General features: G+C 38.6%; 42 protein-coding genes (1 of these 42 running past the window's edge). 19 read left to right on the top strand and 23 right to left on the bottom strand.

Annotation, left to right across the window (positions count from 1 at the left end; translation table 11 throughout):
• Nucleotides 1-1,242 carry the 5' portion of a BCCT family transporter gene (locus ESZ26_RS15425; RefSeq protein WP_146800355.1) on the bottom strand. The gene continues 714 nt to the left of window position 1, outside the view, so only the first 1,242 of its 1,956 coding nucleotides appear in the window; it begins with the start codon at nucleotides 1,240-1,242; its stop codon lies beyond the left edge, outside the window.
• 255 nt (nucleotides 1,243-1,497) lie between these two features.
• Here ESZ26_RS15425 and ESZ26_RS15420 point away from each other — a divergent pair, with 255 nt between their 5' ends.
• The 3 genes from ESZ26_RS15420 (at nucleotide 1,498) to ESZ26_RS15410 (ending at nucleotide 7,450) form a co-directional block, all read left to right on the top strand.
• Nucleotides 1,498-4,152, top strand: a complete 2,655-nt coding sequence (locus tag ESZ26_RS15420; protein ID WP_146800354.1) for a TonB-dependent receptor — start codon at nucleotides 1,498-1,500, stop codon at nucleotides 4,150-4,152.
• 130 nt (nucleotides 4,153-4,282) lie between these two features.
• Nucleotides 4,283-6,292, top strand: a complete 2,010-nt coding sequence (locus tag ESZ26_RS15415) for a tetratricopeptide repeat-containing sulfotransferase family protein (protein WP_146800353.1) — start codon at nucleotides 4,283-4,285, stop codon at nucleotides 6,290-6,292.
• 120 nt (nucleotides 6,293-6,412) lie between these two features.
• Entirely contained in the window at nucleotides 6,413-7,450 is a 1,038-nt protein-coding gene (locus ESZ26_RS15410; protein WP_223271674.1) for a GGDEF domain-containing protein, read from the top strand.
• Nucleotides 7,451-7,524: 74 nt separating this feature from the next.
• Here ESZ26_RS15410 and ESZ26_RS15405 read toward each other — a convergent pair whose 3' ends face one another.
• On the bottom strand, nucleotides 7,525-9,930 hold the full coding sequence (locus ESZ26_RS15405) for an ATP-binding protein (protein WP_146800352.1): 2,406 nt from the start codon (nucleotides 9,928-9,930) through the stop codon (nucleotides 7,525-7,527).
• Between the two features lie 5 nt (nucleotides 9,931-9,935).
• Entirely contained in the window at nucleotides 9,936-10,919 is a 984-nt protein-coding gene (locus tag ESZ26_RS15400; RefSeq protein ID WP_146800351.1) for an ABC transporter substrate-binding protein, read from the bottom strand.
• A gap of 311 nt (nucleotides 10,920-11,230) precedes the next feature.
• On the opposite strand from ESZ26_RS15400, the gene ESZ26_RS15395 reads away from it, so the two are divergent.
• The 5 genes from ESZ26_RS15395 to ESZ26_RS15375 all read left to right on the top strand — a co-directional run bounded on the left by ESZ26_RS15395 (nucleotide 11,231) and on the right by ESZ26_RS15375 (nucleotide 16,523).
• Nucleotides 11,231-11,698, top strand: a complete 468-nt coding sequence (locus ESZ26_RS15395) for a (2Fe-2S)-binding protein (protein ID WP_146800350.1) — start codon at nucleotides 11,231-11,233, stop codon at nucleotides 11,696-11,698.
• Nucleotide 11,699: 1 nt separating this feature from the next.
• The gene (locus ESZ26_RS15390; RefSeq protein ID WP_146800349.1) at nucleotides 11,700-13,877 is read left to right on the top strand and encodes a xanthine dehydrogenase family protein molybdopterin-binding subunit; all 2,178 of its coding nucleotides are present in this window, start codon (nucleotides 11,700-11,702) and stop codon (nucleotides 13,875-13,877) included.
• 90 nt (nucleotides 13,878-13,967) lie between these two features.
• Nucleotides 13,968-14,990 (top strand): XdhC family protein, encoded by a 1,023-nt coding sequence (locus ESZ26_RS15385; RefSeq protein WP_146800348.1) that lies wholly within the window; start codon nucleotides 13,968-13,970, stop codon nucleotides 14,988-14,990.
• A 24-nt stretch (nucleotides 14,991-15,014) separates the two neighbouring features.
• Complete coding sequence (locus tag ESZ26_RS15380) at nucleotides 15,015-15,647, top strand: nucleotidyltransferase family protein (protein ID WP_223271677.1); 633 nt, start codon at nucleotides 15,015-15,017, stop codon at nucleotides 15,645-15,647.
• A 132-nt stretch (nucleotides 15,648-15,779) separates the two neighbouring features.
• A complete protein-coding gene (locus tag ESZ26_RS15375) occupies nucleotides 15,780-16,523 on the top strand; it encodes an alpha/beta hydrolase family protein (protein WP_146800346.1) in 744 nt (247 codons plus the stop codon).
• Between the two features lie 58 nt (nucleotides 16,524-16,581).
• On the opposite strand, the gene ESZ26_RS15370 is transcribed toward ESZ26_RS15375, so the two are convergent.
• The gene (locus ESZ26_RS15370; protein ID WP_146800345.1) at nucleotides 16,582-16,989 is read right to left on the bottom strand and encodes a GFA family protein; all 408 of its coding nucleotides are present in this window, start codon (nucleotides 16,987-16,989) and stop codon (nucleotides 16,582-16,584) included.
• A 364-nt stretch (nucleotides 16,990-17,353) separates the two neighbouring features.
• Here ESZ26_RS15370 and ESZ26_RS15365 point away from each other — a divergent pair, with 364 nt between their 5' ends.
• Nucleotides 17,354-19,687, top strand: coding sequence for a fatty acid cis/trans isomerase (locus tag ESZ26_RS15365; RefSeq protein WP_146800344.1), 2,334 nt, complete (start codon nucleotides 17,354-17,356; stop codon nucleotides 19,685-19,687).
• 142 nt (nucleotides 19,688-19,829) lie between these two features.
• On the opposite strand, the gene ESZ26_RS15360 is transcribed toward ESZ26_RS15365, so the two are convergent.
• The gene (locus ESZ26_RS15360; protein ID WP_223271676.1) at nucleotides 19,830-20,153 is read right to left on the bottom strand and encodes a TonB family protein; all 324 of its coding nucleotides are present in this window, start codon (nucleotides 20,151-20,153) and stop codon (nucleotides 19,830-19,832) included.
• Between the two features lie 292 nt (nucleotides 20,154-20,445).
• On the opposite strand from ESZ26_RS15360, the gene ESZ26_RS15355 reads away from it, so the two are divergent.
• Nucleotides 20,446-21,888: an ATP-binding response regulator gene (locus ESZ26_RS15355; protein WP_146800342.1), complete on the top strand. Its 1,443-nt coding sequence runs from the start codon at nucleotides 20,446-20,448 to the stop codon at nucleotides 21,886-21,888.
• A gap of 258 nt (nucleotides 21,889-22,146) precedes the next feature.
• Nucleotides 22,147-22,668: a prepilin-type N-terminal cleavage/methylation domain-containing protein gene (locus ESZ26_RS15350; RefSeq protein ID WP_146800341.1), complete on the top strand. Its 522-nt coding sequence runs from the start codon at nucleotides 22,147-22,149 to the stop codon at nucleotides 22,666-22,668.
• A 42-nt stretch (nucleotides 22,669-22,710) separates the two neighbouring features.
• Here the strand turns inward: ESZ26_RS15350 and ESZ26_RS15345 are convergent, their stop codons facing one another.
• The 5 genes from ESZ26_RS15345 to ESZ26_RS15325 all read right to left on the bottom strand — a co-directional run bounded on the left by ESZ26_RS15345 (nucleotide 22,711) and on the right by ESZ26_RS15325 (nucleotide 26,149).
• Nucleotides 22,711-23,094 carry a hypothetical protein gene (locus tag ESZ26_RS15345; RefSeq protein WP_146800340.1) on the bottom strand — a complete coding sequence of 128 codons (384 nt, stop codon included), beginning with the start codon at nucleotides 23,092-23,094 and terminating at the stop codon, nucleotides 22,711-22,713.
• A 38-nt stretch (nucleotides 23,095-23,132) separates the two neighbouring features.
• Entirely contained in the window at nucleotides 23,133-24,131 is a 999-nt protein-coding gene (locus ESZ26_RS15340) for a WD40 repeat domain-containing protein (RefSeq protein WP_146800339.1), read from the bottom strand.
• Between the two features lie 128 nt (nucleotides 24,132-24,259).
• On the bottom strand, nucleotides 24,260-24,901 hold the full coding sequence (locus ESZ26_RS15335; protein ID WP_146800338.1) for a hypothetical protein: 642 nt from the start codon (nucleotides 24,899-24,901) through the stop codon (nucleotides 24,260-24,262).
• A gap of 3 nt (nucleotides 24,902-24,904) precedes the next feature.
• Nucleotides 24,905-25,438 (bottom strand): RNA polymerase sigma factor, encoded by a 534-nt coding sequence (locus tag ESZ26_RS15330; protein WP_223271673.1) that lies wholly within the window; start codon nucleotides 25,436-25,438, stop codon nucleotides 24,905-24,907.
• Between the two features lie 237 nt (nucleotides 25,439-25,675).
• The gene (locus ESZ26_RS15325; protein WP_170246398.1) at nucleotides 25,676-26,149 is read right to left on the bottom strand and encodes an NYN domain-containing protein; all 474 of its coding nucleotides are present in this window, start codon (nucleotides 26,147-26,149) and stop codon (nucleotides 25,676-25,678) included.
• Between the two features lie 138 nt (nucleotides 26,150-26,287).
• Here ESZ26_RS15325 and plsB point away from each other — a divergent pair, with 138 nt between their 5' ends.
• Nucleotides 26,288-28,729, top strand: a complete 2,442-nt coding sequence (gene plsB / locus ESZ26_RS15320; RefSeq protein WP_146800336.1) for a glycerol-3-phosphate 1-O-acyltransferase PlsB — start codon at nucleotides 26,288-26,290, stop codon at nucleotides 28,727-28,729.
• A 104-nt stretch (nucleotides 28,730-28,833) separates the two neighbouring features.
• On the opposite strand, the gene ubiA is transcribed toward plsB, so the two are convergent.
• A complete protein-coding gene (gene ubiA, locus ESZ26_RS15315; protein ID WP_146800335.1) occupies nucleotides 28,834-29,697 on the bottom strand; it encodes a 4-hydroxybenzoate octaprenyltransferase in 864 nt (287 codons plus the stop codon).
• A 144-nt stretch (nucleotides 29,698-29,841) separates the two neighbouring features.
• Nucleotides 29,842-30,444 carry a chorismate--pyruvate lyase family protein gene (locus tag ESZ26_RS15310; protein WP_146800334.1) on the bottom strand — a complete coding sequence of 201 codons (603 nt, stop codon included), beginning with the start codon at nucleotides 30,442-30,444 and terminating at the stop codon, nucleotides 29,842-29,844.
• Nucleotides 30,445-30,753: 309 nt separating this feature from the next.
• Here ESZ26_RS15310 and ESZ26_RS15305 point away from each other — a divergent pair, with 309 nt between their 5' ends.
• Nucleotides 30,754-31,146 carry a flagellar basal body-associated protein FliL gene (locus ESZ26_RS15305; protein ID WP_146800333.1) on the top strand — a complete coding sequence of 131 codons (393 nt, stop codon included), beginning with the start codon at nucleotides 30,754-30,756 and terminating at the stop codon, nucleotides 31,144-31,146.
• Nucleotides 31,147-32,000: 854 nt separating this feature from the next.
• Here the strand turns inward: ESZ26_RS15305 and glpG are convergent.
• Together glpG and glpE are read right to left on the bottom strand one after the other, a co-directional pair.
• On the bottom strand, nucleotides 32,001-32,879 hold the full coding sequence (gene glpG / locus ESZ26_RS15300) for a rhomboid family intramembrane serine protease GlpG (protein WP_146800332.1): 879 nt from the start codon (nucleotides 32,877-32,879) through the stop codon (nucleotides 32,001-32,003).
• A gap of 13 nt (nucleotides 32,880-32,892) precedes the next feature.
• On the bottom strand, nucleotides 32,893-33,222 hold the full coding sequence (gene glpE, locus ESZ26_RS15295; protein WP_146800331.1) for a thiosulfate sulfurtransferase GlpE: 330 nt from the start codon (nucleotides 33,220-33,222) through the stop codon (nucleotides 32,893-32,895).
• Between the two features lie 213 nt (nucleotides 33,223-33,435).
• Between glpE and ESZ26_RS15290 the strand changes: the two genes are divergently transcribed.
• Nucleotides 33,436-34,047 carry a DUF952 domain-containing protein gene (locus ESZ26_RS15290; RefSeq protein WP_146800330.1) on the top strand — a complete coding sequence of 204 codons (612 nt, stop codon included), beginning with the start codon at nucleotides 33,436-33,438 and terminating at the stop codon, nucleotides 34,045-34,047.
• Between the two features lie 120 nt (nucleotides 34,048-34,167).
• On the opposite strand, the gene ESZ26_RS15285 is transcribed toward ESZ26_RS15290, so the two are convergent.
• Together ESZ26_RS15285 and ESZ26_RS15280 are read right to left on the bottom strand one after the other, a co-directional pair.
• A complete protein-coding gene (locus tag ESZ26_RS15285; RefSeq protein ID WP_146800364.1) occupies nucleotides 34,168-35,355 on the bottom strand; it encodes an amino acid aminotransferase in 1,188 nt (395 codons plus the stop codon).
• A 256-nt stretch (nucleotides 35,356-35,611) separates the two neighbouring features.
• Nucleotides 35,612-36,322, bottom strand: coding sequence for a DUF445 domain-containing protein (locus ESZ26_RS15280; protein ID WP_146800329.1), 711 nt, complete (start codon nucleotides 36,320-36,322; stop codon nucleotides 35,612-35,614).
• Nucleotides 36,323-36,437: 115 nt separating this feature from the next.
• On the opposite strand from ESZ26_RS15280, the gene ESZ26_RS15275 reads away from it, so the two are divergent.
• Both ESZ26_RS15275 and ESZ26_RS15270 read left to right on the top strand, forming a co-directional pair.
• On the top strand, nucleotides 36,438-37,295 hold the full coding sequence (locus tag ESZ26_RS15275; protein ID WP_146800328.1) for a peptidylprolyl isomerase: 858 nt from the start codon (nucleotides 36,438-36,440) through the stop codon (nucleotides 37,293-37,295).
• A 90-nt stretch (nucleotides 37,296-37,385) separates the two neighbouring features.
• The gene (locus tag ESZ26_RS15270; protein WP_146800327.1) at nucleotides 37,386-39,641 is read left to right on the top strand and encodes a sensor domain-containing phosphodiesterase; all 2,256 of its coding nucleotides are present in this window, start codon (nucleotides 37,386-37,388) and stop codon (nucleotides 39,639-39,641) included.
• 200 nt (nucleotides 39,642-39,841) lie between these two features.
• Here ESZ26_RS15270 and ESZ26_RS15265 read toward each other — a convergent pair whose 3' ends face one another.
• The 5 genes from ESZ26_RS15265 to ESZ26_RS15245 form a co-directional block, all read right to left on the bottom strand.
• A complete protein-coding gene (locus ESZ26_RS15265) occupies nucleotides 39,842-41,377 on the bottom strand; it encodes a methyl-accepting chemotaxis protein (RefSeq protein WP_146800326.1) in 1,536 nt (511 codons plus the stop codon).
• A 278-nt stretch (nucleotides 41,378-41,655) separates the two neighbouring features.
• Complete coding sequence (gene greB / locus ESZ26_RS15260; RefSeq protein WP_146800325.1) at nucleotides 41,656-42,129, bottom strand: transcription elongation factor GreB; 474 nt, start codon at nucleotides 42,127-42,129, stop codon at nucleotides 41,656-41,658.
• A gap of 269 nt (nucleotides 42,130-42,398) precedes the next feature.
• The gene (locus ESZ26_RS15255) at nucleotides 42,399-44,396 is read right to left on the bottom strand and encodes a TonB-dependent receptor plug domain-containing protein (protein WP_146800324.1); all 1,998 of its coding nucleotides are present in this window, start codon (nucleotides 44,394-44,396) and stop codon (nucleotides 42,399-42,401) included.
• A 95-nt stretch (nucleotides 44,397-44,491) separates the two neighbouring features.
• Nucleotides 44,492-44,866: a hypothetical protein gene (locus ESZ26_RS15250; protein ID WP_146800323.1), complete on the bottom strand. Its 375-nt coding sequence runs from the start codon at nucleotides 44,864-44,866 to the stop codon at nucleotides 44,492-44,494.
• A gap of 789 nt (nucleotides 44,867-45,655) precedes the next feature.
• Nucleotides 45,656-48,505, bottom strand: coding sequence for a M16 family metallopeptidase (locus ESZ26_RS15245; RefSeq protein ID WP_223271672.1), 2,850 nt, complete (start codon nucleotides 48,503-48,505; stop codon nucleotides 45,656-45,658).
• Nucleotides 48,506-49,035: 530 nt separating this feature from the next.
• On the opposite strand from ESZ26_RS15245, the gene ESZ26_RS15240 reads away from it, so the two are divergent.
• Nucleotides 49,036-49,902, top strand: coding sequence for an SPFH domain-containing protein (locus ESZ26_RS15240; protein ID WP_146800322.1), 867 nt, complete (start codon nucleotides 49,036-49,038; stop codon nucleotides 49,900-49,902).
• 74 nt (nucleotides 49,903-49,976) lie between these two features.
• Nucleotides 49,977-50,108 (top strand): type II toxin-antitoxin system antitoxin, encoded by a 132-nt coding sequence (locus tag ESZ26_RS15235; RefSeq protein ID WP_483400378.1) that lies wholly within the window; start codon nucleotides 49,977-49,979, stop codon nucleotides 50,106-50,108.
• Nucleotides 50,109-50,410: 302 nt separating this feature from the next.
• On the opposite strand, the gene polA is transcribed toward ESZ26_RS15235, so the two are convergent.
• Nucleotides 50,411-53,170: a DNA polymerase I gene (gene polA, locus ESZ26_RS15230; RefSeq protein WP_146800320.1), complete on the bottom strand. Its 2,760-nt coding sequence runs from the start codon at nucleotides 53,168-53,170 to the stop codon at nucleotides 50,411-50,413.
• 815 nt (nucleotides 53,171-53,985) lie between these two features.
• Between polA and ESZ26_RS15225 the strand changes: the two genes are divergently transcribed.
• Nucleotides 53,986-56,013, top strand: a complete 2,028-nt coding sequence (locus ESZ26_RS15225) for a methyl-accepting chemotaxis protein (protein ID WP_146800319.1) — start codon at nucleotides 53,986-53,988, stop codon at nucleotides 56,011-56,013.
• A gap of 97 nt (nucleotides 56,014-56,110) precedes the next feature.
• Here ESZ26_RS15225 and gorA read toward each other — a convergent pair whose 3' ends face one another.
• Entirely contained in the window at nucleotides 56,111-57,466 is a 1,356-nt protein-coding gene (gene gorA, locus ESZ26_RS15220) for a glutathione-disulfide reductase (protein WP_146800318.1), read from the bottom strand.
• Nucleotides 57,467-57,671: the final 205 nt, after the last annotated feature.

Genomic DNA, 57,671 nt, shown 5'->3' with positions numbered 1-57,671 from the left:
CACTATCATTAGGACACTAAAGAACGACAGCACCGAGGATAATGGGAAGTTTTCAAGAAAGACAAATAAGGCGACAGATGAGTCTTTACTGACCATCTCGCCTAATTCGACAATGCCTTGATTATAAACCAAATCAATCGCACTATTACCGAAAATGGTCATCCAAAATAAAGTGAATACTGTGGGTATTAACATAACGCCGATAATGAATTCTCTGATAGTACGGCCACGGGAAATCCTGGCAATAAATAAACCAACAAAAGGTGCCCACGCCAACCACCAGCCCCAATAGAATATTGTCCAACCACCGATCCAGTCAGTCTTTTTGTATGCGAATAAATTAAAGGTGTTATGGATAATATCCGCTAAATAATCACCAATATTTTGTAAATAGGCCTGTAATAAGAATACCGTTGGCCCGAGCACAAAAATCAACAATAACAAGATTACCGCTAAAACCATGTTGGTTTCAGAGAGTATTTTAATGCCCTTATCTAATCCGGTGGCAACCGATATAACCGCAAGTGACGTGATACCAAACATAATAATTATTTGATTGGTGACTGAGACCTCAATACCAAACAAATAACCAAAACCCGCATTAACTTGTGAGGCACCTAAGCCCAGCGAAGTAGCGACACCAAAGACCGTACTCACCACAGCAAAAATGTCGACTAAATGTCCTGGCCATTTATAAATTTTGTCGCCAATCAAAGGATATAGCGCAGAGCGTAGCGTTAGCGGTAAATTATGTCGGTAACTAAAGTACGCTAATACTAAAGCAACAATGGCATAAATAGCCCAGGCATGAAGTCCCCAATGAAAAAATGTCATTTTCATGGCTTCTTGCACGGCTTCAACCGTACCTGTTTCTGCTGTTGGTGGTGACAAATAGTGCATTAAGGGTTCGGCAACACCAAAAAACATTAAACCAATGCCCATTCCTGCAGCAAATAGCATCGAAAGCCAAGAGACTAAAGAGTAATCGGGTGTTGAATGATCTGGGCCTAAACGAATATCGCCATAACGAGAAACGCCTAAAAAGATAACAAAAAAGAAGATGAATGCGACGGTTAGTACGTAAAACCAACTGCCATTTTCAATGATGTTCGTTTGAATAAGTGTGAATAAACTTTGCGCCTGTTGAGGTAGCGCTGCGGTATAAAGTAACAAGGCAATAATAATAGCGGAGGCACTGCCAAATACCTTCTTGTTTAATTGACTCTTAACGGTTGTAGGCAAATTCTTCCCCTGATTTTAATTAGTATTGATATTATATCGACTTAAGCCATGCTGTAAACAATTCTGTATACAACACAAGAAAATGTAAAGACGAATAAATGCCCTATTAGAAACACAAATACACCAACTAATATATAAAGATTTGTAAAAATTGTCTATAAGTCCTATTTTTTGTTAAGCTATGCGTGAATAAATATAGTTAGAACTCTAATAATATCAACTCAAAACATAATCAAACACCAAGGGATACTTAATATGAAATTCACTAAGTTGCATTATGCTGTGCTTACAGCACTAGCTGCATCAGGCTCTCTCTCTGCTGAGGAAGTCACAAAGCAACAAAAAGCAACGATAGAAGTTATTGAAGTTACTGCAACTAAACGCACTGAATCCATTCAAGATGTTCCTGTTACTGTTACCGCCTTAACCGGTGCTAGTTTAGAGAAACTTGGGGTGTCAAATTTTGACGAATACGTAGAATTTCTTCCTAATGTTGTTTTTCAGGGCACGGGCCCTGGACAAAATGAAATATATATACGTGGTGCGGCTACGGCACAAACCAATATATCTGTTTCATCGGTACAAGCATTGCAACCGTCTGTTGCTTTTTACTTAGACGAACAACCCGTTTCTATGCAAGGACGTAACTTAGATGTTTACGCCACCGATGTTGAGCGTATAGAAGTTTTACCTGGGCCACAAGGCACACTTTTTGGTGCTAGCTCTCAATCAGGCACAGTACGTTTAATTACAAAAAAACCAAACCACGATGGATTTTCTGCCGGTTTTGATACCAGCACAAGTACCACAAAAGGCGGTGATTTAAGTAATTCTGTTGAAGCTTATTTCAATATGTCTTTAACGGATTCACTTGCTGTTCGTGTTGCTACTTACAATGACTACCAAGGCGGTTGGATAGATAATATACGCAACGTACCCGGCCAAGGTGGTTACAACGGCAGTGCGGTTGTTATTGATAGAATTTCGGCTAATTTCGCTAAATTAGCCGATCCAGAAAACACGCCAACTACCGCACCACAAAATGATGCTTTAGTGGAAGACGACTTTAACACCGCCAATTATGCTGGTGCACGTTTTGGTGTCTCTTACTTAATCAATGACGAATGGAACCTTTTAGTTCAACACACTCAGCAGTCTCTCGATACTGAAGGTGTGTTTTCTTATGATCCAAATCTTGAAGGTCAAACATCAACAAACCGTTTTGTACCAGAAAATAACAATGATGATTTTGGTTTAACCACGTGGACACTAGAAGGTCGCCTTGAGCAACTAGATATCGTTTATACTGGCGGTTACTTAGACAGAGATATTAATTCAACCATTGATTACACCGGTTATACCAATGGTGGTCAATTTTCTGCTTATTATGTTTGTAACTATGCAAGTGCACCTGAAGCGCAAGAATGTCTTGACCCAACGAAATTTTACAAAGAACAAACCAGTACTTCTCGTTCGACTCACGAGCTACGTTTCAATACGCCGGCTGATAAAGACTGGCGTGTTACCGCTGGTGTTTTTTATGACACTCAAGAAGTATCATCAGTGGGTCAATTTAAAATAGCCAATACTGAACTTTTTCCTGATTTACAAAGAACACTTGCTGGTACTGAAGGTATTAACAGTAATGGCGGACCTTTCCCTGCTGAAGTAAGTTTTGTTAATGATGTTACCCACACCATAGATCAAGTGGCCGTATTTGGTCAGTTAGCTTATGACATAACCGACACAGTTACTGCAAGTTTTGGTGCTCGTTGGTATCAAATTGATGACATTTATAAAGGGGCAACAACAACCGCCGATGTTAGTGGTCGACTACGCGCTTTTGGTGACGGAAGTGATGCTGCCTTAAACGAGTTTTTTGGTGAAGAAGAGGCAAGTGCCATTAAAGACGCTATTGCCAGCGGTCAGTTAGACACAAGCTTACTTGACAATAGTGGTAAATTAACCGTAGATGATACGATTATTAAAGCCTCTGTTGATTGGAAAGTTACAGACGACATCATGGTCTTTGCATCATATTCAGAAGGTTTTAGACCGCCGGTTACTAACCGTGTTGGTGGTGGTTCTGCTGCAAACCAAGAAGGCGCGTTTGAAGGTTTCCGCATTCCAGTGTACTCAACAACAGATAGTTTAGATAACATTGAAGTCGGTTTTAAATCAACCTTGTTTGACCAATCATTACGCTTTAATGCGACCGCTTATTATTCAAAAATATCTGATCTACAAACCTCACGCTATGATCCGACCAACATTAGTTTCTTAGTATTTACTGATAACGTAGGTGATGCAGAAATTAAAGGTATTGATGGTGACTTTAGTTGGGTCGTTACTGACAACTTGGTTATCTCGGGCGCCTTTAGCGTAATTGATACTGAGTTAACATCGGTTAATGACGTGCTTGATGGTATTGCACCAAGTGTCGGTAGTAGATTACCTTATTCAGCTAAATTTTCAGGTAACCTACAAGCAGAGTATTACTATAATATTTCTGGCGACTTAACCGGCTATATTAACGGTTCAATCAGTTATACCGGTGAAAGACTTGCCGGCATGGCAATGGACGCTTATATGGTCGAAGATGCGACTAATTTAGTTTATGGCACAGGCTCAGGTTTAAGCATTCAAAAAGAAGCGGATGTTTATAAAGGTGTTAACTATCAAAGTAGTAACGGAGAAACCTTTGCTGGTGGTCGTTACATCCAAGATAGTTACGTTTTAGCCAACTTAAGCTTTGGTGTGACTAACGACGAATGGAAAGCCGAATTGTTTATCGATAATTTAACCGATAAAAGTGCCATTCTATACGTAGATACTCAACAATATACGCCAAAAGTTGTTTCTAACAGACCTCGTACCGTAGGTTTTAGATTCTCGTATGATTTTTATTAAGCGTTAAAGTTAGTTAACTTTTAAATAAAAATTAAATAAAGCCGCTTGAACTTTGTATCAAGCGGCTTTTTATTGATAGAGTATCTCATCAGAGCAAGACCACTTGTTAACCTGCCTTGGAGCAAAATCGTTGAATAACACAACTGTCCCCCCGATTGAAACACACTTAAAATCGATTCAAACCTTAATCCAAACGGCAAAATTTAACGAAGCGATTGCACAAAGTAAAGCACTGCAACAACAAGTCACCGAACAACAACATCACATTGAATTATGGTATTTAATGGCTATTGCCCAGCGCTATGGCAAAGAATTTACCCAAGCACTAACCAGTATTAACGCGTTACTTGAACTTGATGCTCTGCACAGCCGAGCAAGTCAAGAACAAGGTTATACCTATCTAGCCTTAAACAAGGCTACCCAAGCTAAATTATCCTTTGAAAAAGCCGTGCAACTTAACCCAAGTTTAGTCGGCAGCTGGCATGAGTTGATCCAACTTTACCGACAATACGGCCAACAAGAACAAGTACAAAAAGCAGCTAACCATCTCGAAAGGTTGAAAAAATTGCCACCGGCTTTACTGGCGGTTACCGAGTTAATGCATGAAGGCAAATTATTAAAAGCTGAGCAAATTTGTCGACATTTTTTACAAAATAACAAACGTCATGTCGATGGTATGTGCCTACTTGCTGAAATAGGCATGGAACTAAAAGTATATGACGATGCCGAATTTTTACTGGCTAGCGCCCTTGAATTATCCCCTAACCATATTCATGCTCGCTCTCAATATCTAAACCTCCTTATCCGTTTAGGTAAATATAAAGCGGCAGAGCAGCAGGTGGAAATATTACTGGTTACACAGCCAGACAATCTTAGCTATAAGATAGCCAAAGCCAACACCTTAACGGGCTTAGGTAAAATAGCACAAGCCATTACTTTATTTGAGCAAGCCATCGCACAAGATGATAAAATTCCTGGCTTCTATTTACAGCTTGGCCATGCACTTAAAGCTCAAGGCGATATTAAAAAAGCGGTCGCTGCTTACCAAAAAGCTTACCAATTAAACCCCAGCTACGGGGATGCATTTTGGAGTTTAGCCAATACGAAAACCTACCGTTTTAGTGATGAAGAAATCACCAAAATGCAACGCCAGCGCACAGATGAAAATTTAGCGATAGCCGACAAAGTGCAATTACATTTTGCTACCGGTAAAGCCTTTGAAGACAGAGAAGACTATCAGCGAGCCTTTCAAGCTTATCAGCAAGGTAATGATTTACAGCATGCTAGCAATGGCTTTGACATTAATAAAATAGAACAACAAGTCGCTGAGCAAATAAAATACTGTACTCACGAGCTATTTGAACTGCGTCGCAATTTAGGGCTCAACTCACCTGACCCTATTTTTATTGTTGGTTTACCCCGTGCAGGTTCGACCCTGCTTGAACAAATACTGGCTTCACACAGTCAAGTTGATGGCACTATGGAATTGCACAACATTTTAGGCTTAGCCTCTAGGTTACGCGGGCGAGAGAGTAATAAGAAGGAGCAAGAAAATCAGCAAGAAAGCCAATACCCCAAAAATTTAGCTGAAATTAATCCGACATATTTTAAACGTTTCGGTCAACAATTTATTGATGAAACACGAGTCTATCGTGAACAGGCACCCCTTTTTATTGATAAAATGCCTAACAACTTTTTACATATAGGTTTGATTAAATTAATACTGCCAAACGCGAAAATCATTGACGCTAGACGCCAACCAATGGCGTGTTGCTTTAGTGGTTTTAAGCAATTATTTGCCGAAGGGCAAGATTTTAGTTACCGCCTTGAAGATATTGGTCGTTACTACCAGGCCTATTTGAAATTAATGGCGCATTGGCAGCAGGTATTACCCGGCTTTATCTTGACGGTTAATCACGAAGATGTTGTTGATGATTTGGAAAAACAGGTCAGAAGAATACTTGATTTTTGTGGCTTAAACTTTGAACAATCTTGTGTTGATTTTCATAAAACTAAACGTACTATTAAGACACCAAGCTCTGAGCAAGTTCGTCAACCAATTTATAAAAGTGCCACCGAACAATGGCGTCATTTTGAACCTTACTTAGCACCATTAAAAAAAGTATTGAACATCGAATAAGTTGCCGATATTAAGATATTTGTAAACGTTTAAAACCATTTTATAAGCTGTTATAGTCAATGAATAAACAGCGCCTGAACACCATCGCTGCAAAAGGATTTTTTGCGAGAAAAAGCTAAAATGAATCATATTGATAACGAAAAATTTCATCAACCTCATGTCATTTCATTATTTGCATTGGTGGGCATGTCGATAACGGCTATCATGGGACTTATCGGGCTTTTTAACAAAAACTTTGTTTTAGCGATATCGTTATTCATCGCCAGCTTTATTTATTTTATCGGTTATTATACCTATAAAAAATTTAACAATGTTAAATTAAGCTCAGCGATTATTTTATATTCTTTATATATATTAATGTTTTACCTTATGTATACAGGTGGTGTTGAAAATACAGGTCCATTATGGGTATTTATTGTTGCTCCTGTTTCAGTATTTGTGCATGGCCTAAAACGTGGCCTGATAGAACTGATGTTATTTGTAATAATCTCTATCGCTATTATGAGTATACCTGCGGAAATTATTCCTCATACGGTCTACAGCACTGAATTTAAATTGCGTTTGTTATACTCTTTTTTAACGGTGACTTTTCTTTCTGCTCTATATGAATACTCAAGAGATCAATCTTATCAGCACACCTTAAAATTAAGTGAGAAATATCAACGCTTGGCGCATTTAGATCCCTTAACCCAATTATCTAATCGCCGTGCTGCGCTTACTATTTTAAAGCGAGAGCAAGCACGGGTCGTTCGAAGTAAAGAACCTTTATCGATTATTTTATGTGATATTGACCACTTTAAAAAAATTAATGATAAATACGGCCATAATGCCGGTGATGCAGTATTAATTGAGTTAGCAGAAATATTTACTCATAGTATGAGGGAGCAAGATTGTATTGCTCGTTGGGGCGGAGAAGAATTTTTATTTATTTTACCGCAAACCCAAGCCGAAAGTGCCAATATTTTAGCAGAAAAAATCCAAGCAAAACTGCAGCACCATATTGTTCATTATGAAGGCCATGATATTAATATCAGAATGAGTATGGGCATTGAGCAATTCAAAGACAATCAAAGCATTGATGAAATGATCAACTGTGCAGATAAGCAGCTTTACCAAGCGAAAAGTGCGGGCAGAAATCAAATTTTTCCAAAATTTTAAATTTATTGTTTTATAACTAGGTAATCAAAGTATTATCGCGCCTGCTCAGCATAGCTTAAAATCGAAATATGCCATTATACAATGTATTTAGTACAAGCCTCGTAAAGCTCTTGTAGCTGCACCGGTTTACTTAGCACACGATCAAAGCCTATCTCTTTGTATAACTCAACATCTTCACTCATAACATTTGCCGTTATCGCAACGATCGGAATATTAGAGCTTGCTCTAATAATTTTACAGGCTTCAACGCCATCCATTACCGGCATTTGGATATCCATAAAGATAACCTTAGGATGATGAGTTTTAAACAGTTCGATACATTCAGCGCCATTTTTCGCCATTAATATATTGGCACTGGTCGGCGCCATTAACTTATTAAATATGGTACGATTAATGGCAGTATCCTCAGCAAGTAAAATAGTGATATTGTTTAATTGCGGTGGCGCCAAAAGTGCTTTTTCTTTCAATATCTTCTGTTTATTTGTTCGAGTCAAAGGTAAAGAAATAACGAAACAACTCCCTTCATCTAGCTTGCTTTGCACTTCTATATTACCCCCCATCATTTTAGATAAATTCAAAGCGATATTAACACCTAAACCGGTGCCACCGTATTTTCTGGTCGTCGACTTATCTGCTTGTTCAAAACGGTCAAAAATACTGCTCAAGGCATATTCAGACATGCCTATGCCCGTGTCGACTACCTTAATAACGACTTCTTGTGAGCCACTGATATTAATATTTACGCTACCTTGATGAGTAAACTTAAGTGCATTAGAGATAATATTAATCAAGACCTGTTTTACTCTTGTTACATCACCTAGCCAATATTGATGAAAATCATCATCAAAATTCAATGCTAATGTGATTGAATTTTCCACCGCTATGGGTTTAAATTCATTATAAAGATTGTTGAGCAGTTCCTTTAAATCAAAAGAATTGGCCTCAAACTCTACTTTGCCTGCCTCAATTTTAGAAAAATCTAAAATATCATTCAAAATGGTTAACAAGCTTTTACAAGATGACAATCCGGTTAAAATAATTTCATGCGATTCTTCATTGTCGACAGAGTTTTGTAAAATCTGCAGTGAGCCAAAGATACCGTTCATTGGCGTACGTATTTCGTGACTCATGTTTGCTAGAAACTGTGATTTATAATTACTTACCCTTTCTAATTCTGACGCTTTTTGTTCAATTTCTTGATATGAACGTTCAAGTTCCAAGGTACGTTTTTTTACTTGAAATTCCAAATATTGTTGATTATCAAGCTGAGTAAAAATTAGCACCAAAAGTTGAGTCAAGGTTTCTATATATGAGTGATCAGCCAAAGATAGTGGAGTTTCTTTTAATAAGCCTAGTGTGATAACACCCAATACCTGGTTTTTTGACATAAAGGGGACAACAAGCTCAGACGACATCTCATTTCTCACCATAAAGGCCTTTGCTGCTAACTGTTGATATTTTACAGGTAGTTGATCAGTCGTATCTTCACTACCTTTAATAAAATGAAGTAAGCAATGGCCTTTTACCACTTCAGCGCTTAATTGATAATTTACATGAGTAAATTCATTGGCACTTTTAGTGATCCGATTCAAATAAGTAATCGTTAACTGACTAGATTCTAAGGTGTCGACACCTTTGTGTAAGAACTGTACATACTGCTTAAATAACGCTTTTTTGTCATTTACCTGCATCATTTCTTGGGCACTTAACAGTAATTGTTCCAGGTAATTATTGGCATGATTAAGTGCAAAGGCACTTGCTTTGATCTCTTGAAGAGAGCAGTTAAGGCGTAAAGCCATATGATTAAAACTATCGGCAAGTACATGTAATTCATTTCGTTTAGCAGAGTCTATTTTTAACTTGAAGTCGTCTAAATCATCAACATTTAATTTTTCTACAGCATGGCTAAATTCTTCAAGGGGTTTAATTAACATCGGTCTTACTAACCAAAGAAATATCCCCCAAAGCGCCAGCGTTTTAATAATTGAGTTAATAATGATTAGCGTAAAGCCGGTACTTAACTTACTCAGTATGACATCTCTATCTGAATAGAATACGCCGACACCCACTAATGAGTTTTCGTCTTCACGACGATATTCAATATCAAAATAATGATCTATTAAAAAATCAACCGCAATGATTTCGTTAGTGGCAAGGTGAACGTCACTTTTTCGTTGAGCAATAATATTATTGTTGGTATCAAATATTTGCACCGATGTAATCGAAGGCAGTTTAATAACGCCATCGATGATGGTATTTATGCGGTCTTCGTCAAGATCCCACAGAGCATCAGATAAAGGCTTTTCGTAAGTGGATTGATAAAGTGCGAGATCATTTTTAATCATTTGTTTAACATTGAAATATTCTATTGTCATATGCGTCAAAGTGACAACAATCGCGACAATAATATAAATAGAAAAAACACCACGCAGTAGAGTAAAACCAATGGAATGATTAATTGAAATTTTATTTTTTTTCACTCGAGTTAACCTGTTATTTTATTTGTTATTTGGCACGACGGTGAAATCCAAGACTCCCAAAGCAGTTGATTGTCTGCCAGCCATTGTCTTGCTGCTTGTTGATAAGTCGATTTGTTTACATCTACTTCGTACGCCAACTTAGCTAACATTGCGTTACTAAAGTTAATTTTAGTGAGTGTTTCAAATGCGCACGGCCATTTTATTGGCATATCATGCCAAGCGACTTTTTTTAACCAACCATCGGTAGGGTTTCCGCAATCGTGCAAAAAATTCTTATTTTCGCCCCATTCAGGTTTTGTTTCACAGTCAGAGTGGTAACGAGGAAACTCAACAAATTGCCCTTTATATTTTGCTTCAATCCAATTAGGTGTCCAATTAAATAACACTATGGGTTGCTTATTGCGTATCGCTTTATCGAGTACTTCCCAAAGCTCATCACTATTGTTAGCAGTAACTACTTTAAAGTTAAGGTCTAGTGCTCTTATTTTCGCCCCGTCGGGTTTCTCCCAAGGTCCTCCAAGATAGCGTCCCCTCGGTGAGGTTTCTTTAGTTTCAAATAAGTGCGCACAACTATTTAGCGCCCGCCAATCGGGTAAACCCGGACAGAGATCTAGCACATAGTCAGGGAACCACCATTCTTCACGCGTTGTCGCATCATGAGAGCCAGCATCGATAATGCCACCTTCATCTATCATGCGGGTATACATTTTCTCCATGGTGCCTTGCCACACTTCCATTTGTACATGTGCTAAACCACGTTGCAGTGCACCCCATTGAGCACCAGTGGTTTTTTTTGAGAAAATAACAGAGTAGCCCATACCCTCAAATAATTCGGCTGCAATATGAGATAATACCAACTGACTTGTCCAATCGTTTAAAACAATTTTTATCGGTTCGTCACTACGAAGAGTCTGCGCTTGCGAGGACGTAAACGTCAGTAGGTTACAAATAATGAATAACAACAGCATTAGTTTTTTCTTGTTATACATGTAATCCTTAGAGTTTTGTTTTGTTTTGTTTCAATATTGCACTAACTATAGACAGGTTTTCAATAAATTATAGACAATAATGACAATTATTATAAAAGCAGAAATTGTAAATACCCTCTAGTCAGCCACTCAGCAGAGTGTTTAAAATTAACATTAACTATTGCTAAAAATAATGTGAAAACCTTACTTTTAGCGCTAATAACAGCACAAGCTGTCTTTGACCGTAGATATTTGATTGTTTACCGATTTTACTTTTGTGTAATGGGCCATATCAGGCTAATCTACCATTACACAAAAATAGGATAGCACTTATGAAACAGTCGATGATAATCAACGGAAAAGCCCATGAAATTACGGTAGATGGCGATATGCCACTGTTATGGTTTCTTCGAGACAATTTGGAATTCACTGGTACCAAATTCGGCTGTGGTAGTGGTTTGTGTGGTGCTTGTACTGTTCACGTTGATGGCCAAGCCATACGTTCATGTATTACGCCAGTAAGTACCTTGGTTGATAAAAAAATCACCACCATTGAAGGGCTATCCGAAAAGGGTGACCACCCGCTACAAAAAGCGTGGTTAAATAATAATGTCCCGCAATGTGGATATTGTCAGGCCGGACAAATTATGAATGCGGCAAGCTTGTTAGCGGTAAATGCTGCCCCCACTGAAGCGGAAATTGATACCGCAATGCAAGGTAATATTTGTCGTTGTGGTACCTACCAACGCATTAAAAAAGCCATCGTTGAAGCTGCTGACACGTTAAGTAAGGAGGTTTAGTATGACCATTTCAAACGTAAGCCGTCGTAATTTTTTAAAAACAGCCGGTTTAGCGACCGGTGGTTTAGTAATAAGTGTTGCTTTACCGATGAATGCCTTAGCAGAAAAGGGCATTATCAAAGACAGTGGTGATGAACTTAATGCTTTTATTCACCTGGCTGAAAATGGCGATACTATTATCTATTGTGGCCGCTGCGAAATGGGCCAAGGTATTAGTACTGCCCTGCCTTCTGCTGTCGCTGATGAAATGGAAGCTGATTGGCAGCGTGTTACGGTAAAACAAGGTGACGCTGACGAAAAATATGGTCCGCAAGCAACAGGTGGCTCAGCGAGTATCCGCGTCATGTACCAGCCGATGCGTGAAGCTGGGGCGACAGCAAAAGCGATGTTAATTGCCGCAGCGGCAAAAGTGTGGAAAACCTCTGCTGAAAACTGTTTTGCCCAAGCACATTTTGTTATTAATAAAACCAATCAACAAAAACTCGCTTATGGTGAATTAGCAAGTATTGCCGCCAATATGCCGGTACCTGAAAAACCCGTGCTTAAGAAGAAAAGTGACTTTAATTACATAGGTAAAGAATTACCTCGTCATGATCAAGCGGCAGTAGTGGTCGGTAAACGTATTTATGGTGTCGATACTAAATTACCCGGCTTAAAGTATGCAGCCATGATCCATTGCCCTGTTTTAGGCGGTGCCTTAAAAAGCCTTGATAAAACCGAGGCTTTAAAAATGAAAGGTGTGATTGACGTTATCGAAATTCCACGTTTTAACATCCCGTTTGGCTCTATTGGCGGCGTAGCAGTTGTAGCTGACAATAGCTGGACGGCACAACAAGCGGTGAAAAAATTAATAATAGCTTGGGATTTGGGCGAGAATGCCATTTACGATACCAAAGAATATAAACAGCAACTGGTTAAAAATGTTGAAAAACCAGCAACGTTAGCCGCTGAACGTGGTGATATTGAACAAGCGTTTGGCGCGGCAAAGCATAAAATGTCAGCCACTTATACCGGAGGTCATCTTTCGCATGCCCCGATGGAGCCTAATGCGAGTGTCGTATGGGTACAAAAAGACTCCTGTGAAGTCTGGGCGTCAACACAAAGCCCTGCCGATATCCAAAAAGTATTAGGGCAGTATTTAAAGCGCGAGCCAAAAGATATTGTCGTGCATGTAGCAATGGCCGGTGGTGCTTTTGGCCGTAAATTTAAATGTGACTACGTTCATGAAGCCGCCGTTCTTTCTGAAAAGACTGGCGTGCCAATTCAGCTAACGTGGACCCGCGAAGAAGATATGCGTACCGGTTATTATCACTCGATAAACGCCCAACATATTGAAGCATCTATGGACGAGCAAGGAAACGTGACCGGTTGGTTACATCGCGCCGCTTTTCCGTCAATATCAACCTTATTTGACCCTTCGTTAGTGAGAACACCAGCGAATAGTTTAGAAGATATTACTAATCATTTATTTGGTATTGAGAATTGTCGTGTTGAATCAGGCGATGCCAAAGCTCATACCCGTATTGGTTGGTACCGGGCCGTTTATGCTATTTTCTATGGTTTTGCTTTTAGTACCTTTGCCGACGAATTAGCGTACAAAGCAGGTAAAGACCCTTTGTCTTTTGTTAATCAACTTTTTGATAACAATAAAAATAAAGAACAGCAAGCAAACGTTAAACGAGCTAAAGATATTCTCGCCATTGCTGCTGATAAATCAGGCTGGGGGAACCGTAAATCACTACCCAAAGGCCAAGCTATTGGGCTAGCGGTACACTATAGTTTTCAAAGTTTTGTTGCCATGGCAGTACATGTTGAAGTCAACGGTGATGATATTAAAGTCTTAAATGTAGACTGTGCGATAGATTGTGGCCAAGTACTTAATCTTGATGGCGCAACAGCGCAAATGGAAGGCGCGGTTGTTATGGGGATGTCGTTAGCATTAAGCACCGAGATAACCTTTCGAGAAGGCGCGGTGGTTAATTCAAATTTTCATGATTACCCCGTTATGCGCATTACCGATATGCCAAATGTTAGGGTACATATTCCTGACTCAGATGAAAGCCCGACAGGATTAGGCGAACCCGGTGTTGCTCCTTTTGCACCGGCATTAAGTAACGCTGTTTTTGCCGCATCAGGTAAGCGTTATAGAGATTTACCTTTTAAACCTATGTCAGTGTAAGGATTAAATGAAAGTTTTAGTACGAATGTTTTTATATTGTTGTAGCCATTTAAAGCAACAACAGGCATTGCTCACTGGAGAATATTTCCTATGAGCAATCATTTATCGCATTTATTAGCACAATGGTACCCGCATCGAGATAACGCTGATTGGGTACTTGCTACTATCTACAAGACCGAAGGCCCGTGTTACCGAAAACCCGGAGCTATGATGTTATTTAGTAGCCAAGGTGATCAATTAGGCATGTTAAGTGGCGGCTGTTTAGAGTCAGATATTGGCGTTAATGCTCGAAAAGTTATGCAAACAAACAAGTCAATGTTGGTTTGCTATGACGGCTCAGACGAAGATGATTTATCTTTTCATCTGGGTATTGGTTGTGGCGGCACGATTTATATTATGCTGCAGCAAGTGAGTACGGCTAATGACTATTTATCCTTGGCGCACGTCTACAACGCACTTAAACATCGTATTTCTGGCTACCTTTATCAAAGCATTGTCGAGCAAGGCAATGACGCACAAGCTTATTTCGAAGCGGCAAAAGTAACGAATATAGCAGCAACGGCGACATTAATTCCTTCCCCGTTAAATAACGATGGCGAAACTAACTGGCTAGCAACGCCGATTGTCCCCGAGCCTCATCTGCTTGTTGTTGGCGGGGGTATTGACGCACGTCCGCTGGTTAATATGGCTGAACAGTTGGGTTGGAAAGTATCATTGTGGGATCCACGTCCCGCCAATGCTCGAAAAGAATACTTTTCAAATGTTAACCATATTATAAAAGGCGAAGCCGAAGTACTGACCACCTTTGCTGCAGAAAAAGATGTTAACGCCGCCATATTGATGAGCCATAATGTCTCGATTGATGCACAGGCTCTAAAAGCTTTGGCTAACACCAACATTCAATATTTAGCTTTGCTGGGGCCAAACAATAGAAAACAGCAAGTTATTACTCAGGCTGAAGTTGTCGAGCAGTCTTTATCGTTTACCTTCGCCGGCCCTGCGGGTCTTGAAATAGGTGGCACCTTGCCAGAAAGTATCGCCTTGTCAATACTTGCCGAGTGCCATGCCAGCCTATTTAACAAAAGTGCTCAGTCAATTAGCCATGTACTTTAATACCAGCTGGTGAACAATAACTTGATGAGAACCTCTGATTATCACTTGAAAATTATTCTGCTGGCGGCAGGTAAAAGTGAACGCTTTAACGGCATTAAGGTGCTCGCAAAAGTACAACAACAAGAATCATCGGTTACTTTACTCGAACATGCTTTACAGCAACTGTCTTTGGCACTAAAGACTCTTAATATCAGTAACAAAAACATTCGTGTCGCCACCGGACGTTATCATCAACAAATAAGCGAATTATTAGCCGATCCCGACCGCTTAGATTATTGCGAAAGTGCGGCTTTAGGCTTAGGTCATACTATTGCGCAGTCGGTGCAGCATTTACTCGATGATAATGACAATATCAGCCATATAATGATTGCTTTGACTGACCAAGTTGCCTTGAATGCCAACGACTATATCTCGTTGATTGAACAATCGGTGGCGTTACCAAATAAATTAGTGTCTGCAAAAGCAGGAGAAGAGTTAATGCCCCCCGCTATTTTTCCTCGCGCATATTTTACTGAATTAGCTCAGTTGAAAGGCGATAAAGGCGCTAAACCTATTTTGTATAACAATAAGGACAAGCTACAAACTGTCAGTATTGCTCACGCTGAAAAAGATATAGACACTCAGCAAGATCTACTTAACTGGCATAACAAGAACTAAGTATTTAGCTAATAAAAACATAAAGCCTTACATTTTTTAAGGCTTGTTTTGTGACAATTCAGCACTTTATTGTTTTAATAAGCTCAGGCTCTCGCTCATTTACCCTGCTTAATCGAATCAACAAGGAAATTTATGAACGCATTGATAAAAATAATATCGGCAGTGCTGTTAATACTGAACACAGCCAGTCACGCCAATGAACTGACATTAACAACCGAACAAGGCTACGCCTTAAAAGCCAGTTACTACCAAAGTAATCAAACAAGTGATCGTGGGGTTTTGTTATTACATCAATGTAATTACAACAGAACTATGTATAACGACATCGGACAACAATTAGCAGACAAAGGCATTCATGCTTTGAGTTTAGACTTCAGAGGCTATGGTGACAGCGCCAGCGGTGAATTCACGCCAGAAACATTTGAAGCATTAACCAAAGAAGAACGAAGTGTCGCTTGGCAAGCATTGATTGCATATTGGCCTAACGATGTTCAGCTAGCCTATAACTATTTAAAAAGTAAAATGTCAGATAAAGGTATTATTGGTGTTATCGGCGCAAGTTGTGGCGGCTCTCAAGCAATTACTTTAGCGGAGAATAATCCGGTCAGTGTTATTGGTTTTTTCTCTTCCGGACAATCTGCAGAAAACATTGCTCGCTATCAAAAAGCTTTAGTGGATAAGCCAACCCTGATCATAGCCTCAGAAAAAGATACCGGTACTTTTGAGAGTGCACAAAAAATATTTAGGTCATCAACAAATATTAGCAGTAAATTTATAGCATACAAAGGCTCGGCTCACGGTTATCCCTTACTTGCTAGCGATACACAGTTAGCCAGTTATATGGTGAGTTGGTTAGAAAGCCAATTAGTGAACTAGCGCAAACACATTTACTCATCAGTTCAAGCGGAATTTTGTTAATACTGATGAGTTAATTTTATTGCCTGTTAGGTTCAAAACCATCATATCTGGGCAGGTTTGCATCCAGGTCTTCCCAGTTTGCTTTTGCAGTAACAAAATTATGTGAGCTTGGTCTTGCTGAAATATCAGAATCTATTATACCTAAACGAAGTCTCAGTCTTGTTGGATCTTGCTCATTTGAACTAAACACAGGCGAACCACATTTTGAACAAAAGTGACTGTTTCTACCAGGCTTGAAGGCAAAGGTTGTTAAAAAATCTTCACCTGAAGTGATCTCAAAGTCAGCGGCATTAATAAAACCGTTGGTGGCAAAAGCCGACCCGCTATTCTTTCGACATAATGAACAGTGACAGTGAATAATATCGCTTATTGCGCCACTAATTTTAAGGTTTATTGTGCCACACAGACACTGACCAAAATACATATAAGCCACCACTTTTGATTATCTTTATAAGACAAGACATTAGCCTTGATGCTTGGTAATCACTATAGATCCCATCAATAAGTTGTAATTATCATCATCTAAAAGCAAAAGACAAGCAATATAGCTAAACGGTGTGAGTCGTTATACCTTAGCCACTCATTATCTGATCATTGTTACTGGTCTCAACAGCAAAAAAAGTAGCCCAGCTAATCAATGCAATGACGATGAATAACATTGTCTTCATTCAACATTATTTAGGCATAAAAACAGCCTCATAAAAAAGCGCTTAACCTTGTTGGCTATTTATATTAAAATTGTTGGCTTAAGCAGCGACTGCCTGCACGTTTTATGCTTTGGGATTTTAATGCGTTTTTTTAAATTATTACTACTTTTCATCTTTATTTCTGGTTGTGCAACGATCACTTATATTGAGCTTGATGATCGTTATGGCTTTTCAAACCCAATTAAGCGCAGCAATGTTGCAGATATAACGCCGCAACAAAGCGCATTGTTTCATAATCAAGTACGCCCGATTTTAGAAAATCGCTGCATTGTTTGTCATGGCTGTTACGACGCGCCTTGCCAATTAAAAATGGAATCTGTTGCGGGTATTGAACGAGGCGCCAATAAAACCGTGGTTTATGATGGCGCGCGTTTACAAGCGATCCCGGTAACCAATATTCAAGGTAATCCTAAAACAATAGACCAATGGCGCAGTGAAGCATTTTACCCGGTTTTAAATGAACGCCAGCAATCACCACAAGCCAACTTAGCTAGCAGTCTGATGTATCAGATGCTGCAACTAAAACGCAATAATCCATTACCTGACGAGGTGATTTTATCAAAGGCATTTGATGTTAGCCTAAATCGCCAGCAGGAATGTCCCACCATAGATGAATTCAAACATTACCAAGAAAATAATCCTTTAGGTGGCATGCCCTACGCTTTGCCTAATTTACCTGATGATGAGTACCAACAATTAACGCTATGGTTAGCTGACGGCGCAAAAATGCCGACTGCTGTTGCACCAACGGCTACTGAACTCGCTATGGTTGAACAATGGGAAACTTTTTTAAATGGCGATTCTAAAAAAGAACAGCTCGTTGCCCGATATCTTTACGAACATTTATATTTAGCCAATTTATATTTTGATGCCAACCAGCGAAGCTTTTTTAATATGGTTCGTTCAAAAACACCACCAACACAAGCGCTGCAAATTATTACCACGCGTCGCCCGTTTGAAGACCCTAACGTCGAGCGTGTTTATTACCGCTTACAGAAAAAACAAGCCACAGTCCTAGCAAAACGTCATATGCCTTACCGTTTTGATTCAGCGAAACTTACTCGCTATAAAGCGCTGTTTTTTAGCCCCGATTACACAATAGAAGAACTCCCTGGATACAAACTAAAATACGCATCAAACCCTTTTATTACCTTTCAAGCCTTACCTCTTGAGTCTCGTTATCGTTTTTTGCTTGATGAAGCACAATTTTCAATTATGAATTTCATTAAGGGTCCTGTTTGCCGAGGTCAAATTGCCCTCAATGTTATTGAAGACCAATTCTGGGTAGCCTTTGAAAATCCAGAAAATATTGATATGTTTGGCATTAACAAATTTTTAGTTGAACACAGCAAGCTCTTACAATTTCCGGCCGCAACCAGCAGTAGCGTATTATCGATTCTAGATTGGCGTGAATATGCCAGTCGACAAAAAGAATATGTATCAGCGAAAAAAACCTTTATTGACAGCCTTGATCTACATGCTAGCAATATTGATCTTGATTTAGTTTGGAGCGGTGAGAATAACCCTAACGCTGCACTGACTATTTTCCGCCATTTTGACAGTGCCTCAGTGGTTAAAGGTTTTGTTGGCAAGCCGCCCAAATCTGCTTGGGTGATTGGTTATCCGCTACTTGAGCGCATCCATTATTTATTAGTTGCTGGGTTTGATGTTTATGGCGATGTCGGTCATCAATTAAAAACCCGTTTATATATGGACTTTCTCCGCATGGAAGGTGAATCAGCGTTCTTGATGTTACTGCCCAAGAAAGTACGAAAAGAGACCCACGACCTATGGTATCGCGAGACAAGTTCAGATGTTAATGACTATAATTTTTTAGCTAACTTTGCTGAGCTGCCAGACTCGGGGATTGAATACCAAACTGACCACCCCCAAGCAGAGTTATATCAACGGCTCACGGAGCATACGGCAACAACACACAATAATAGCCATCAATTAACTTCGTCAATTAATGATTATAAATTCAAGCGCTTAGAAAATCTAACCGGTAAAAGTGTCTCTTTACTACCAGAAGTTAGCTTTGTTGTCGTAAATGATAACAACAAAAGTCAGGTATTTACGCTGTTAAGAAACTCAGCCCATAGTAATGTCGCTCATTTGTTTTCAGAGAAAAAGCGTCGCTTGCAAGCAGAAGACACGCTCACCGTAGCCAGAGGCGCTATAGGGACTTACCCGAAAGCGTTTTTCAATATTAGTCAGCAAGAAGTGGCTGAATTTATTGTTGCTATAGAAAATATGAAAACAAAAGATGATTACTTTAATTTGAAAAGTCGTTATGCGGTCAGACGTACCAATAAAGACTTTTGGACGTTTTCCGACAAATTGCATCAGCAACTAAACAAGGATCAAGGTATTGAGTTTGGTTTATTAGATTACAATCGTTTGGAAAATAAGTAATCGCACTGAAAAAAAGCAAAAAAAAGGCGTTTCTTGACATCAAGAAACGCTTTATAAAAACATAAACACTAAGGGGAAATAAACTCTCATATAATAAGAGCTCCTATTGCCTGATAAGTTCAAATTAATTTGAATAAATTATTTACTCTAACGTGAAATCAAAAATAATTTTATAGCGTTCTTCGCTATATATTCCTCGACGATAACGCCATTTTGATAGCGCCTTTCTAGCAGAGATATTAAGCTCCCGATTAACATTCAACTCGACGGTATTAATATTTAAGACTTCTCCTTGTGGCGAAAGACTATAAGCCAGCTTTACGGTGCCTGATTGTTGGGCTCTAATTACGTCAATAGAGTATTTTGGTTGCTCTTGATAGAGTGGCACCAAAGATAACCTTGGTGGTTTGATATCGGCAGTCACTGAAACAGTGACAACATCAATAGGCAGTGATGCAACATTCATCGTCACGACATTTCTTGGTATAGGCTCTGGTAACAGATATAAGCGCTAAAGTTGCCACTTATACAGGTAAAACGCTTGGAAAAAGTAAAAGGGATTAAATTATTTTTAACTAAAGAGAGTTTTTATAAATAACCTAGTGATTACTTATCATTAACTCCATTTTTGTGTAATGTTTGTTGGTTTCATAAAGATGACACTAGCTACTGTTCAAAATAAAAATAAAGAGTATAGTTAATGAACGCTTATCGTTCGTTTATTTACCAAGGCGCTTTATTTCAGACAGGGAGTAGTTATGATGAATTCAAATATTTTCTTAGTAAACCTACCAGACCAGGTCACGACAAGTTTACTGCCTGTCTTACAAGGGGAGAATTTAGGACATGTCCAATCGTTTATTACTGATGACCTCACCCAACCCTTAAAAATAGCTATAACAAACACTGATTATCTTATTCTTTATATTGAAACAATTGATGAAGAGAGTATTGCCAGACTTAAATTAAAACAGAATATACCCACTTTACTGATAACCCGTTCTCTTAATTTTGAAATGGAAAGAACAGCCAAAGAACATTACATTGATATGGTGGTCAATGAGAATGATAGCGAATTAAGTTCGCTTATTTACGGTTTTATCAGACAACACGATATTTATCGCTTTCAGCACGCACTGGTCGTCGATGACTCCAGAGTTGATAGCCGCATTGTTGCTAATATTTTGAGTAGTGAGTTTATTAACAACGACACTGAGCTCAATAGCGAGCAAGTGATCGAGCGCTTAAGACTGACACCCACAATTAATATTCTGATACTTGATTATGAGATGCCTTCTAAAAATGGCTGCGAATTAATGCAAGAAATAAAGGAAACTTTTTTGGATCGATCTTTTATTTTTATTGGTTTAACCGGCAATAGAAATGGTGCGATTAAATTTCTAGCCAACGGTGCTGATGATGTTTTTATCAAGCCAATCGATAATGAACTCTTTACCTTGACGCTCAGAAGACTGATCTTTAATGCACATAAAATGAATAGAGATCAATGTACCCTCAACGACTATAAAAAAATCATTAATAATATGACCAAGGAAATTTCTGATCCTATTTACGTGTTAACAACGGTGAATGATTGTTTATTAGAGGGAAAAGTCAGCAAAGCACAATACGAAAATTTTAAAACACTTAGCCAGTTATCGAAAGAAAAGTTAACACATACCTTTGACAGCTTCTTAAACTATTTTGCCATTTCTAACTATATGCAAAGCTCTGCTTTAAAGTCATCTTCGTTACAATCTATGATAGCAACACAACTATACCTAGAATCAAGCAGAGATAAGTTACGTAACATTATCGTCAAAAAGTCGTTTGATGACGATATTAAAAACTTATGTGTTCCAGAAAAAATTGGGCAAGTTATCAATCAATTAACTCATGATGCGGTGATGCGCTCACAAAACGGTGGCGAGCTTACCATACGACTTTATACAAAAAATGAGGATATTGTTTTTGAAGTGCAAGACGCCTCATCTGTAAGTAAAGCATCATTACTAACATCGGTTGGCATAGAAAAGCCCCCTGAAGGTCTAATTCAAACACCGATTTTAAATCAATTACTTTGCCAAAAAATTATCAATGAATACGACGGTTCTTTAGGGGTTCATCATGAAAACAGCGGTGATGTACATTTTTTCAAAATTCCCAAAAAGACATTCTACCTAGGTAAAATATACCATTAGTTTATATCCTCCTCGCTTGATGACCTTGCTGGCAAAGTCATCAAATTATTACTTTGCCAGTTCTTTTTAACGTGCAGCAACAAGTCTACTGAGTTTTTCTATAACGGTATCAACAATTTTCGATGACTACACTTATAATGAATGGTTAAAATAGTTTATTTTATGTTGCTATGTTGTTAAAGTGCCAGGCATCTAATATCACTTAACGTTTATGCAAGTAATGTTAAGTAACAATATATAATTTTGCGTGTACACTCGATGAATAGTAGTAAAGGTTTCACTTTAATTGAATTGGTCATTGTCATTGTCATTGTCATCTTAGGCATATTATCCGCCGCCGCATTACCCAAATTTATCAGCTTATCAAAAGATGCAAAAGTAGCGGTGCTAACGCAGTTTAGCGTCAGCGTAAAGGCCGCTAATAATTTAATCTTTTTAAAGTCAAAAATGCCAAGCTATTCTACCTTTCCTGTCACTGGCCGCGCTGATTTAATTGATATAGATATAGACCGTAATGGCGTTATTGACCTTAATGGCGTTGATTTAAGATTATTACACTCTTATATTGATAATCATGAAATTTACAAGCAGATTGATGTCTCTGAGGAGTTTAAGCTTTCTGGTGGCAAGGTCTTTGAAGAACAAGGCGCAAACCTTGTCTTTATTGGCTATGATACCAATAATAATAAAGTCAGTGATGATAATTGCTATTTTAGATATACCCAAGCGCAATCAGCAACAGTAGGCCCTGCCTACGATATTATTGCTGACGGTTGCTAATTTAGGCAATCAATAGAGGCAATAATTCTCTTATGCATTTGATTAATTAATTTCTTCAAATGCGACCACATAATAATCGTCCATTAGCGCGCTTTTCAATTCGGTATAAACTTTAAATCGCTTAACACCATGGCTCTTGGTCTGAATATTTACGGTCACCATAACAAAGCTATCTTTTTCAGCATCTATTGATTCCATACTCAGTTCCCATAAGCTTTCAACTACCTTCTGATATTGGCGATCAGGATAGGCTTTTTGCCACCAGTGGTTTTTATCTGGTATATCAGTTAAATCCCAACCAATAATATTAGTAAAGCGCTGATTTAAATAAACCAGAGCATGATTTAACGCCTTTTCCTTAAGCTCAACAACAATAATAGGCAGTGGTAACATATCAAAAAAAGTCGTTGGAATGGGCTTAGACAAAGTTGTACCTCTAACCTAAAAGGTTATAAAATTAATATTTAATCGACAGGAAAATGCCACAGCTCTACAATTCCATCACTATTACTGGCATGAATAGACTTAATACTTTTAGCATTTTCGATCGTTTCACTCCGCCCTACATTCATTGCGACACTTAATACCGATGCTCGGCCATTTTCCATTACTGACTGCCACTGAGCGAGTAATGCGCCATCAGCAACTCGCCACAACTGTAGTACTTGTCTTGGTGAGCCGGTTAAGAATAGCTGCTTGTCAGTAGAAAAAACAGAATCATTAACCTCCATAAATTTTAAGTAAGTACCTAATTCAGCAATGAGCTGGCCAGTTTGTAAGTTCCAAAATTTGCGATCTTTAATAGCATCAATACTAAAACCAACCAAACCGTCGCTACTGATATCAACATGATTAACTCGGCTAGCATGGCTAAATTCAAACAAGGTTTTACCTGTTGAGGTGTTCCATAGTTGCGCTTTTTTATCACTTGAACCAGTAAAGGCAATTTGACCATTTTCAGACAGACTCACGGCGTTTATATCTAAACGATGCTTTTGAAAGGTTGTCACTTTATTGGCTTTGGTATCAATAATACTGGCTTTACCGCTACGAAATCCCAGTAAAAGTAACTGACCACTTTTAGATGCCGAAATATCATTAATTATATTATCAGCGACTTGCCACTCACCGACTATTTGAAGATTATCAGTAGTATATTGCTTTACCGAGACACGATTAGAAAGATATAAAAACTGATTATTTTTACTAATATAAGCGATTTCAATATGCTGTGCGTGGTCAGCTGGCAGACATTGTGGCATTGTAGATTGCTGATTATTTTGCCAAAGACAGACCCCCTGGTTATTAACAACAACTGTTAACTTGCCATCATCTGATAGTGCCGTGGCTGCTATCACTGATTTACTGTAATTACTTTTGCTAACCGCGGCAGAGTTATAGACGTCTTGTTGACTACAGGCTGATGTTAGTAAAAAAAGCATCAGTAATATCAAAATTTTCATTGTCTAATCATTTTATTTTTATAATGTAACTACTATCGCACATCTTTAAGAAAAGCAGATAATTTTTGTTCGCTAACGCTCAAAGGTAATTTACAGCGTTAGCCATTATTAAACAGGGTTTTATAATGTTATTTTCTCAGTTCTTCCATATCGGCAATGAGTTCATCCAGTTTTTTAAATTGGCGGCCATAAACTAAATTTAGATCCCAGTGATAAATAGTCTCCGCGGAGCGTGCAAAAATCAGCGTGACTATAGCGACAGCAACAAGTAAATAATAGGGTTGACCTAAGATAAAAATATCCGTTGGCAACACATCAACTAATAATGAAATCACCTTGCCTCCCGCTTTACTAACAATCGCTTGCACAGCCATACCCAGAAAGAACAGCGGATAAAATACTTTGTAATACCCAGAATACCTTTCAATTGAATTTTTTAGCCAATCATTAAAAGCCATTAGGTAGTCATAACTACTTTGTCCTTTAGACAAGTTAACCGAATTTTTTAGTTCTTTTTTAGCGATGATGAGCAATGGCGCTAGTAAACAGCAAATATATAAACCTAAAAATGGCGCGCCAATAAGGCTCATCATAACCAGCATTATCAAGCTACCAACTATGACAGCTTTAATATTGAGTTCGAACATATTTAGCAGCTTATCAACAATGTTTTGCGATTTACGATTATATAAATCATTTATCTTTGGCGCCGTTAAGTTTGCCTCGTTAACAAAGCCTTCTTTCCACATCATTTCTATTGATTTAGTCACGTGTTAATCCTTTTGATTAATAATTTTGTTAAGACGGTCTTTTATACGCTTAATGCGAACACCAATATTATTAGTATTACTGCCAATAATATCGGCTATCTCTTCATATGTTTTTTCTTCGAGATAGAGTAAAATTATCGCTCTGTCAGTTTCAGACAAATGCTTGATAGCGTTGTATAGCTCATTAATCTCATCACTTACAAAGGCTTTGCTGTCATCTATTGCTTCCTCTGGTAAAGCGTCTGAAACGATCGCTTTATCGCCATCTTTTCGTCGTTTCAAATAAGTTAAGCAGACATTAAGTGAAATACGGTAAATCCATGTTGACCATTCGCTCTCTTGATTAAAATTGTCTTTGCTGCGCCAAATCTGTAAACAGACCTCTTGATAGTAATCTTCAAAATCTTGCTGGCTGTTGGTGTAAGCTCGGCAAATTTTAATAATGATCCCCGCAAAAGGCAGTATAGATAATTGATAAAAGTCACTTCCCATGTAAACCCTGCTCTGTGTTGATGTGTTTTGCTTAGTTAGTGGCATGAAGTAAAGCTTTATTACACCCTAGGCTAAATATTTTTATTATATAGTTATAGGGAAGCCATTTAAGAACTAAAATTTATAGCATCATTTTTTAATACGACCGTTAAATGAAATAGCTGAGACTAATAGAGAGACAGGTAAGTGATATTACCGTTCCTTGGAGAGGTTAATTTTTTAGAGGAAATAGCCATTAATAATCACTAGGCCATATAGTTAAAGTTATTTCGACCAGACAAGTTACATTAACAACCCATCATCAATTGGAAAATAATCATCCGCCGCGTTAATTAATGAGTTAGCGGTTAAAGCTGACACACCATAAACATGCGTGGTTACACCATAACGTTCTTTAACTTTACGAAGTAGCAAATCAAAATCACCGTCGCCAGATAATAATATAACGGTATCTACATCGGCAGCACTTTCCATGACATCAATGGTAATACCGACGTCCCAGTCACCTTTGGCAGAGCCATCTCGGCGTTGAATAAACGGCTTAAGCTTTACCTCAAATCCAATATGTTTTAACGCTTTTTGAAATTTATGTTGGGCATCGTCACTACGTTGAATTGCATAGGCATTGGCGATAACAATATCGCCTTGCTCACTAATTTGTTGCCAAAACTTGCGGTAGTTAAACTGCCTTTGAAAGCTATCACGGGTGGTATAATAAATATTTTGTACATCTACAAATATAGCTATTCTGTTCAGTTGGGCTGTCATTTATTACTCGATGTTAAAGGAAGGATGTTGGTGATGACCACCATTACCAAAAACCATAGGCAACATGCTACAATAAAGCTACTATTAAAAACACGTCTAAAAGTATAATAATTCAGAGAAAACTCGATGTCAGCCATACGTTCATTATTCTATTTCTTATTACGTTTCCCAATAAAACTTCTTGTGCGCAGTAAAATTGTTCCTGACAACTATTTAGAGTCAGAAGAAGTAAAACTCGAACAGCCACAGTTTTATGTTATTCGTCATCAGTCTGCCAGTGATTTACTTGCCTTGCGAAAAGCCTGTAAAGCATTAAAACTGCCAGACCCACTTAGCCTAGTGACGATTAACGGGCAAAAATTTTCACGTTTATTGTGCTTAGAAAAACCTACACCGCTCTTTCGTTGGCGAAAAGCAGGCCATACCAAAGCGATCACCGAAGGCTTTGAATTATTAAAACAGCACAGCGTCGACGAAAAATTAGATGCACAGCTGATACCTGCTCATGTTATTTGGGGCCGAACACCAACCAAAGAACATAATAATGCCAGTATAGGTACCGTTCTAGCGGATCAGGAATCACCTTCGTGGTTACGTAAGTTTTTCATTGTTTTATTTTTAGGACGTAACTCCATCGTTCGCTTTAGTGAGGCGATTTCTTTTCGTTTTATGGCAGACAAACATGGCACAACACAAGCAAGCGCACAAAAATTAATGCGTATTGCTCGTTTCCATTTTTACCGCCAAACTATTGCTGTGACAGGCCCAAGGCTGATGCATCGCCAACAAATGTTTGCGACTCTGCTTGCTAATCCGTCGATAAAGCGCTTGATCAGTGACGAAGCTAAAAGCAAAGCGATCAGTGAAGAGCAAGTAAAAAAACAAGCACTCGTCATCATGGATGAAATTGCCGGTGATTACCGCGATTCTATGGTTCGTTTAGGTGCACGTATTTTAACTTGGCTGTGGAATCGCTTGTACAGCGGTATCAACATTAATAATGCCAAAGTACTGCGAGATCTTGCTCAAGAAGGCCATGAAATTATTTATGTGCCTTGTCACCGCAGCCACATGGACTATTTACTCCTGACCTACGTGATTTTCCAAGAAGGTTTAGTGACTCCTAGAATAGCCGCAGGTATTAATTTAAATTTTTGGCCAGCAGGACCTATCTTTCGTAAAGCCGGTGCATTTTTCATTCGTCGTAGCTTTAAAGGTAATCGCTTATATTCCACCATATTTCGTGAGTATTTAGGCTTGTTATTTGAACGCGGCTACTCAGTAAAATATTACTCTGAAGGTGGACGCAGTAGAACTGGCCGTTTACTACCCCCTAAAACGGGTATGCTTGCCATGACGATACAAAGCTTGCTTCGTGGCATTGATCGCCCACTAACCTTAGTACCGGTTTATTTAGGTTACGAACATGTCATGGAAGTTGGCACCTACCATAAAGAATTAAGTGGTAGTAAGAAGAAAAAAGAATCTATCTTTGGCGTTATTAAAGCCATTAAAAATTTACGAAATTACGGTAAAGGTTACGTTAACTTTGGTGAACCTATCAATATTAACCAATTCTTAAATAAACAGGTTCCTAACTGGAAAGACGATATCGACCATATCGACCCACAAAAACCAACCTGGTTAACACCGAGCGTTAATATTCTTGCTGATCAAGTAATGACGCATATCAACCAAAGTGCCGCCATTAACGGTACTGCTTTAGTGGCCCTTATTCTGCATGCTTGCGATAATAAAGCACTCGCTAAAACAGAATTGATTAGTCAGCTTGATTTATTTTTAAACTTGCAGCGCAACGCACCTTATAGTCAGCAATTGACCATCCCTTGTGAAGATGGCCAGCAATTGCTTGAAGAGGTTATCTGTCTTAATAAAGTTACGGTTAATCAAGACAGTTATGGCGACATTATTTCATTGTCTGAAACAGCCACTTTAGAGATGCGTTATTACCGTAATAATATTTTACATAGCTATATATTGCCTGCGCTCATTTGCCGGGTATTAGAACGCCAGAGCAAAATAAATATCGACACTTTATTAGAGCAAGTGCAACGGATCATCAGTTTAGTAAAAATTGATTTGTTTTTATGGCAAAGCGAAAACGATGTAGTTGAACAAACAGAGCAAGTGATCAATTTTTTACTGGCCGAAGGTCTTATTAGAAAAAGTAAAAGCGGCGCTTTAAGTGTGGTAAATAACGTTGATCTGACCAGTAATATTCGCTTAATTGGTGAATGTATTAATGAAACTTTACAGCGCTTTACTATTATTTGTTCGTTAATAAGTCGCTTATCACCGATTAGTAAAAATGATCTAGAAGACAAAGTCGTTGCTATTGCTAAGCGTTTATCGGTATTAAATGATATTAATGCTCCTGAGTTTATCGATAAAAAAGCGCAAGGTATTTTAATTAAAGCTATGATTGAACAAGGCTATATTAATAAAGATGAAAACGACCAACTCGTTGATAGCAGTACTTTAGGCTTGTTAAAGTCGTCGGTCACTCAATTGATAGATATTGAGGTTTTAGAGAGTATTGTTCGTTAACCCTAGCAATAATAAAGCAGGCTACATCGTCATCCTGAACAAATGCCAGGATGGCGCATTACAAGAATAACGTCCGAGGTCATGACTATTTTCGGCTGTGGTGACTAGAGGTACTCTATCGATATACCAATAAAAATGACTAAACCTACAAAATGATTATTCAAAAAAGCTTGAAAGCATTTATCACGCTCTCTATTAACAATTAAAATTTGTTGGTAACAAAAAAATCCTGCTGCGACAATAAGACTCAGTTGATAAGGCCAACCAAAGGCGAGCATTTCACCTACGCTCATCAGCAATGCTAACGTAGCCAGTTGAAGAAATAGAATGATACGTTTGTCATGACGGCCAAATAGAATGGCGGTTGATTTAACGCCAATATTTAAATCGTCATCACGGTCAACCATGGCATACATAGTATCATAGGCTACCGTCCATAATACATTAGCGCTAAAAAGTAGCCAAGCAACCGTGGGGAGTTCACCCATGCCTTCGGCAAACGCCATAATCATCCCCCAGCTAAACGCTGCACCTAGTACCACTTGAGGTAATTGGGTATAACGTTTCATAAAAGGGTAACTTGCTGCCAGTAACACAGCAACCACTGACAGTTGAATGGTGTACCAACTTAAGGTTAAAACTAAGCCGAGTGCGATGCCAATCAGTAAACCAAATAACGATAACGCGTCGTTTGGCGTTAATATACCGGTAACTAATGGCCTGTGCTGGGTACGTTTTACTTGTCCGTCTACGTTGCGATCTGCCCAGTCATTAATAACACAACCTGCGCTGCGCATGACAAAAACACCCAAGGTAAATACAGCTAGCCAATGCAGTGTCGGGAAGCCATCGCCCGCTATCCATAACGCCCAATAGGTTGGCCATAATAGCAAGTAGGTACCGATCGGCTTGTCGGCGCGAGTAATTTTTACAATACCCTGCCACTTACCTACAAAAGAATTTGTCATATGTTTTCCTGAATATTTTTTATTTCTGGTGATAGATTTTTTTGATAAGCGAAGGCATTCGGTAAAAAATCTCAGTAACTAACAAAATTTTATCGACACGAGTAATTTTTACAATACCCTGCCACTTACCTACAAAAGAATTTGTCATATGTTTTCCTGAACATTTTTTATTTCTGGTGATAGATTTTTTTGATAAGCGAAGGCATTCGGTAAAAAAATTTCAGCAACTAACAAAGGTTTATCATGTAGCATAAACGTTGAACGACGGCCCCATAGTTCAGTGTGAAGCGGTAATTTAAGATGTCGCGCTAGTACTGAGACAGAACTGGTTGGAGAAAAAGCCGAGATTTCAATACATTTTCGGGTTAACTCTTTTTTACTAAACAGCACTTGTCCTAACGATTGGTTACCTAAATGCGCTAACTGCTGGTCTTCGCCGGTTAAGCTTTTTAAGGGCAATAAGCTACGGGCAAAGACTTGTGGCACGTCATCGCAATATAATATCACTTCACGTACTAAGACCGGCTCGCCTACATCAATGTCTGCGGTTGCTTCTTCTGCTGTGCAAGGTTGAATTTTTTGCCCTAAGACTTCTACACGAAAATGTTGGCAACATTGGCTTAATCGAGCAGTCAACGAGCTAGGGTCGAGTAACCAACTTAATAGCGTTTCATTAAGCGATACTCCTAAAGGAGACTGCCATGTGGTATTGATAGCAATGGGGAATAATGGATGTGACTGGCTCATAACAACTAATTAATAACTATTTTATTAAACAATAACCGATATATCATATCAGTATTGTTTGGTTTATGCCGCTGGTAATTTAGCGCCCGTTACCTGCCCAAATTCAAGAGGGGAACTGCAACGTTACATAAGCCAGTATCAATAAGTTGCGCCGGATAAGTTAGTCTATCAAGCGAGTTATCATTAAGGGATTTTTAACGCTGGCGTTATAAAAATAAATAAAGCTAACAAATTTGCTAATAAAAGCTAAAGATTCATTGTAATATAGTCGATAGACTTTTCGATTCTCCAGTTAAATAGAGCGACAAAATGAAAAAAACTTTATTAATATTAGCGACATTATTGTCATTCTCTTTACCTTTATCTACAGTGAAAGCTGCAGATTATGCTTATTTTGGCTTCGAACCCGCGATTATCACTAACTATGTTGCGGTAAAGAAGAAGCTAGGCTATGTACGTCTCACCGTTGAATTGATGATTGAAGATTCGGCAAACTATGAAACGGTTGAACATCATGCACCACTGTTACGCGATGCCATTATTGCTATTATTGGCCAACAACCTGAAGCAAAAGTAAAATCGATTAATGGTCGTCACGAAATTCAGCGTTTATGTGAAGAAAAAGTGAAGAATCTTTTGACACAAGAAACAGGTCAACCGTTAATTAAAAAATTGTTATTTACTCAGTGGCTAGACAACTAACAGTAAAGACTCTCCGTAGGTCAGTAAAATTCGACCTACGGTTTTAATAAAGCCCTAATGCCTTTTCATCAATAACACTTTAACTGCTGCTAACAAACAGCCGCTGACTAATCCTCATCCGAATATGTGCGCAGTATTTGCCATATTAACCAGCAAGAAATCAGCCCAGAGCCTTGATTAAGATCTAGTGCCTTTCATCAATAACACTTTAACTGCGGCTAACAAACAGCCGCTGACTAATCCTCATCCGAATATGTGCGCAGTATTTGCCATATTAACCAGCAAGAAATCAGCCCAGAGCCTTGATTAAGACCTAGTGCCTTTCATCAATAACACTTTAACTGCGGCTAACAAACAGCCGCTGACTAATCCTCATCCGAATATGTGCGCAGTATTTGCCATATTAACCAGCAAAACATTAACCCAGAACCTTGAACTTTTGATTAAGATCTAGTGCCTTTCATCAATAACACTTTAACTGCGGCTAACAAACAGCCGCTGATTAATCCTCATCCGAATATGTGCGCAGTATTTGCCATATTAACCAGCAAAACATTAATCCAGAACCTTGATCTTTTGATTAAGATCTAATGCCTTTCATCAATAACACTTTAACTGCTGCTAACAAACAGCCGCTGACTAATCCTCATCCGAATATGTGCGCAGTATTTGCCATATTAACCAGCAAGAAATCAGCCCAGAGCCTTGGTCTTTTGATTAAGATCTAGTGCCTTTCATCAATAACACTTTAACTGCGGCTAACAAACAGCCGCTGACTAATCCTCATCCGAATATGTGCGCAGTATTTGCCATATTAACTAGCAAAACATTAACCCAGAACCTTGAACTTTTGATTAAGATCTAGTGCCTTTCATCAATAACACTTTAACTGCGGCTAACAAACAGCCGCTGATTAATCCTAATAAGTGCGCAGTATTTGCCATATTAACTGGCAAAACATCAGCGTAGCCTAGTAAAAGCCAAAACAGTAAAAAGCCAATAATCGGTTTAGAGATCATTAAACCTTTTTCAGGAGCTAGCCAGCCATACCACCAAACATAACCCACTAAACCATAAACAACACCCGACAGACCACCAAAATTAGGACCTGAAACCATAAATTGCCCCAGATTAGAGACAAGTGCGGTGATCAAAAACAAATTAATTAACGCCCCTTTTCCTAAAGTCCGTTCGACACTGCCACCTAATTGCCACCACCACATGGTATTAAAAACAATATGTAACCATGAAAAATGAAAAAGTGCAGGCCCTAATAAACGTAATGGCGAAGCAAAAAAAGCCTCAAGTGTTAGCTTAGGATAGAAATGTAACAACTCAAAAGTAGGACGAGCAAAGCCCAATAAACTCGCGATAAACACTAACCAGCACAAGGCAAAAATAGTTAAAGTTACCCCGCCTGCATGAGCAAAAAATTGCTCTTTAAAGCTTGTTATTAATGAAGGTGAGTTGTCTTGAACTTGTGCAACTTGGCCACTTTGCCATGCGGCTTGCTGATATTTTTCTTGGTAAGGGTCGGCAATAAATTCAGCAAAAATTTCTTTGGCTTGGTCGATTTTACTCGTTGCACAGTAAATAATATAATCACTGTCATTCTTTTGTACTTTCGCATCGATATTTAAACTGGTTAAATAATTCGCAAACAACAAGGCAATATTATGTTGCTTGACTTGTATTAACGGGCTTAGCTCATCTGTTGCATTAGATGCCGACATTATGCTCAACTATCTAGTGTTCTATGTCTTGTGGAAAACGTAATTGCCAATCAGTAAAACCACCGTCCAGTGAATAAACGTCAGTGAAGTCCTGGCTAATAAGAAATTGTGCGGCTTGTTGGCTAGAAATACCGTGGTAACAACAAACAACTACGGGTGCATCTAAGTCGGCTTCACGAATGAAGTCAGCAAAGTTTTCATTACTTAAATGAATAGCGCCAGGAATATGGTTTGCTTGGAAAGAAGCCGCGTCACGAATATCAACAATGACATGAGTTTTATCAGTTAAACTCTCGTGTAAGGTGGCCAGTTGCATATGTTTAAAATTGCTTTGTTCAGTCATTTTTTATTTCCCTAAAAATTTACGCCATTAATGTAGCATAATTTTACATCTAGCCGTTACCATTCAAAACTCAGCAAAATATATATTGATTGGTAATAGCCATACGACAACATATATATTCTTTGTTATTTACCATTTCAAGCGTGTCCACTTATCGGTAACATAGACAACGAATAGCTTTATCGCTAACAACAATTTTACACAGGAGAACCCATGGGCTTTAAAATTGCAAACAATTCAATTCTACGTTCAGATGATTACGCAGAGTTAGTACGTGGAAAAACCTATCCATTTGAAAGAAAGGGTCATCAACATCTTGCTGACAATGTTCCTTTATGGTTAACAGGTACTGACTGGACTGCTCGAGCAGAAATAAGCATTATCAGTCAGTCTATTGAAAATAATAATATTAAAGGCATATTTCGTGTTGACTACCTTTACGCAAAAGATGAGCAACGAGTACTAACAAATACTTTTATTCGCATGTATGGCGGGCTAAGTGACCCTGCTATCTATTTACTTTCATCAAATGCTGAATATCAACAAGCGCTGAGTGAAGGTAAGCTAACACGTGATTCGTTAACCAGCGAAGGTTTTATTCATGCGACACCCAAAAGTCAATTAAACCGTCTTGCCAATAAATATTATAAAGATAAAGAACAGCCACTTATTTTGAGTGTTGATAAAGAGTTAGTCATACCCGAAATAAAGTGGGAACCTGCTAGTGGTGGTTTATACCCTCATATATATGGCCCATTAAACATCAATGCGGTTACCGAGGTTGAAAAAATATCACTTAATGAGGATGGAAATTTTCACCTCTAAATATAGCCGCTTACTCACTTTATAGATGTGCTAGATAGCCAAGAACAATAAAGCCAAAACACTTAGATGTTTTGGCTTTAATTATTTTATTAAGCTTAAAAAATTTTAGTGCTTTAGCGTTTATAAAACTTTTGCGATAGATTTTGCTAAGTAATCAACATTACTATTCGCGATACCGGCAATACTCATACGGCTTGAACCCACCATATAAATACTATACTCATCTTGTAACTGCTGCACTTGCTCAGGGGTTATACCTAAGAATGAGAACATGCCCATTTGACGGGTAATAAAGCTGAAGTCACGAGTCACACCATTTTCTACTAACTTATCAACCAATAGTTGACGGTTACCATTAATACGGTCTCGCATTTCTTTTAATTCTGCATGCCACTGGGTACGAAGTTCATCAGAACTTAAGATCGTTTCAACTAATGCCGCACCATGTGCTGGTGGCATAGAGTAAATAACACGGATCACATAAAGTAATACTGACTGGGCAACATCAACTGCGGCTGATGTTTCGCCAATAATAGTACAGGCACCAATACGTTCGCGATATAAACCAAAATTTTTCGAGCATGAACTACAAACAATCATTTCTTTTGCATGTTCAGCCATTAAACGTAGACCATAGGCATCTTCGTCTAAACCAACACCAAAACCTTGGTATGCCATATCAATAAGAGGTAAAAAGCCAACGTCTTTAGCTACTTCAACAACTTGTTGCCACTGCTCATTGTTTAAGTCCATACCACTTGGGTTATGACAACACGCATGTAACAACACAGCATCATCGCTGCTAACTTCTTTTAATGCCGCTAACATACCATCGAAATCAAGGGTTTTGTTTTCGTGGTCGTAATACGGATAGGTTTTAACGGTTAAACCGGCGGCTTCAAACAACCCCGTATGATTTGCCCAGGTTGGATTACTCACCCAAATAGTGGCGCCCGCTTTACACGACTTAATAAATTCAGCCGCAACACGTAATGCCCCAGTGCCTCCAGGAGTAGAAACCGTGCGCGCTCTATTTTCGAGCAGCACTTTATGGTGGCCAAAAATTAATTTGCTCATCTCTTCATTAAATACAGGTGAGCCGGTAGGACCAATATAAACTTTGGTATCTTCGTGATCGTTACGATATTTTTCCGCCGTTTTCACACAGTCTAAGATCGCTGTATGACCTGCTTCATTTTTATAAACGCCCACACCCAAATCAATTTTATGTGGGTTTGAATCTTCACGATATTTAGCCAACAAGCCTAAAATAGGATCGGCAGGCAAAGCCTTTAAGCTACCAAACATGTCTCCGGTTACCTTATTCAATGACGGGATGTTCTTAATTGGGCGATTTCGCACAACAAGAGAAATAAATCCCTGTGTTTAAAGCGCAAGCATAGCCCCAATAAGGTGAAAATTAAAGCGTTTAAACTAAAAAGTTGCCGGAACTAATAGCACAAAAGGGACTAAGGAATAACAAGTATAACCTTGTTGCCTGTAATGAAAAATTTCGCAACGAATTATATGCAGAGTTCGTTGCGAAAGAATAGCTGATAAAATCTTAGAAATTATTAGTAACGGCGGCGATAAAGCCAATAATACCACCAAATACACCTCCCCAAACAACCAACCAACCTAAGTGTTTGCGGATCATCGCTTGGATAATTTCCTTCACCAGTTGTGGTGTCAATTCATTTAGCCTTTGATCAATAATTTCACTGACTTTTTCACGCATATCCGCCATAACACTCGGCTGCTCTAATTCGTCTTTGAGGATATTGTTAAATTCTTCACTTTGTGAGATTTTAGCGACAGTGACTTTCATCTTTTCAATAAAGGGCTCTCGTAATGGCTGTAATGCTTCACTGCCTCCAACCATCGCTAACATGCCACCAAACGATGACTTTTCAATAACATCAACTAAGTCATCAAAAGCAGGATTCAAGTCTATTTTTTCGATGACGGGCGTTAAGTCTAAAGACACCATGCCACCTGAACCACCCGACAAGAATCGGTCAATATTTTCTTCAGTGAAAAACTGTTCCATCATCAGCTCTTTAATTGCTTTTTTAAAATCTTCAAAGCGTGCAGGAATAACACCAGAACCATATAAAAAGGGCACTTTTTCAAAAAGCATATGTATAGCAATCCAATTGGTAAAGGCCCCCGACAAGGCAAATAAGCCTATGGTAAAGAGTAAAGACTGCTCGAAAAAATAACCCGCTAAAGTAGCAAGCAAGGCGATGATATTAGTCATAAAACTTTTATTCACTGAGTACCTCAAAATTAGTGTTTGTTTCTATCGCGCTATATTAACAATTGCATGGTTTTGCGCCAACTCTTTTACTGTATAGTAACGGGTAAAGGATAAATATTAAGGAAACACCATGAAAATCAAACTTATTTTAGTAATGAGTACATTACTGACTATTTTTAGCGCCGCTGCACAGACATCAAAAATAGCGGATCAATGGCGTACTTTAGATAGTGAAAGAACCGTACTACTGACATTACCACACGGAAAAGTTGTCATAGAACTGGCACCACAATTTTCGCCTAAGCATGTTGAACAGTTTATAAAACTGACTAAGGCAGGTCATTATGATGGTAATAAATTTTATCGAGTGATCGACGGTTTTGTTGCGCAAGGTGGTCCTGAAGACGGCAGTCGTCAAGACAAGTTAGTACCAACATTAACCATGGAAGGTGACTTTACTACCGATGAAAACTGGCAGTTCACTAAAATTCAAGAGGATGATTTATTCGCTGAACAAACCGGTTTTAAAGACGGATTTTCGTTAGCTCATAACCCAAGTGAAAAAAAAGCCTGGCTAACACATTGCCCTGGTGTTATCGCAATGGCTCGAAGTAATGATGCCGATTCCGCCTCAAGTCATTTTTATATTGTTAATGGTCAAGCCACTCGCTATTTAGATCGAATCATGACTATCTTTGGCCGTGTGGTTTATGGCATGAATCACGTACAAGCCATTACTAGAACATCAGTTATTGAAGGTGATACGCCTGTTGCTGAAAAAAATTATACCTCTATGACAAGCATGAAAATGATGAGTGATGTGCCAAAAGAACAACAAATATTATTAGCGGTAAAGAATACCGAACACCCCGCTTTTAGCGAAATGATAGAAAAACGTAAAAGACGAGAAAATGCCTTTTTTTACAAAAAACCACCACCCGTTTTAGATATTTGCCAAACCCCAGTGAAAAGCCGCATAGTTAACTAAAGCTTTTGCTTTAAACGACGAGATGGCTTTGACCTTGAAAATGTTTTGCTATAAATTAACCGCTAAGGCAATTACCAATTTTGGTGAGATATGGACATAGCTAGATTAAGAAAATTATTATTTCACCAACAAGATATCTTGTCTAAAATTGCCTTAGGTCGACCTTTAAATAATGTGCTAAATGATATTTGTTTATCTATTGAAGAACTTATTGATGACAAGTCAGCGAGGTGTTCAATATTATCGCTAAAGGGAGAACAACTTTTTCACTGTGCTGCGCCAAATATTGATGATAAGTATTGCCAGGCAATTAATGGCGTATATATTGGCCCCAAGGTAGGGTCTTGTGGAACCGCGGCGTATCGAAAGTCTCGCGTCATTGTCGAAGACATCGCAATATCGCCGTTATGGCAAGACTTTAAAGAGCTAGCATTGAGCTTTGACCTTAAATCGTGTTGGTCAACCCCCATTATTTCGACACAATTAAAAACTATTGGTTCCTTTGCTATTTATCATAGCTCTCCTAAATCTCCGACAGATAAAGACTTAGAGTTAATTGACTATTTCGTGCATTTTTCAAGCATTGCCTTAGAGAAAAATGTTGAGTCACTAAACGCCAAACAACTGATTGCTGATTTACAAAAAAGTAATCAAAAATTTCAAGCTTTTAGTAAGGTTATGCCTGATTTAGCCTTAATATTGAGTGAAGATGGTGTATATACCGATATTTATGGCTCAGCTGATGAATTACTATATGGTTCAGTCAGCAAGCTCATTAACAAAAATGTAAATAACGCTTTACCTCAAAAAGATGCACAGCCGATTATGGCGGTGATTAACAAAACCTTAGCCACCAATGAAGTGCAAATATTTGAATATCAGCTTGACGTTCAAAAAGGTCATCTTACTTTTGAGGGAAGAACCGCTCCCCTTGACCATTATCAGCCAAGCACTCCTAATAAAAGACATATTGTCTGGATAGCTAGAGATATAACGGTGCGTAAAGAGGCAGAGAAGGCGATAGAAAAGTTAGCTTTCTTTGACCCATTAACCAATCTTCCTAACAGGCGAATGCTCAACGAAAGGTTAACAATGTGCGTTGAGAGAATAAAGCGCTCGGGTAAGACCGGTGCTTTATTATTTTTGGATTTAGATAACTTTAAAAGAATTAATGACTCATTAGGACATAGTGCCGGTGATGAAATTTTAGTCGAGCTATCTAAAAGGCTGAGTGCGGTTATAAGATCCTCTGATACTTTAGCGAGAGTGGGTGGCGATGAGTTTATTATTTTATTGGAATATGTCGGAGAAAATAATGAACAAGCCATCATTGAATCTGAAGTCATCGCTCAAAAACTACACAGCGTATTTGATGAAAAGTTTGAGCTAGGGGAATTAGCATTTCAAGTCAGTTGTAGTATTGGTATTAGCTTAGTTAATCAGAGTAATTCATTAATAGATAATATATTAAAATTTGCAGATACTGCTATGTATCGCGCAAAAATGAAAAAAGGTAACAGTTATAGTTTCTATGATCCTGCATTACAAACCTTATTAGAAAAGCAGGCAGAACTTGAAACTGACCTTGTTAGAGCGATAGCCAGTGATGAATTTTGTGCTTATTTTCAGCCACAAGTAAGTAGCTCAGGCAAAGTCATTGGAGCAGAAGCCCTGATTCGATGGAATCATCCCAGTAAAGGACTGGTAGCGCCCAATGAATTTATACCCATTGCCGAACAATACGGACTCATTCAAAAATTACAGAACATTGTCTTACGTGATATTTGTATATTGATTGCGCAATTGCGTACCGAAAATATTATTGACGAGTTGTTCAGTGTTTCAATCAATATAAGTCATTGCCAATTTAACTCCTCTACTTTAAAAACTGAGTTACTTAATACCATTGCTGGCTTTGATATATTGCCAGCACAAATTAAGTTAGAAATTACTGAATCGATGTTGGCTGGTGATATTGATAATACGGTTCAACAAATGGAAGAAATAAAAGCAAAAGGCTTTGCCTTTTCAATAGATGATTTTGGTACCGGCTACTCTTGTTTAACACACTTAAGTGCTTTCCCGGTAAAGGAACTGAAAATTGATAAAAGCTTTATCGATAAGGTTTTGGATGACGCGACTGGCTTTAGTATCGTTAAGACGATAATAACCTTGGCTAAAAGTCTTAACATAACAGTGGTTGCTGAGGGAGTTGAAGCACTAGCGCAACACGAGTTACTCAAGTCTCTGCATATTGATGCTATTCAAGGTTATTTAATCGCCAAACCTATGACTAAAAGTGACTATCTAGTCTGGCATAAGACTAATATTGCCAATAACAGTTAGTATATTGATCGCGTTTGCTGATTTTTGTCTGTCTACTTTAGTTAAATCAATGCCTAGTGTCGATGACTCTAATTGGCGAGCAAAGATTACCAGCCTTCAATAATAGGGTGAATTTTAAGGGGGGCATTCGAAGCCATTTTTAACCATAAAAAATGGCTGTATCTTGTCTTTTTTTTATAGCCAAGGCATCGAACATCATCCTAACCATTAAATGCTTGCCCTAAAGCGCTAAGCGCATTTGCTCTTTTTTTAATGTTCACGGTCTCACTTTCAACAGTATTGGTTTGATGAAGATTATTTTGAGAGGCATCGCTGATATTAATGATATTACGGCTGATTTCTTGAGAAACCATACTTTGCTCCTCTGATGCCGTAGAAATTTGTATGGCTAAATCAGAAATATCAGTGATCAGCGAATACACTTTATCAACAACATCATGAGCTTCTGTCGCTTTTTCTACACAACTATCGGCAGACTCTTTTCCTTTTGTCATGGTTTGCACCCATGATAAAAGTGTATTTTGCATTTCGGATATTGAGCTTTGAATTTGCTCTGTTGCCGCATGGGTTCTACTTGATAATGCCCTAACTTCATCGGCCACCACCGAAAAACCTCTACCATGTTCTCCAGCCCGTGCAGCTTCGATTGCCGCATTGAGCGCTAATAAATTTGTTTGGTCAGCAATACCCTGTATTTCATGCATTATGCTGCCAACTTTTTCAATTTCACTGGCGAGCTCTGTTGCCGAAGACGCCGAGTTAGCGACTTCTTCAGCCAATACATTTACTTTTGCCATGGTGGTGTGCATGGCCTTTGTGGCAATTTTGCAATCTGAATGTGCTTGATTAACTTTTTGTGAGGTGAATGTGGTGTTCTGCGCGACCTCATCGATCGTCGCAACCATTTCTTCGACAGCGGTTGCAACTTGATGTAATTCAGCCGTTTCTTGTTCAACACCTTCTTTCGCTATTCGGGCTGCTTGCTCAAGATTACTAGCACCAGCACTGAGTAAATTACTACTGTCAGTAATACGGCCTAGAATTGTTTTGATTTTACCTTCAGCTATTTTCAAATGAAAATCAGCAATGCCTTGCGATTTGCTTCCACAATAAATTAGCCGTGAAAGACTGTCATATTCTTTGCTGAGTTTTTTAAAATATTTAGGCGTATCTATAAGTTCATTTTTATAGGTTACAAAGGGTAATAAAGGTAATAAAAACATCATGTATGGGTAATAAAGGGCACTGATTAGTGTCGCTATACTCGCGCCAAAATAGGCTACATTTTTAACCTTGGCATTTTCGTACCACTTATTTAACGACTTACCTGATTGGAGTGCTTGATAAGACAATATTGCATTATTTTTAGTTTTCTCGTCTAAGCGGGTTCTTACCGATTGAAAACCAACTAGCTGACCTGACTCAAAAACAGGGGTAATAAAAGCATCGACCCAGTAATAACGACCATCTTTACAGCGATTCTTAACAACACCTCGCCAAGGTAAAGCAGATTCTAAATTAGTCCATAAATCTTTAAAGGCAGCCTTAGGCATGTCTGGGTGCCTAACAATACTATGATTTTGTCCAACAAGTTCAGCAAGGGAGAAACCGGCAATTCTACAAAAGTCTGGGTTTGCATAGGTAATGACACCTTTTTTATTTGTTGTTGAAATTAATTCGACCCCATGTTCAAAATTAACTTCTTCATCAATTGTCGATTGCTTTTGTCTTGTCATCATTACATCCTTTTATATGAATTTGTTATCTTAGCATTCTAGTTATAAAAACGACAAAATCAACAATATCAACTAAATATAGCAGATTTAAATAAAAGTTAGCTGAATAATACGTAAAATTAAGCGACCTTAATATTACAACAACAGTCATTATTGAACTATTTACGTTCTAGTGAAGAAAAATGTAAACTGTTATTAAGCGCAAAACTCTTAGCCAGGCTAGCATTAGAACAATAGATCGCGCAAGCTAGACAAGCCTTAGTACTTTTGTGTGCTGATTACTTATACCAAATTTTTATTATATCAAAAACGCGCTCACCTTCGGGAGTCTGTACTACCACTTCGTCATCAACACGCTTACCTATTAATGCTCTTGCCATGGGTGAATCCAGGCTTATCTCCCCTTTTTTAACGTCCCATTCATCAGGGCCAACTACTCGATAGATGACTTCTTTATCGTCTTCATTAATTAACGAGACCCAGGCACCAAAGTAGACTTTACCTTCTTGTTTAGGGTCATAATAAACAATCGTTAAGTCTTCGGTACGCTTAACTAAAAACCTCACCCGTCGGTCAATTTCACGCAAACGCCTTTTACCATAAATGTATTCTGCATTTTCACTTCGATCGCCTTGAGCAGCCGCTTCAGAGACCGATTTAGTGATGAGAGGACGCTCTTCCTTCCATAAATACTTTAGTTCTTTATCTAAGCGATCCCAGCCTGTTCGGGTAATGTAGTTACTTCGTTTCATATTTTTTAAACACGGATAAGCAGAATATTTATTGTGACAGGATTAAGCTGAGCTGACTATACTCAGCCACAATAAAGGTAGGAACAGTGTCACTCTTTGCCATGAATATTCATCGACGCGTATAGAGGCACAGATCCCTAACGTGATCATTTTAAGACAACAGAAGACACCAGTTTTTGGAATTAGGGGGTAACTAAAACTAATTCCCCCTAAAACCCTTAATACAATAGAGTCAATTCAACAAATCGTTATACTAATCTAGTGTGGTTTTATCCGCCAAATTTAAAACGTAAACCAGCATTAACAGTAAAACCATCGTTTCTTGACCAAATGTTTGTTGTCCATCGACCGCTAGGTGCTTGTTCAGGCAACACTAAAGAGTCTTCCTTAGTTTGTCGCACATTTAACAAGTTTTCAGCATTAACAAAAAAGCTTACTTGTCCGATGGTAATTTGACCTAATAGCCCTAAGTGCCAATAAGGGCTGCTTCGCTCTCGGTACGGATTGTTTTCAAGTTGCTGAGTACCCGTATAGTAAGCTTCAAACCCTACCATATGACTGCCATGCTCTTCCCACATTACAACTAGGCCAGCAGAATGTTTAGGGGTCAACGCTAAGGGTACTCGGGCAAAGTCAGAATCCCTTTCTTTAGTCGCGTCTGTATATAAATAGCTACCGGTAAATTTAATATCTCGCCAGCGATAGCGTAATAATAATTCAGCACCACTAATTTTACTTTCACCCGCAGTATTTACGATATGAACTTGTTTCCCCAACGCTTCATCAACACGATTAATGACCTCTAATTCGGTAACGTTTTCAATATCTGATGCAAATAATGTCAGGCTAGTTTCTACGCTGTCCAGCACATAGCTAATATCTATAGAAGCGGTAGATGCACGTTCCTCATCAAGATTTTCTAGCGGCGCAAGACGAGATAAACCTGCTTCATCAATATCTTCAATGAAAGGACTTGGCGCGAAAAAACCTTGTCCATATGCCCCTCTAACCGTCCAGTTTTCTGGGCGGTACAATAATGAAATTCGAGGGCTTACTTGCGTGCCATATTCATTATGCCAGTCAGCGCGTGCACTAAGCGACATAGAAATATCATCACTTACTTCATAATCTAGTTGCGAGAATAGACCAGGCACTTGATAAGAATAATTAAATTCAGAAAAGGTATCAGATTCGAACTTTTCAGACTGAAGTGCTAAGCCAACTAGCCATGCCGCTTTATCAGAATACCCTGATACACTCGACTCAATAAGGCTACTTGTGTGGCTGTCGTCTTCTTGAACAGGACCAAATTCATGCGCGTGGTTTTGTTTCATTGCAGAGCCACGGACATTAATAGACATCACCTCTCCTAATGGACGGTCGTATATAAAGCCAACATCAGTTCTAAGGGTATCCTGTGTTTGAGGAAACTTATTACCATCAGGTAAAGTAGCCTCACCTAAAGTGCCACCATCCCTTTGTTCCTTCATTGCCCCCAAGGTAAGGTAAAGATTTGCACCATTGTCGTCCTGCCAATAGAAACGAGGGCGGACACTATGCCTTTCGTAGCCAGCCAAATCGATCCAGCCATCATCATCTAAGTCTTGTTCTTCTTGATGATGTATTCCGGCAGTTACTGATGCACTTAAGGTGTTAGTTAACGGTGATGCAAAGTACGAAGTAATATCTTGACCGTTTTTAGAGGTAGCATTGACTAACACTTCGCCTTCATAAACATCTGCTGGCGTGCGTGAAATTAGATTGATCACCCCACCAAGTGCTGAGCCACCATAAAGAGAAGAAGCAGACCCTTTAATTATTTCAACATTGGCAAGGTCTGTAGGTGGAATTTGTAACAGGCCAATTGAAGCGGTTTGACCACCGTATAAAGGTAGGCCATCACTTAACAGCTGTGTATAACGGCCATACATTCCTTGCAGTCGAATATTAGAACTTCCTAACGCCGGCGAAGTGGTTTGCACTCTAACACCACCGGTTTCAGCCACTAACATAGAAATATTACCTGGGCGCATTAGCGCTTTTTCTTGTATTTCTTCGCCGTTAATAATTTCGGTTCGTGTTGCCGACTCGGTGACGATACGCCCTAAACGAGAAGCGTTTACTTGAATTTTTTCAATCTTGTTATCGTGATGCTCATGGTGCTCTTGTTTTTTATCGTGACCGTGAACATTGTTATTTTCATTCGCGTAAGCAAACGCAGGTATCAACAGTATTGCTACTGCCGTTTTTAATGACTTTCTAAACATTTTTTACCTCGGGTATGACTTAATAATCATTCAGCACAATGGCGCTGATCAACTTGAAAAGTTATAAATTGTACAATTTTTGGTGTGCTCAGTGCTTATGAGGTAAAAATGGGAGGGCGATAAAGTAACGGAGAAATAAATTTTGCCTGTTCAGATTGTTGCATATAAAAAACCTCAGCTAAAACAGCTGTTTTAGCTGAGTTAACTACCGTATTAAAATATACAGATGATGAACATGCATTAACAATACAAGTGCAATTAACACCGCAACATTCAATACCGCAGCAATCTTCTAGGCTAACGGTATCAAGGGTGTTTAAATCATAATGCTTTACTCGTTCACTGGCGTTAGAAGATAGAGAGTTAACTGAAGTTTCACAAGACATAGAGGTATTAAAGGTGATTGCTTGCCCGACAAAGGCGACCAGCATCATCGCTATAACAAAAATTCTTGAAACTGCTTTTAACATATAAACCTCTAAACACAATACGCATTGTATTATAAGAGTTTATTTATGATATGTGAACAATCATATGCAAGTTCATTCCCGTTATGAGTTAATTTTTCACTGTAAACTGTTTAGGAGGTTAATATTATAAACGCTGCTGTTGGCAGTGCGCACAAAGTGATCATTACAGCTCATTCAGCCTTAACAACTTATGAGTGAGTTTCAACTCCGTGTCTATTCACCGTCTCGCTCTTTGCCATCGACGTACATGGATGTACTAATGCAGTGATGACATGGATGTCAAAAAAATGGCCACGGCACCGCGACATTGCCTACATGGATGTAGGGACTATAATTTGTCTGGAACAAAATGACGTGCAGGGGGCACTAATGCAGCGAAGGCATGGATGCCTAAGAGCTGTCATGACCATTGACGTACATGGATGTACTAATGCCTTGAAAGACAGGAAGTCTGAGAAAGGCCATCCTGAACATCGTCGCTCCTTGCCATCGACGTATAGGGAAGTACTAATGCCGTGATGACATGGATGTCAAAAAACGGCCATGGCACCGCGACATTGCCTACATGGATGTAGGTACTTATGATTTGTCTGGAACAAAAATGACGTGCAGGAGGCACTAATGCAGCGAAGGCATGGATGCCTAAGAGCTGTCATGACCGTTCATCCTGAACATCGTCGCTCCTTGCCATCCATGGCACCGCGACATACCGTTAATCCTGAACATAAAAAAGCCTTAACGTTTATCGCTAAGGCTTTATATCAATGACTCAAAGAGCACAACGTGAGATTAGATTTCGTAATCAATCACTTCATAACCTAATGCTTTCAGTTGGGGTTTCAATGTTTTAGCGTCACCAACAACAACCATTAACATTTCTGCTAAGTTTAAGTGTTTCTTCGCTAGCTCATTGATTTCCTCGGCACTGATTGTTTCAACAATCTCAGCTCGTTCTTGCACAAAACTTGGCTTTAAGTCGTATTCTAGGATTTGTGCTAAGAAACCTAATTTTGCCCGTGGTGTTTCATATTTCAACGCATCTCTTTGGTTAATTGAATTACGCATAAAACTTAATTCTTCCGCGGTAATGCCTTGCTCGCGATAGCCTTTTATCTCGCTAACAAATTCAACAATTGACTTATCGGTCACATCAGCACGAACTTCAGCAGAAGCGGTAAACGTACCAGAAAATTTGTCAGCACTAAAACCAGAACGTGCGCCATAGGTGTAGCCTTTATCTTCACGAAGATTTAAGTTTATACGACTATTAAATGCACCACCTAAAGTGAAGTTCATTAAATAAGACTTGTAATACTCACCGACAATATCTTGGGTCATAGAGCGTTTACCAATGCGAATCGCTGATTGTGCTGCGCCTTCTTTATTTACTAAATAAATAACACCCGCTTTTGTTTCAGGTTTAGCCAGTGTTAACACTAAGCTTGTTCCTTTACCTTGCCAGGTAGAAAAGACGTTAAGTGATTTAATTAACGCTTTTTCTTTCAGGTCTGAAACGACTATTAACTGACTATCGCTGGGTTTTACTTGCTGTTGGTAGAAGGCTTTAACATCCGCTAAGGTAATATTATTAAGACTTTGCTCAGTACCTTGGCTTGATGTTGCAGCAATGTTGTCAGCTTGCAATAATTGACGATAAGCTGTTGAGGCTAAATAACCTGCATCTTTCTTACTATTAATCGCGCCCTGAATAGCATTACTTTTGTTACGTGAAAACTCTGCTTCAATGAATGCTGGGTGCATTAATTTTTCATTAACCAGTACCATCGTCGCATCAAGGTTTTTGGTTAAGGTACTGACATTAATATTCAAGTATTGATTACCTGCATAGATAGCGATTGAGCTACCTAATTTTTGTAATTCATTGCTCATTTCTTCGGCACTACGTTTAGTGGTCGACTCATTTAATGCACTAGCAAGTAACGAAACAACACCCGCTTTATCTTTCTCAGAGTAGTAGTGACCTGCAGGTATTTTTAACAATAATGATGTTGTTGGGGTTTCAATGCTTTGCGTACCCAAGACTTTAATACCATTGGCTAAAGTTTTGTTCCACATCTGTGGCACTGCTACAGATTTATTGGCACCTGAGGTTGGCATTTTACTGCGATCAAAGTTATCGCTAGCTTTGCGCACCACTAAACTCTCCGCTGAGGTTTTAGATGCTTGGCCTTTACTGCGCGGTGCAGGAATAAAATTGTCTTGCGCGGCAATTAAATCAAGTTTACCTTTAGGCACTATGCTCATGATCACCCCATGTTGGCCTTTAATATACTTTTTAAAGACCCGCATAACATCGGCCTTAGTAACATTGGCATAACGTGCGATATCTTTTTCAATATAATTTGGATCGCCCTTAAATGTTTGATTAGCCGCAAGTGTACTCACTTTGCCCGAAACACTTTGTAAACCAAAGATAAAGCTTGCCTCCATACTCGCTTTAACTTTCGCTAGATCGTCGTCTTCCACGCCACGCTCTTCAAATTCAACTAAGCTGTCGCGAATCACTTTTTCTATATCTGCTAATGTTTTTCCTGAAGCGGGGTGTGGTAACGCTAATAAAGTAAAGGTACACGCTAATTCTGCACAGGGATGTCCCACTGAAGCTTGAACCGCTAATTGATTTTTCACTAAGTTTTTATAAAGCAAAGATGTTTTACCACCACCTAAAATACTGGATAAAACATCAAGTGGAGCTTCATCTGCATGGCGAACAGAAACTGTTGGGTAAGACATATACACTAAAGGTAAATGGACATTATCTTCCATGGAAATATAACGATCTTCGTTAATAGTAAATGTAGGTTTTTCAGGCATAGCGATTTCAGGTCCGCGTGGGATAGATCCGAAATACTGTTCCACTAAGGCTAACGTTTCTTTCGCGTCAATATCACCACCTATGGTTAAGGTTGCGTTATTTGGGCCATACCATTTTAAGAAAAAGGCCTTTAGGTCGTTAACATTTACGCGGTCTAGATCTTCTAAGTAACCAATGGTTTGCCATGAATAAGGGTGACCTGCCGGATATAACGCTTCGGCAACTCTCTCGCCTAATAAACCGTAAGGACGATTATCATAACTTTGTCCTCTTTCATTTTTTACAGTTTCACGTTGAACTTCAAATTTTTCTTGCGTTACCGCATCAACCAAAAAGCCCATACGGTCAGACTCTAACCACAACATTTTTTCTAGTTGGTTAGCTGGAACCGTTTGAAAATAATTAGTTCGATCGCCGTTAGTTGTCCCATTTAAGGTACCTCCAGCTTCAGTTATTAATTTAAAATGCTGTTCGTCGGCTACGTTTTCAGAACCTTGAAACATCATATGTTCGAAAAAATGAGCAAAACCTGACTTACCTAACTCTTCGCGAGCAGAGCCAACGTGATAGGTCATGTCAACATGGACTAAGGGATCAGAAGCATCTTGATGAAGAATAACCGTCAAACCATTACTTAAGGTATATTTTTGATAAGGAATAACAGTTTTACCCGCTGCTGCCATTACTTGCTCAACAAAATTAACACCTGTTGGTAATGTCACTTCAGCCATGGTGGTAGTTGGCGCGGTTTGTTCACATGCTGCTAAACAAGTTAATAGCAGTGGAATGCTCCATTTTTTCAATTTATGCTCCTTGGTGGCTTTATTATTTATATAAATATATTTTCTCGCGCTAAGCTTCTGCGCCAGTATCTACCCCTAATATATGATTTGCTCACTTGCTTTGCCAATGATATTTCTGTTTTGCAATAATTTGTTACTTATTTGTTAACATTTAAATTCAAAATAAAAAAAAGACAACCCTTGTTGTCTCAATTAATGTCAGTAAGCGTTTTCGCTACTCTTCTTCTTTTTTATTATCTTGTTCTTGCTGTTCTTGTGTTTCAGTTTTCACTGGTTCGTGACCTTCGCCGCCACAGCCTCCACAACATCCCATTATATTTTCCTGTTGAATAATGATAGTAAGATTATAGCTAAGCCTGAACTCGTCAAAATTGATCGAAATCATCAAAGATCGAATAACTTTACTATTGTGCTGACTCTCGACTATTTCGATAAATATCTTCTCAATTAATATTGCTCTGTTAATACTTGCAATAAATCAAAAGTGATATCATAATGATATCACTTATAGAAATCCTACTGAGAATAATATGATTACAGAAAAAGAGATCAAAGCCCCTAATGGTATTATGTTTATTTTTGTTTTACTGGCATCACAGATTGCTGCGTTCACTTTCTCAATTAATAACATAATAAATAACAATGTCACGCTTGCCATTATTGGTTTACTTGTTACCCTCGCTATTTTCATTTGCTGGTTTGGTTTTTTTATGGTTAATCCCAAAGAAGCTCGAGTGATGCAATTGTTTGGTAAGTACGCTGGCACCGTTCATGATTCAGGCTTACGTTGGGCCAACCCTTTTTACACAAAAATGCGCGTCTCTTTACGGGTTAGAAATTTTGAAAGTAGTAAACTTAAAGTTAATGACAAAAATGGTAATCCCATTGAAATTGCTGCCGTTATTGTCTGGGAAGTAACCGATACCGCCGAGGCTGTTTTTCAAGTTGATGATTATGAAGATTTTGTGTCTATTCAAAGTGAATCTGCTTTACGTAATTTAGCGACAAGTTATGCGTATGACCATCACGAAGATGACGGCATCTCTTTACGCAGCGATCCCACGCAAATTTCAGCGGCATTAAAAATTGAAGTACAAGACAGATTAGAAAAAGCCGGGGTCACGGTTATTGAATCTCGTATTAGTCATTTAGCCTATGCACCAGAAATTGCCAACGCTATGCTAAGACGTCAACAAGCTATGGCAATTATTGCCGCACGTAGAACCATAGTTGAAGGTGCTGTCGGTATGGTTGAAATGGCGTTAACAAAATTAGAAGAGCGTCAGATTGTCGAACTTGATGCAGAAAGAAAAGCCGCGATGGTTAGCAACTTATTAGTCGTTTTATGTAGCGACGAAGCGGCTCAACCCGTAGTGAATACCGGCAGCTTGTATTAATCATCAATTGAGGGAGAAATATTGTGGCAAAAAAAGCATACCCTCTTCGTATCAATGAAGAGATTTTGTCTGCGATGCAACGTTGGTCTGATGATGAATTACGCAGTTTAAACGCACAAATAGAGTACGTGCTGCGTGATGCATTACGAAAGTCTGGCCGGACTAAGCCTAAGCCGATAGAGGCTATTGTTGATCCTAAAAGCTAATATTGTTAAGCCAATTCCATTCAATTAATGACTAATAGTGATCAGTTATTAAGTGGCATTGGCATCTCATTTAATGAAATATAATTACATAAAGTAAGTTCATCATATTTTAGGCAAAAAAATACCGATGACAAGGTCATCGGCTTATAAGCTATGAGGAGAGCTTAAATATACAAATTATTACAACAAGCGTTCACAAAAGAACAAATATATTATAGAGTAATCATTCTACTTCTGTAAAGCACTTTATGTAATTTAATTACATTTTGGTTCTAAAAAACCAAAAAAGTAAGTTTATATAGTTAATGCGCCTGCTCCCAGTTATCACCTATACCCGCTTCGGCAATAAGTGGTACTTTTAACTTCACTGCACCATTCATAATTTCAACAAGCTTTGCCGTTGTTTCCTCAACGATGTCTTGATGAATTTCAAACACTAACTCATCGTGTACTTGCATTGTCATTTGAATACGTGGGTCTTGCTGAGCTTGTATCCATTCGTCTACGGCTAACATCGCCTTTTTAATGATATCTGCGGCAGTGCCTTGCATCGGAGCATTAATAGCGGCACGTTCAGCGCCTTTTCTGCGCATCGCATTTTTAGCTTTAATGTCAGGTAAATATAAACGACGACCAAAGCATGTTTCTACAAAACCTTGTTCAGCCGCTTGCTGACGCGTGTCCTCCATATAAGCCATCACATTAGGATAACGTTCAAAATATTTATCCATATACTCTTGTGCACGATGACGAGGCACATCAAGTTGTTTTGCTAAACCAAACGCTGACATCCCATAAATCAAACCAAAATTTACCGCTTTAGCGCTCCGACGTTGATCAACCGTCACTTCGGCTAAATCGACAGCAAATATTTCCGCTGCTGTTGCTTTATGGACATCTCGCCCCTCTGAAAAGGCTGAGACTAAGCCGGGATCATCAGATAAATGCGCCATAATACGCAGTTCTATTTGGGAATAATCTATTGCAACAATTTTATGATCTTTGGGGGCAATAAACGCTAAACGAATTTTTCGACCTTCTTCGCTACGAATTGGGATATTCTGAAGGTTTGGATCGGTCGACGATAAGCGACCAGTCGCTGCAACGGCTTGTTGATAAGAAGTATGTACTCGGCCTGACTTACACACTAATAAAGGCAGTTTATCGGTGTAAGTCGATTTTAACTTACTCAAACCTCGATTTTCTAAAATAACTTTCGGTAAAGGGTAATCTAGCGCCAGCTCTTGTAACACTTCTTCAGCAGTTGAAGGAGCACCTTTTGGCGTTTTCTTAATAACAGGGATTTTTAACTCTTCAAACAATATTTTTTGTAATTGCTTGGGTGATGATAAGTTAAACGTTTGTCCTGCTATATCATGTGCTTGAATTTCTAATTCTTGTAAGCGCATGCCAAGTGCATGACTTTGTTCATTCAACAAATCAGAATCGATTAAAACACCGTGTTGTTCCATACGGGCTAAAACAGGTAGCAAGGGCATTTCAATATCGGTAAAGACTGATAATTGGTCTTTATTTTTTTCTAACTGAGTATAAATGGCTTGATGTAAGCGTAAGGTAATATCGGCATCTTCGGCGGCATAGTGACCCGCTTTTTCAATTTCAATTTGATTAAAGGTTAATTTTTTAGCACCTTTGCCAGCAACCTCTTCAAAACTGACCGTTTTGTAGCCTAAATATTTAGTCGCTAACGCGTCCATATTGTGGCGAGTGGCGACACTGTTTAAACAATAAGACTCGATCATGGTATCAAAGGTAATACCTTTCATTTCAATATTATAACGAGAAAGCACGTTAGCATCATACTTTAAGTTCTGACCGACTTTTGCTTGATTTTTATCTTCTAGCAGAGGTTTTAATTGCGCCAATACCCACTCACGGTCGAGTTGTTTAGGCGCATCGGGATAATCGTGCATAAGTGGCACATAAGCGGCAGTCCCTACTGCTATTGAAAATGATAAGCCTACTAACTCTGCTTTCATATAATCGACACTGGTTGTTTCGGTATCAAAGGCAAAGAGCTCAGCATTTTTTAACTTCGTTAACCATAAAGTAAAATCAGCTTCACTAAAGATAATTTGATAGTCAGTTTCAATATCATCGACTAGAGGCGTTTCCTCTTCAATAGTGTCAACACTTGAAGTTTGTTGCCCTGGCGAGCTGGCAACAGCGGATTCGCCATTTTGTAAGTCTGCTAATAACCGACGCAGTTCAAATCGAGTGTATAGTTCGGTGAGTTTTTCAACATCGGCAACACCTGGCTGTAATTGCTCTGCGGTTTGCTCAAGCGGTACGTCAAGTTTAATGGTTGCTAATTCATAAGAGAGTGGCAAGAACTCAAGTGCTTCACGTAGATACTCACCAATCTTACCTTTTACGTTACCGGCATTAGCCATCACATTGTCTAAATTTTCATGCTCAAGCAACCACTTAACTGCAGTTTTAGGTCCACATTTATTTACACCTGGGATGTTATCAACCTTATCGCCCATTAACGCTAGGTAATCGATAATTTGATCAGGGCGAACACCAAATTTTTCAATAACACCGGCAACATCCATTTTTACATCCGTCATGGTATTAATAAGCGTGACATGCTTATCAACTAACTGCGCCATGTCTTTATCGCCTGTTGAAATAACGGTGTCGATACCTGCTTTGCTCGCTTGCTCTGCCAAGGTACCAATAACATCATCGGCTTCGACACCATCAATCACTAATAGCGGTAACCCCATAGCGGCAACAATTTCATGTATCGGTGCAATTTGAGTACGAAGGTCATCGGGCATAGGTGGTCGATTAGCTTTATATTCAGGATACATGTCATTACGAAAGGTTTTACCTTTCGCATCAAATATCACAATTACATTGCCATTTGGGTAATTTTTTTTCAGACTTTTTAGCATGTTTAACACGCCAGTAATCGCACCGGTAGGTTGACCATCTTTTGTCGATAACGCTTGTAAATATGGAACATGATAAGCACGGAATAAGTACGAAGAACCATCTACTAAAATGAGTGGCGATAAAGCAGAATTTGTCATGATGATATGTGACTAGAAGGAAATTTGGCTAAGGATGCCATACTCAGTACATTCTCTCCACTTAATCTATAAAATTAGTCGCAAAAGATCGTTAAAATTGTGGATAAGTATGTTGAAAACAACGTAGAAATCCATAACAACTAAATAGCTATTACGGTAAATTTATCGATAGTTTATTGTTTTTACTGGGAAAAGGTATTTTGAAATTCCTTTTTCACATATTTATTATTATTTTTATTTATGTGGATAAAAATTTTATCCTGTACGTTTTCAGCATCTTATTAATTGTGTGTTTTTTGTGCTGCTCAAATAAACGAGGTAAGAGAGTACCAGAATTTTCTCTCAATACCAGACAATTATTAAATTATTTTAGTGGTATAAAATCGCTTTAAATAACTAAAAAACATAAGCGAATCACAGTAAGACTTTGCGCGATTTAAAAGATAAAAAAAAAGCAAAATTAATTTATCTATAAGTTGAATAAAGCGCGAACTTTAACAAAAAAATATCACTTGATTGTTCTTGCTTTATTTTCATAAATAATATTTAATTTTAAATGCAATATAGTTATATTTTTAGTGCGCGCATCTGGTCATACCTTTATTGAGTAGCGAAGATTACCGTGATATTGTAATTACACATAAGAAACGGATGTCTATTAGGCCAGTAGGTCACCCTTTAATTTAATTTGATTTAATTGTTAGGTAAAACGCTTTTATCTAAGACATTTTTAATAATAAATGCACATCTTTATCACGTTAAGTAAATATCGGATTACAATTAAAGGATGAGCAACGAAACACAAGGCTTAATTAATGCTGAATCTTACCATAAAACAAAAAATCATCTTTGGTTTCACCACGATTGGATTATTATTACTAACGGCGAGTAGCTTTTTTTATTATTCATTAAATAAAATTTCTGACGCTAATAATAATGTCGAAACATTAGCGGTTCCTGTACAAAAACAAAGTGGTACCTTACAAGTTCAATTGCTCAAAATGATGAAGCAAGCGGCTGTTGCTTACACCCAATCTGATGCTAATGAGTTACAAGAAAGCTTAAAACAGTTTAATCTCCTACAAAAGGATTACCAACAAACGGTTCAGCTATTACGCTTAAAAGTCACTGAACAAGCACAAATGCAATCGGCTCTTGAAGAAGCGCAAGTGCAATATCAACAATATTCAACCGATATACAAGCAATGTTCTCTGCAAAAATAGGGCATCAGCAAGCGACGATAGACTTTCAAAATGACTATAAAACTTTTGAAAACGCTCGCTATCAAGCAAGCACGCACATGCTTGATTTAGAAATTCTTGAAGCGACCGGTCAGGAAAAATTACTTGATGAGGTTATCGGCACAGGTACGCGTATTGATGACTCGCTTTTTACTTTAGGCAACACTATGTCAGGGCTTGACCGCATAGCGTTAACTGACTTAGTGACTAAGCACCAAGAAGATATGGTTTTTTTAATCAATAATATTGAAACTAATTTTGCTTATTTAGTCCAGCAAGCTGAACCACTTAATGCCAATGAACTGCTAAATGACTTCAAGCAAAACTTGACTATAATGCAAGAATCAATTCAACAGCCGGGTCGTTTATACCAATTACAACAGCAAACAATCAATCTGCAACATCAAGCAAAGGAAGCTTATCTTTCAGCAACCCAATCTTATAATTTAAGCTATGCAAAACTTGATGAGTTAGTTCTATTAGCTAATAAACGTTTTGTCCATTTTCAAAATAATGCCCAAGAGGAAATTGAAAGAGGAAAAACTTTAGCCATCGTTTTAGCGTTAATCTTTATTGTTATGGCGACCTTTATTACTTATGTCACCACTAAAGCAATGATTGGCCCATTACAGGCAGTGAATAAAGCCTTAGCATTAATTGCCAGCGGCAACTTATCAAAGCGCATGGAGAAGCGCAGTGATGATGAATTTGGCGGGCTTATTACTAATATTAATAAGTTATCTGATGATCTGACTCATTTACTTAACACCATTAATAAAGACGCTCATTCGCTTGATGAATCTGCGGCGTTAACCAACCAACAGAGTTTGTTTATTTCCGAATCGGCCAGTCAACAAATTACCCGTATCGATAATGCCAAGCAGCTTGCTGAACAAATGTTTGCCAGTTCAAGTATGGTGAAGGATGAAGCAGTTATTACCGCCTCACATGTCACTGAAGCATCTCAACGCAGCCAAGATATTAATAATATTGCTAACGATAACAGCAAGCGTATTAAGCAGTTATCAACTCGACTGGGTGAGTCGGTTGAAGTTATGGAATTACTTAGCCAGCATAGCCGGAGCATAGGAAGTATTTTAGATACCATTGGTGGTATTGCCGAGCAAACTAACTTGCTGGCGTTAAACGCGGCTATTGAAGCGGCAAGAGCCGGAGAGCAAGGTCGTGGTTTCTCAGTGGTTGCTGATGAAGTAAGATCATTAGCTTCTCGTACTCAAGCGTCCACCGCTGAAATACAAGTGATGATTAATAATTTACAAAAAGATACTTCTATTGCGGTTAAGGCTATTTCTGAAGGTCAAACACAAGCCAGTGAGTGTGTTGCCCAAAGTCAGCAATTAAGCCATGCCATTAACCAAATTGAGGATACCTTAAAAGCGATTGATTCTATGAGTAAAAGCATTACCACTGCGGCACAAGAACAGTTGGTTTATAGTGAACAAATTGAGCAAACAATGAATGAAACAGCTGATGCGGCAAATAAGAATGCCATGGAAGCCAGTAATATGCACAAAAGAAGTGAAGATGTGAATAACCTAGCGCACTCGCTAACAAGTTCAGTAGAGCGTTTTACACTGTAAGTAACCTATTTATTACCAACGATAAAGTTGTATTGGCGTCATCATTAACTTCGCGAAGATGACGCCAACACTTACTTAAAGGAGTGCTTAACGCCACTTAATTCATAGTGACAAACTCTTCAGCACTCGTTGGGTGTATCGCAATAGTATTATCAAAGTCCGCTTTAGTCGCACCCATCTTCATCGCAACCGCAAACCCTTGTAATAATTCATCACTGCCAAAACCGATACTGTGAATACCGACTATTTTTTCTTCTTTGCCGACACATATAAGCTTCATACGCGTAGGATCACGATAATCTTCAGTCATCGCCTGATACAAGGCAGTGAACTGTGAATTGTAAACCTTAACCTGTTCTACGCCATATTCTGCAAGCGCTTCTTTTTCTGATAAACCAACAGTACCAATAACAGGATGACTAAACACCACAGTGGCAATATTTGAATAATCTAAATGCTCATAAGGTTTATTATTAAATAAACGCTCACATAAACGTCGTCCAGCGGCAACAGCTACCGGTGTTAGTTGTGCACGACCGGTATTATCACCCACTGCATAGATACCTTTAACATTAGTATTTTGGTATTTATCTGTTGTAATAAAACCCTGCTCGTTCATTGTTACGCCAGCCGCTTCTAAATTAATCTTATCTGTTGCCGGCTCTCGACCTATTGCCCAAACTAAGGAGTCAACCGGCCCCACAGACTTGCCATTTTCTAAATGGACAGTCAGTTGGCCGTTATCATGCTTTTCAACATGGCTAGGCGTACTGTGGTTATGAAGTGTTGGACCATGTTTTGCCATTTGTTCGACTAAGGTGTCACTGAGCATATCGTCGAAACCACGCAGCGGCTTTTCTTTACGCACTAATAAATGAGCCGTAGTGCCTAAAGCATGAAATACGCCAGCAAGTTCTACGGCAATATAACCCGCGCCAACAACAACAACACTTTTTGGTTGTTCTGTTAAGGCAAAAAAACCATCTGAATCAATACCGTACTCAGCACCTTTAATGGTGGGAATACTAGGTCGACCACCGGTAGCAATAACAATGTGGTCAGCAGTAATTTTTTCACCATTAACTTCTACGGTGTTTTTATTAATAAATTTTGCAAAACCATCAATAACAGTCACACCGTTACTGGCAAAACCGCGCGCATAGGCCGCGTGAATACGTTCTATATAAGCTTCTCTGTTTTTAACTAATGTGCTCCAATTAAAACCTTGCAACGGTGCATTAAAACCGTAATCGGCAGCGTAATGTAACGCATCGGCAATTTGCCCGGCATACCACATCGCTTTTTTCGGTACACAACCTACATTGACACAAGTGCCACCAATTTGCTTAGCTTCAATTACTGCTGCTTTTTTACCAAGCTTTGCTGCGCGATTTGCAGAAGCAATACCGCCACTTCCTGCGCCAATGGCAAGAAAGTCAAAATGTTGAGTCATGTTTTTATTCCTAGAAAAGAGTATTGGGTTATATATGCGGCTAAAACAAACGTTATTCAAGCCAATCAGCTATTATGGCTTATAGTTCGACCAAGCCACTTAATCTCATAAAGTAACTTACTATTAGATTAGGTGGAACATGCTCCTGTTGGTTACGAATATTGAATGGTAAACATCCAATGTTTCTAACAAGACGTTCGAACCA

This window comes from Colwellia hornerae (assembly GCF_007954355.1).
In the GTDB taxonomy this organism is placed as follows: domain Bacteria; phylum Pseudomonadota; class Gammaproteobacteria; order Enterobacterales; family Alteromonadaceae; genus Colwellia_A; species Colwellia_A hornerae.
Note: the sequence above shows the minus strand (reverse complement) of the source record. Positions and strands in the feature narration are given on the sequence as shown.

What these genes read in the sequence shown, in the direction of transcription:
- ESZ26_RS15420 (WP_146800354.1), top strand. Translation starts at nt 1,498, where the DNA reads ATGAAATTCACTAAGTTGCATTATGCTGTGCTTACAGCACTAGCTGCA.
- ESZ26_RS15410 (WP_223271674.1), top strand. Translation starts at nt 6,413, where the DNA reads ATGAATCATATTGATAACGAAAAATTTCATCAACCTCATGTCATTTCA.
- ESZ26_RS15400 (WP_146800351.1), bottom strand. Translation starts at nt 10,919, where the DNA reads ATGTATAACAAGAAAAAACTAATGCTGTTGTTATTCATTATTTGTAAC.
- ESZ26_RS15395 (WP_146800350.1), top strand. Translation starts at nt 11,231, where the DNA reads ATGAAACAGTCGATGATAATCAACGGAAAAGCCCATGAAATTACGGTA.
- ESZ26_RS15390 (WP_146800349.1), top strand. Translation starts at nt 11,700, where the DNA reads ATGACCATTTCAAACGTAAGCCGTCGTAATTTTTTAAAAACAGCCGGT.
- ESZ26_RS15385 (WP_146800348.1), top strand. Translation starts at nt 13,968, where the DNA reads ATGAGCAATCATTTATCGCATTTATTAGCACAATGGTACCCGCATCGA.
- ESZ26_RS15380 (WP_223271677.1), top strand. Translation starts at nt 15,015, where the DNA reads ATGAGAACCTCTGATTATCACTTGAAAATTATTCTGCTGGCGGCAGGT.
- ESZ26_RS15375 (WP_146800346.1), top strand. Translation starts at nt 15,780, where the DNA reads ATGAACGCATTGATAAAAATAATATCGGCAGTGCTGTTAATACTGAAC.
- ESZ26_RS15370 (WP_146800345.1), bottom strand. Translation starts at nt 16,989, where the DNA reads ATGTATTTTGGTCAGTGTCTGTGTGGCACAATAAACCTTAAAATTAGT.
- ESZ26_RS15365 (WP_146800344.1), top strand. Translation starts at nt 17,354, where the DNA reads ATGCGTTTTTTTAAATTATTACTACTTTTCATCTTTATTTCTGGTTGT.
- ESZ26_RS15360 (WP_223271676.1), bottom strand. Translation starts at nt 20,153, where the DNA reads ATGAATGTTGCATCACTGCCTATTGATGTTGTCACTGTTTCAGTGACT.
- ESZ26_RS15355 (WP_146800342.1), top strand. Translation starts at nt 20,446, where the DNA reads ATGATGAATTCAAATATTTTCTTAGTAAACCTACCAGACCAGGTCACG.
- ESZ26_RS15350 (WP_146800341.1), top strand. Translation starts at nt 22,147, where the DNA reads ATGAATAGTAGTAAAGGTTTCACTTTAATTGAATTGGTCATTGTCATT.
- ESZ26_RS15340 (WP_146800339.1), bottom strand. Translation starts at nt 24,131, where the DNA reads ATGAAAATTTTGATATTACTGATGCTTTTTTTACTAACATCAGCCTGT.
- ESZ26_RS15330 (WP_223271673.1), bottom strand. Translation starts at nt 25,438, where the DNA reads ATGCCACTAACTAAGCAAAACACATCAACACAGAGCAGGGTTTACATG.
- plsB (WP_146800336.1), top strand. Translation starts at nt 26,288, where the DNA reads ATGTCAGCCATACGTTCATTATTCTATTTCTTATTACGTTTCCCAATA.
- ubiA (WP_146800335.1), bottom strand. Translation starts at nt 29,697, where the DNA reads ATGACAAATTCTTTTGTAGGTAAGTGGCAGGGTATTGTAAAAATTACT.
- ESZ26_RS15310 (WP_146800334.1), bottom strand. Translation starts at nt 30,444, where the DNA reads ATGAGCCAGTCACATCCATTATTCCCCATTGCTATCAATACCACATGG.
- ESZ26_RS15305 (WP_146800333.1), top strand. Translation starts at nt 30,754, where the DNA reads ATGAAAAAAACTTTATTAATATTAGCGACATTATTGTCATTCTCTTTA.
- glpG (WP_146800332.1), bottom strand. Translation starts at nt 32,879, where the DNA reads ATGTCGGCATCTAATGCAACAGATGAGCTAAGCCCGTTAATACAAGTC.
- glpE (WP_146800331.1), bottom strand. Translation starts at nt 33,222, where the DNA reads ATGACTGAACAAAGCAATTTTAAACATATGCAACTGGCCACCTTACAC.
- ESZ26_RS15290 (WP_146800330.1), top strand. Translation starts at nt 33,436, where the DNA reads ATGGGCTTTAAAATTGCAAACAATTCAATTCTACGTTCAGATGATTAC.
- ESZ26_RS15285 (WP_146800364.1), bottom strand. Translation starts at nt 35,355, where the DNA reads ATGTTTGGTAGCTTAAAGGCTTTGCCTGCCGATCCTATTTTAGGCTTG.
- ESZ26_RS15275 (WP_146800328.1), top strand. Translation starts at nt 36,438, where the DNA reads ATGAAAATCAAACTTATTTTAGTAATGAGTACATTACTGACTATTTTT.
- ESZ26_RS15270 (WP_146800327.1), top strand. Translation starts at nt 37,386, where the DNA reads ATGGACATAGCTAGATTAAGAAAATTATTATTTCACCAACAAGATATC.
- ESZ26_RS15265 (WP_146800326.1), bottom strand. Translation starts at nt 41,377, where the DNA reads ATGACAAGACAAAAGCAATCGACAATTGATGAAGAAGTTAATTTTGAA.
- greB (WP_146800325.1), bottom strand. Translation starts at nt 42,129, where the DNA reads ATGAAACGAAGTAACTACATTACCCGAACAGGCTGGGATCGCTTAGAT.
- ESZ26_RS15255 (WP_146800324.1), bottom strand. Translation starts at nt 44,396, where the DNA reads ATGTTTAGAAAGTCATTAAAAACGGCAGTAGCAATACTGTTGATACCT.
- ESZ26_RS15250 (WP_146800323.1), bottom strand. Translation starts at nt 44,866, where the DNA reads ATGTTAAAAGCAGTTTCAAGAATTTTTGTTATAGCGATGATGCTGGTC.
- ESZ26_RS15240 (WP_146800322.1), top strand. Translation starts at nt 49,036, where the DNA reads ATGATTACAGAAAAAGAGATCAAAGCCCCTAATGGTATTATGTTTATT.
- ESZ26_RS15235 (WP_483400378.1), top strand. Translation starts at nt 49,977, where the DNA reads ATGCAACGTTGGTCTGATGATGAATTACGCAGTTTAAACGCACAAATA.
- polA (WP_146800320.1), bottom strand. Translation starts at nt 53,170, where the DNA reads ATGACAAATTCTGCTTTATCGCCACTCATTTTAGTAGATGGTTCTTCG.
- ESZ26_RS15225 (WP_146800319.1), top strand. Translation starts at nt 53,986, where the DNA reads ATGCTGAATCTTACCATAAAACAAAAAATCATCTTTGGTTTCACCACG.
- gorA (WP_146800318.1), bottom strand. Translation starts at nt 57,466, where the DNA reads ATGACTCAACATTTTGACTTTCTTGCCATTGGCGCAGGAAGTGGCGGT.